42 protein-coding genes and 6 pseudogenes (1 of these 48 running past the window's edge) are annotated in these 54399 nt (G+C 58.3%); 28 read left to right on the forward strand and 20 right to left on the reverse strand.

Annotation, left to right across the window (positions count from 1 at the left end; translation table 11 throughout):
• Together ACIO0C_RS22315 and ACIO0C_RS22320 are read left to right on the forward strand one after the other, a co-directional pair.
• Positions 1–1285 (forward strand): annotated as a pseudogene (locus ACIO0C_RS22315) (dermonecrotic toxin domain-containing protein) (its annotated part extends 1645 nt beyond the left edge of the window); the annotation flags it as partial.
• A 97-nt stretch (positions 1286–1382) separates the two neighbouring features.
• Positions 1383–2384: a FecR family protein gene (locus ACIO0C_RS22320; RefSeq protein ID WP_401315281.1), complete on the forward strand. Its 1002-nt coding sequence runs from the start codon at positions 1383–1385 to the stop codon at positions 2382–2384.
• A 55-nt stretch (positions 2385–2439) separates the two neighbouring features.
• Here ACIO0C_RS22320 and ACIO0C_RS22325 read toward each other — a convergent pair whose 3' ends face one another.
• On the reverse strand, positions 2440–4776 hold the full coding sequence (locus ACIO0C_RS22325) for an acylase (protein ID WP_401315282.1): 2337 nt from the start codon (positions 4774–4776) through the stop codon (positions 2440–2442).
• A gap of 262 nt (positions 4777–5038) precedes the next feature.
• Between ACIO0C_RS22325 and ACIO0C_RS22330 the strand changes: the two genes are divergently transcribed.
• Complete coding sequence (locus tag ACIO0C_RS22330) at positions 5039–5410, forward strand: fe2+ zn2+ uptake regulation protein (protein WP_401315283.1); 372 nt, start codon at positions 5039–5041, stop codon at positions 5408–5410.
• 24 nt (positions 5411–5434) lie between these two features.
• On the opposite strand, the gene ACIO0C_RS22335 is transcribed toward ACIO0C_RS22330, so the two are convergent.
• Entirely contained in the window at positions 5435–5623 is a 189-nt protein-coding gene (locus tag ACIO0C_RS22335) for a hypothetical protein (protein WP_401315284.1), read from the reverse strand.
• Between the two features lie 339 nt (positions 5624–5962).
• On the opposite strand from ACIO0C_RS22335, the gene ACIO0C_RS22340 reads away from it, so the two are divergent.
• The 7 genes from ACIO0C_RS22340 to ACIO0C_RS22370 all read left to right on the forward strand — a co-directional run bounded on the left by ACIO0C_RS22340 (position 5963) and on the right by ACIO0C_RS22370 (position 10897).
• Positions 5963–6409, forward strand: a complete 447-nt coding sequence (locus ACIO0C_RS22340) for a DUF411 domain-containing protein (RefSeq protein WP_401315285.1) — start codon at positions 5963–5965, stop codon at positions 6407–6409.
• A complete protein-coding gene (locus tag ACIO0C_RS22345) occupies positions 6409–6843 on the forward strand; it encodes a YqaA family protein (protein WP_401315344.1) in 435 nt (144 codons plus the stop codon). Before ACIO0C_RS22340 ends, ACIO0C_RS22345 begins: the two co-directional genes overlap by 1 nt.
• 83 nt (positions 6844–6926) lie before the next feature.
• Positions 6927–7949: an alpha/beta fold hydrolase gene (locus ACIO0C_RS22350; RefSeq protein WP_401315286.1), complete on the forward strand. Its 1023-nt coding sequence runs from the start codon at positions 6927–6929 to the stop codon at positions 7947–7949.
• 13 nt (positions 7950–7962) lie between these two features.
• Positions 7963–8916 (forward strand): D-2-hydroxyacid dehydrogenase family protein, encoded by a 954-nt coding sequence (locus ACIO0C_RS22355; protein WP_401315287.1) that lies wholly within the window; start codon positions 7963–7965, stop codon positions 8914–8916.
• 137 nt (positions 8917–9053) lie between these two features.
• Positions 9054–9587 carry a tetratricopeptide repeat protein gene (locus tag ACIO0C_RS22360; protein WP_401315289.1) on the forward strand — a complete coding sequence of 178 codons (534 nt, stop codon included), beginning with the start codon at positions 9054–9056 and terminating at the stop codon, positions 9585–9587.
• A 66-nt stretch (positions 9588–9653) separates the two neighbouring features.
• Entirely contained in the window at positions 9654–10139 is a 486-nt protein-coding gene (locus ACIO0C_RS22365) for a sigma-70 family RNA polymerase sigma factor (protein WP_401315345.1), read from the forward strand.
• Complete coding sequence (locus ACIO0C_RS22370) at positions 10136–10897, forward strand: anti-sigma factor family protein (RefSeq protein ID WP_401315290.1); 762 nt, start codon at positions 10136–10138, stop codon at positions 10895–10897. The genes ACIO0C_RS22365 and ACIO0C_RS22370 overlap by 4 nt, the downstream gene beginning before the upstream one ends.
• An 8-nt stretch (positions 10898–10905) precedes the next feature.
• Here the strand turns inward: ACIO0C_RS22370 and ACIO0C_RS22375 are convergent, their stop codons facing one another.
• The 3 genes from ACIO0C_RS22375 to ACIO0C_RS22385 all read right to left on the reverse strand — a co-directional run bounded on the left by ACIO0C_RS22375 (position 10906) and on the right by ACIO0C_RS22385 (position 13276).
• Positions 10906–11160: a hypothetical protein gene (locus tag ACIO0C_RS22375; protein WP_401315291.1), complete on the reverse strand. Its 255-nt coding sequence runs from the start codon at positions 11158–11160 to the stop codon at positions 10906–10908.
• A gap of 111 nt (positions 11161–11271) precedes the next feature.
• Entirely contained in the window at positions 11272–12570 is a 1299-nt protein-coding gene (locus tag ACIO0C_RS22380; protein ID WP_401315293.1) for an ATP-binding protein, read from the reverse strand.
• A gap of 4 nt (positions 12571–12574) precedes the next feature.
• The gene (locus ACIO0C_RS22385; protein ID WP_401315294.1) at positions 12575–13276 is read right to left on the reverse strand and encodes a response regulator; all 702 of its coding nucleotides are present in this window, start codon (positions 13274–13276) and stop codon (positions 12575–12577) included.
• A gap of 293 nt (positions 13277–13569) precedes the next feature.
• On the opposite strand from ACIO0C_RS22385, the gene ACIO0C_RS22390 reads away from it, so the two are divergent.
• The 3 genes and pseudogenes from ACIO0C_RS22390 to ACIO0C_RS22400 all read left to right on the forward strand — a co-directional run.
• Positions 13570–14727 (forward strand): efflux RND transporter periplasmic adaptor subunit, encoded by a 1158-nt coding sequence (locus ACIO0C_RS22390; protein WP_401315296.1) that lies wholly within the window; start codon positions 13570–13572, stop codon positions 14725–14727.
• 15 nt (positions 14728–14742) lie between these two features.
• Entirely contained in the window at positions 14743–17841 is a 3099-nt protein-coding gene (locus tag ACIO0C_RS22395; RefSeq protein ID WP_401315297.1) for a multidrug efflux RND transporter permease subunit, read from the forward strand.
• 125 nt (positions 17842–17966) lie between these two features.
• A pseudogene (locus tag ACIO0C_RS22400) lies at positions 17967–18053 on the forward strand (DUF1345 domain-containing protein); the annotation flags it as partial.
• Positions 18054–18185: 132 nt separating this feature from the next.
• On the opposite strand, the gene ACIO0C_RS22405 reads toward ACIO0C_RS22400, so the two are convergent.
• Positions 18186–20462: a fibronectin type III domain-containing protein gene (locus ACIO0C_RS22405; protein ID WP_401315299.1), complete on the reverse strand. Its 2277-nt coding sequence runs from the start codon at positions 20460–20462 to the stop codon at positions 18186–18188.
• Between the two features lie 236 nt (positions 20463–20698).
• Here ACIO0C_RS22405 and ACIO0C_RS22410 point away from each other — a divergent pair, with 236 nt between their 5' ends.
• The 8 genes and pseudogenes from ACIO0C_RS22410 to ACIO0C_RS22445 all read left to right on the forward strand — a co-directional run.
• Entirely contained in the window at positions 20699–21724 is a 1026-nt protein-coding gene (locus ACIO0C_RS22410; protein WP_401315301.1) for a LacI family DNA-binding transcriptional regulator, read from the forward strand.
• A gap of 167 nt (positions 21725–21891) precedes the next feature.
• Positions 21892–22674, forward strand: a complete 783-nt coding sequence (locus ACIO0C_RS22415) for a sugar phosphate isomerase/epimerase family protein (protein ID WP_401315302.1) — start codon at positions 21892–21894, stop codon at positions 22672–22674.
• A complete protein-coding gene (locus ACIO0C_RS22420) occupies positions 22667–23653 on the forward strand; it encodes a sugar kinase (protein ID WP_401315304.1) in 987 nt (328 codons plus the stop codon). Before ACIO0C_RS22415 ends, ACIO0C_RS22420 begins: the two co-directional genes overlap by 8 nt.
• A gap of 94 nt (positions 23654–23747) precedes the next feature.
• Positions 23748–25046 (forward strand): MFS transporter, encoded by a 1299-nt coding sequence (locus ACIO0C_RS22425; protein ID WP_401315306.1) that lies wholly within the window; start codon positions 23748–23750, stop codon positions 25044–25046.
• A gap of 21 nt (positions 25047–25067) precedes the next feature.
• On the forward strand, positions 25068–26066 hold the full coding sequence (locus ACIO0C_RS22430; protein ID WP_401315308.1) for a 2-hydroxyacid dehydrogenase: 999 nt from the start codon (positions 25068–25070) through the stop codon (positions 26064–26066).
• 236 nt (positions 26067–26302) lie between these two features.
• Entirely contained in the window at positions 26303–26587 is a 285-nt protein-coding gene (locus ACIO0C_RS22435) for a helix-turn-helix transcriptional regulator (RefSeq protein ID WP_401315310.1), read from the forward strand.
• 116 nt (positions 26588–26703) lie between these two features.
• Positions 26704–27396, forward strand: coding sequence for a response regulator (locus ACIO0C_RS22440; protein WP_401315311.1), 693 nt, complete (start codon positions 26704–26706; stop codon positions 27394–27396).
• A gap of 221 nt (positions 27397–27617) precedes the next feature.
• Positions 27618–29015 (forward strand): annotated as a pseudogene (locus ACIO0C_RS22445) (fimbria/pilus outer membrane usher protein); the annotation flags it as partial.
• A 178-nt stretch (positions 29016–29193) separates the two neighbouring features.
• Here ACIO0C_RS22445 and ACIO0C_RS22450 read toward each other — a convergent pair.
• The 4 genes from ACIO0C_RS22450 to ACIO0C_RS22465 all read right to left on the reverse strand — a co-directional run bounded on the left by ACIO0C_RS22450 (position 29194) and on the right by ACIO0C_RS22465 (position 35220).
• Positions 29194–31260, reverse strand: a complete 2067-nt coding sequence (locus ACIO0C_RS22450) for a hypothetical protein (RefSeq protein WP_401315313.1) — start codon at positions 31258–31260, stop codon at positions 29194–29196.
• 293 nt (positions 31261–31553) lie between these two features.
• Positions 31554–32741 carry a pyridoxal phosphate-dependent aminotransferase gene (locus ACIO0C_RS22455; RefSeq protein ID WP_401315314.1) on the reverse strand — a complete coding sequence of 396 codons (1188 nt, stop codon included), beginning with the start codon at positions 32739–32741 and terminating at the stop codon, positions 31554–31556.
• Between the two features lie 102 nt (positions 32742–32843).
• Positions 32844–33986, reverse strand: a complete 1143-nt coding sequence (locus ACIO0C_RS22460) for a glycerate kinase (RefSeq protein ID WP_401315315.1) — start codon at positions 33984–33986, stop codon at positions 32844–32846.
• Positions 33987–34098: 112 nt separating this feature from the next.
• Complete coding sequence (locus tag ACIO0C_RS22465) at positions 34099–35220, reverse strand: sugar diacid recognition domain-containing protein (protein WP_401315317.1); 1122 nt, start codon at positions 35218–35220, stop codon at positions 34099–34101.
• A gap of 169 nt (positions 35221–35389) precedes the next feature.
• On the opposite strand from ACIO0C_RS22465, the gene ACIO0C_RS22470 reads away from it, so the two are divergent.
• Positions 35390–36403 carry an aldo/keto reductase gene (locus ACIO0C_RS22470; protein ID WP_401315319.1) on the forward strand — a complete coding sequence of 338 codons (1014 nt, stop codon included), beginning with the start codon at positions 35390–35392 and terminating at the stop codon, positions 36401–36403.
• A gap of 130 nt (positions 36404–36533) precedes the next feature.
• A complete protein-coding gene (rarD, locus tag ACIO0C_RS22475; RefSeq protein WP_401315320.1) occupies positions 36534–37415 on the forward strand; it encodes an EamA family transporter RarD in 882 nt (293 codons plus the stop codon).
• A 59-nt stretch (positions 37416–37474) separates the two neighbouring features.
• Here the strand turns inward: rarD and hppD are convergent, their stop codons facing one another.
• Both hppD and ACIO0C_RS22485 read right to left on the reverse strand, forming a co-directional pair.
• A complete protein-coding gene (gene hppD / locus ACIO0C_RS22480; RefSeq protein ID WP_401315322.1) occupies positions 37475–38551 on the reverse strand; it encodes a 4-hydroxyphenylpyruvate dioxygenase in 1077 nt (358 codons plus the stop codon).
• 106 nt (positions 38552–38657) lie between these two features.
• Positions 38658–38933: a hypothetical protein gene (locus ACIO0C_RS22485; protein WP_401315324.1), complete on the reverse strand. Its 276-nt coding sequence runs from the start codon at positions 38931–38933 to the stop codon at positions 38658–38660.
• 60 nt (positions 38934–38993) lie between these two features.
• On the opposite strand from ACIO0C_RS22485, the gene ACIO0C_RS22490 reads away from it, so the two are divergent.
• Positions 38994–40526, forward strand: coding sequence for an EAL domain-containing protein (locus ACIO0C_RS22490; RefSeq protein WP_401315326.1), 1533 nt, complete (start codon positions 38994–38996; stop codon positions 40524–40526).
• Positions 40527–40763: 237 nt separating this feature from the next.
• A complete protein-coding gene (locus tag ACIO0C_RS22495; protein ID WP_008065377.1) occupies positions 40764–41126 on the forward strand; it encodes a histone-like nucleoid-structuring protein, MvaT/MvaU family in 363 nt (120 codons plus the stop codon).
• A 450-nt stretch (positions 41127–41576) separates the two neighbouring features.
• On the opposite strand, the pseudogene ACIO0C_RS22500 reads toward ACIO0C_RS22495, so the two are convergent.
• The 4 genes and pseudogenes from ACIO0C_RS22500 to ACIO0C_RS22515 all read right to left on the reverse strand — a co-directional run.
• Positions 41577–41825 (reverse strand): annotated as a pseudogene (locus ACIO0C_RS22500) (diguanylate cyclase); the annotation flags it as partial.
• A gap of 524 nt (positions 41826–42349) precedes the next feature.
• Entirely contained in the window at positions 42350–43354 is a 1005-nt protein-coding gene (locus ACIO0C_RS22505) for an inositol monophosphatase family protein (RefSeq protein ID WP_401315328.1), read from the reverse strand.
• Between the two features lie 198 nt (positions 43355–43552).
• Positions 43553–44938: a DEAD/DEAH box helicase gene (locus ACIO0C_RS22510; protein WP_401315330.1), complete on the reverse strand. Its 1386-nt coding sequence runs from the start codon at positions 44936–44938 to the stop codon at positions 43553–43555.
• A complete protein-coding gene (locus tag ACIO0C_RS22515) occupies positions 44935–45516 on the reverse strand; it encodes a hypothetical protein (protein WP_401315332.1) in 582 nt (193 codons plus the stop codon). The genes ACIO0C_RS22510 and ACIO0C_RS22515 overlap by 4 nt, the downstream gene beginning before the upstream one ends.
• Positions 45517–45627: 111 nt before the next feature.
• On the opposite strand from ACIO0C_RS22515, the gene ACIO0C_RS22520 reads away from it, so the two are divergent.
• From ACIO0C_RS22520 to ACIO0C_RS22530, 3 genes and pseudogenes are all read left to right on the forward strand, one after another.
• Positions 45628–45882 (forward strand): helix-turn-helix domain-containing protein, encoded by a 255-nt coding sequence (locus ACIO0C_RS22520; RefSeq protein WP_401315333.1) that lies wholly within the window; start codon positions 45628–45630, stop codon positions 45880–45882.
• A gap of 200 nt (positions 45883–46082) precedes the next feature.
• A complete protein-coding gene (locus tag ACIO0C_RS22525; protein ID WP_401315334.1) occupies positions 46083–46532 on the forward strand; it encodes an antitoxin Xre/MbcA/ParS toxin-binding domain-containing protein in 450 nt (149 codons plus the stop codon).
• A gap of 960 nt (positions 46533–47492) precedes the next feature.
• Positions 47493–47829: pseudogene (locus tag ACIO0C_RS22530) on the forward strand (membrane-bound PQQ-dependent dehydrogenase, glucose/quinate/shikimate family); the annotation flags it as partial.
• Positions 47830–48426: 597 nt separating this feature from the next.
• On the opposite strand, the gene ACIO0C_RS22535 reads toward ACIO0C_RS22530, so the two are convergent.
• The 4 genes and pseudogenes from ACIO0C_RS22535 to ACIO0C_RS22550 form a co-directional block, all read right to left on the reverse strand.
• Positions 48427–49665 (reverse strand): hypothetical protein, encoded by a 1239-nt coding sequence (locus ACIO0C_RS22535; RefSeq protein ID WP_401315336.1) that lies wholly within the window; start codon positions 49663–49665, stop codon positions 48427–48429.
• Between the two features lie 259 nt (positions 49666–49924).
• Positions 49925–51682 carry a UvrD-helicase domain-containing protein gene (locus tag ACIO0C_RS22540; protein WP_401315337.1) on the reverse strand — a complete coding sequence of 586 codons (1758 nt, stop codon included), beginning with the start codon at positions 51680–51682 and terminating at the stop codon, positions 49925–49927.
• The gene (locus ACIO0C_RS22545; protein ID WP_401315339.1) at positions 51682–53571 is read right to left on the reverse strand and encodes an ATP-dependent nuclease; all 1890 of its coding nucleotides are present in this window, start codon (positions 53569–53571) and stop codon (positions 51682–51684) included. Before ACIO0C_RS22545 ends, ACIO0C_RS22540 begins: the two co-directional genes overlap by 1 nt.
• A gap of 363 nt (positions 53572–53934) precedes the next feature.
• Positions 53935–54390: pseudogene (locus ACIO0C_RS22550) on the reverse strand (cytochrome c-type biogenesis protein); the annotation flags it as partial.
• Positions 54391–54399 lie beyond the last annotated feature (9 nt).

Here is a 54399-nt window from a genome sequence, read left to right on the forward strand (position 1 = left end):
ATCACTGGACACTCACGCACTGTCGACCTCTACGTCGACTGATGCGCAGCAAGAAAAACCCGAAGCTGCCTGCAAATGGCAGGACATCAAGGTTACCGCCCCCGAGCGCACAAGCTTGAAGCGTCATGAAAGCCTCAACGTCGACCTGGGTTCGCTCAAGCCCGACTCAACGCCCGGACTCTACGCGCACCCGACGACCAAACAACTTTACGGGGCGGTGGAAGGCAAGGTATTTCCGGTGGCCAAACGCGGCACCCGCTGGCGCATTGCCAGCCCCCAGAAGCTCGGCCCTTATCTGCGGCAAAACACATCGAAACAGTGGGTGCTCGACCGCAAGGCACCGACGCCGCAATTCAGCCTTGTCAGTCGGCTGGATACTCTGGCGGCAGTTTGGGACGGCATGAACATCGACGCCCGTGGGATGCGGCAGATTCGATGTATTTTCCCGCACAAGGCCAGGCAGATCGACCAGGCGCTGGACCAGGCAACGAGCTATGCCTGGACCTGCTTTCAAAACCTGCAGTTGCTGAACAACGCCGACGACACGGACACCCCCGTGCATCAACTCATCAAGCGTTTTATCGATGTGCAAGAGGTGCTGCCCGCGCATGTGGAAAAGCTGGAAAAGGTCGTGGGCGATATCTTTACCGCCTTGCTGGACCCCTCGCTCAGAAAGGCCAAGTCCGATCGCTTTGTCGTCGGCAGGGCTATCCAGGGCGCAGCAGATACATTCGCTTTTATCATTCCGACGGACATACAAAAGAGAATCTATCTGGCTGAAAAATTCTTCAAAACCGGTTTCGCCCATTACCGCCAACATCTCACCGACAAGAATTTTCCGATCCGCACACACTCGCAGTCGATCGCGCTCCTGCATGAGCTGTCACACTTGGTTTGCAAAACCGAGGACATTGCTTACCTGGACCCTGGCAGACCCTTCGCCGACCTGATCGGCACGGCCAGCGCGACTGCCATTGCGCTCAAGGACGCATTGACCGATGTTCAGAACACCGCACTGGCAAAAAAGACGCCTTACACTCGATTGTTCATGACTCAGGACACCGACACCGGCGAGTGGGTAGACCCGGGAAGCACCACATTTGAAAATACCGATCGGGTAAAGGCGCATATTCTGGCGTTGACCGGCGCAGACAACCTGGCCGGTGCTCGCGATAAATTCAAACATGACTCACTGACCCGGCTGGCAGTACAACTTGGAAATGCCGACAGCGTGGCCTGGTTAATCAGCCATCTCGGACGCGAGCTACACGTCACTACACCCTGATTCCAGAAAATAAACAGCCGTTTGATGGGTAAATGCCATGACGGCTGTTCTCGCCGACTGCCCTCAAGGTTAGAATGCGGTAAATCAGGATGAGTCAATGACCGAAAGCCCACTCTCACAAGCCCAGTTTGACGCCATCACCGAGGCCGCCGCGCATTGGTGCATGCGCCTGCATGCACCCGACTGCACCGCTGCAGAGCGCAAGGCATTTGAGCAGTGGCTGGATGTTCACCCGCTGCATCTGGTCGAATACGAGGCCATGCTGGAAATCTGGGACGTTGCAGGCGACCTGCCGCGCCCCGACCCCAACATTGTGCCAATGGTTCGCCACGCCCGGACACCCTGGCGCACTGTTGGCATGGCGGCGGCCGTGTGCGCACTGGCGCTGCCTTTGGCGGCTTACAGCGGGTGGAACCTGGGATGGCTGCCCGATTCGTACCAACACTTCGAGGCGACCGACAATGTTCGTCAGGTCACCTTGAAGGACGGCAGCCAGGTCGAACTGAACCTGGGCAGCGAGTTGACCTACAGCAACTACAAGGATCGACGCCAGGTCACCCTGGGCAAAGGCGAAGCCTTTTTCAGCGTCAGTCACGACACGTCACACCCGTTCGTGGTCAAGGCGGCCGAAGGCCAGATCCGGGTCACCGGGACAAAATTCAATGTCTGGATGTATGAAGACCAGGTCAAAGTGAACCTGATCGAGGGCTCGGTACTGGTCAGCAGCAACGATGACCTGCCGGGGGACGGCTTGAGGCTCGGCCCTTCGATGCAGGCGAGCTATGGCCATGGCGACTACATCCCGCGGATCAGCCAGACCTACGACAACGACAACTCGCTGGCCTGGCGCAGCGGCAAACTGGTGCTCGACGACCTGGCGCTCAACGATGCCCTGCCGTTGATCAACCGTTACCTTGAAAAACCCTTGGTGGTCGCCGACAACAGTACCGGCGCAATCCGCATCGGCGGCATCTACAACATCAAGGAACTCAATACCCTGGTGACGTCCCTGCCCAAGGTGCTGCCGGTCTACCTGACCCGTAACAAGGACGGCAACCCGGTCCTCAACTCGATTCCGCAGCAAGCCCCGAAAAGCTGAAGGCCGCCACCCTTGCGGGAGGCGGCCTTCATGCCTGGATCAAATACCCGCCCGTCTAGTGAGCCGCCACCTTGGTGTCCTGCTCGCGGATGGTCTGCGCCTGATAGTTCGGATCGGACTTGATTTGCTGCTCGGTGAACGGCAACACACTCAGCTGTTTTTTCGAAAACGCCAGCGTCTGGTCCCGGGCGTATTTCGAGGCCGGATCACTCGACAGCGAGAACGCCAGCAGTCCCGTGGCCTGGGGACCTTTTTCATCGAACGTCACCACTTGCAGATAGCTGGTGCCGCTGACCACTTCGCGTTTGCCGTCGGTCCTGGGCACGCTCTGGATGGCGTTGTAGACGCCCAGCGTACCCGGCCCGCCGTGGATCGGCGTTTGTTCCCCGCCGCTGCTGACCACCTGGACATCGCCCCAGCGCGTTTCCTTCTTGAGCCCTGACGCATTGACCTGCTCTACCGATGCCAGCATCGCCTGCCGCAGCGCCTGCGCGACCTGCGCACGCTCAATCGCCAGGCCACGCGGAGTGTGTTGTGGATCCAGCGGATCGAACGCCACGCGCCAGACATCGGGCACCTGCTCCAGCGGCTCCATGACATTCTGGAAATGCACGAAGCCCACGCCGCTGTCGAGATTGGCCTTGCGATCCCAGGCCTTGAGGCTGGCACACAGCGGCGCCAGCGCCTGCGCATCGGCCCCCAGGTCGGCCGCGCAGAATTGCAACAGGTCCGGCATCACTTGCGCGGCCTGATACACCTGATCATCCAGCACCATGTGTTGCAAATCCGCCGGTGCGATCGGCCCGGACCTGGCCAGTTTACCCAGGCGATCGAGGGCGAACCGCGCGCGCAGGCCCAAGGGTTGGCTGTCCTGGCTGATCAATGGCGAGAACCCGGTGAGCGGCTGCGCCGGGTTGGCCATCCATGCCGAATCATTGGAATGCTGCACGAAGTCCTTGCGCAACAGTTGTGGCAATGTGTCCGCCGCATAGATGCCTTTTTGTGCGGCTTGCGGGTCGATGTCCCAGGCGCAGGCGCTGTTGGAACCGTCGAGGACGATCATCTGCAAGCCGATCCGGGGATCACTGCACTGCGCGAGTTTTTCGCGGCTGACGTTCGGCACCACCGACAGGTTCATGTACAGCGTCTGCCCCTGATCGTCCGCCGCAAGGGTGTTGACCCAGGGAATGCCCTGGATTTGATGAACCGATGCCTGGAATTCCTTGAGGCTGCCGGCACGATTCATCGCGTACCACTGCTGTAACACCCGGTCATTGTCCAGGTTGGCGTCGCGCAGGCTGTAGGCGAACTGGTTGTCCCAGTCCAGTTTGCCGGGCCATTGCACAATCGGGCCGAACTGCGAGCTGTACACCACATGGGACACCGCCTTGACCGAGCCGTCGGGCTGCTTGAGGTCAACCGTCAGTGTCTGTTTGTGCATCGGCAAGGATTTGCCATCGAGCAGGTAACGGGTCGGATCCTTGGGGTCGAGCTGCAACCGATACAGGGTGAAATGCTTGGACGAATCCACGGTGTGGGTCCAGGCCAGGTGCTGGTTGAAACCGATATTGATCAGCGGCAATCCCGGCAGCGCGGCGCCCATGACATTCAGTTTGCCAGGGATGGTCAGGTGCATCTGATAGAAGCGCATCCCGCCGACCCACGGAAAATGCGGGTTGGCCAGCAACATGCCACGACCATTGAACGATCGCTCGCTGCCCACGGCGACGGCGTTACTGCCGCGATCGAGGGCAAAACGCTGCATACGCATGTCGGCCACCTGGAACGCTGTCCGTTTGCCGTCTTTGCCCGCGACCGCAGCCGGCGGCGTCGCGCCCGCCAAGGCTTCGGCAAACTGCCCGACGCCACCTTCGACCAGCAAGCGCCGGGTCAGCTTAACCAGATCCGTTGCACTGATCTCCCGTACCCAGTCACCCTGGCACTGCTGCGGCAAGCCTTGGGCCCGACGTTCGCTCAGGAAGCGGTTGTAGCCGGCCACATAACCTTCCATCAGCTGGCGTACTTCCGGGGTTTGCGCCTGCCAGAAGGCGTCGATGGCCTGTGGGGTGTTCAACCAGGTGAAAAACAGATCGCTGACGCGGTTTTCACGCTCGTCGACGGTGAACGGGTCCGGGCCGAAAAACCGTGAGCGTTGACCGTTCACCGTGACAATCTCATTGGCCAGCAAACACAGGTTATCCTGAGCGTAGGCATAACCAATGCCGTAACCGAGCCCGCGCTCGTTCTCGGCCCGAATATGTGGCACGCCGAAACTGGTACGGCGAATATCGGCACTGGCCTGCTCGGGCTGACTGCGCGCATTCGCCGCAAGACTCAGCCCCAGGCACACACCCGCCAGGCTCATCCTGGCTAACTGGCTGGAAATAATCACACTCGCTCCTGATCGAAAAACGATGGTCACAGTTCTGCGTACACACACGCCCTGCGCATCCTTTTAGGGACGAAGCAAACGACAAAAATTTAGGAGACTGGATGGCGGTCCCGGACCGCATTTCAAGGGCACCTTACACAGCGGTCACATCATGACGACGAAATTTCTACATTCAAGTCTTCATGATCTGGGTCGCTCATACGTCTCAATAGGTAAGAGCGCCCAATTTTTCCCGATCAGGCTCTGAAAAGGAGTTTTTGCAATGTACAACTCGCAACTGCCAACGGACGGTAGCAACGCGCCAAAGGGCACTTCCATTGGGGTTGGTGTTTTCGACCGGCGTACCGAGCGCCACGGCAACGAGCGGATCCGCATCCTGCTCAAAAGCTTTGGCCTGCGAACGAGTCTGATTCGTCTGAAAGTCATCGACGCCTTGCTCTCGGCCGCCGAAAACGACCGGAGCCTGGGTGTGCGCGGCGTACACACTCACTTGCTGGAACTGGACATTCCCCTGTCGTTCCTGAGTGTGCGCGAAGTGTTGAAACGCTTGTGCAGCGAAGGCGTTATCGTCCTCAATGCGGACAAGAGCTACAGCCTCCACCCACGGGCCGCCGCCCTGCTGCACAACGACTGATCGAGCCAGGCCCGGGGCTGCCGCTCAGGGCTTGACCTTGCGGCGCATCACGCCGTTGATGACCACCACGACCACCGCCACGCCAATGGCGATGTACTGGAACAGTTTTTCGCTGAGGACGCCGGTGTTCTGCAAATACGAAAGGCCAAACATGATCCCCAGTACCACGAGGGAGATCAGAATCGAGTATTTCAAACGTTGCGACTGAGTCATTGGCAATTCCTGAACCTGAAAAATGTATCCGCTGTGTATACGCCTGCATGCCAGGCTCCTGCCGTATGGCGGGGATGGGCGGCGGCAAACGGGCGCTTATGGTACAGCCGATGAAGATTTTTAGCTTTATCGCGGCGAAGGTTGCCTGACAGTCGACCTGGATACAGTTCGGCCGCCAGCCTGACTAACCTGTCATCTTCCCCTCATCAATCTGACAGCCTTGATCTACGATAATAAGGCCAGGCAGTTCTGTAGCACTTTGAAACACACCTTGAACGCCTACCCGCTAAAAACCTTCAAAATGTAACCTTTCGCCCGCAACCCGAGACCCCTTCCCCCATGCGAACCTCTTTACGTCTGGCTGCCTTGGGCGCCCTGTTCATTTCCACTCTGGCCCAGGCCGCCGACCTGATCCCGATCGAGGTCCACCGGGATGCCAATTGCGGTTGCTGCAAGAAATGGATCAGCCATCTCGAAGCCAATGGTTTCAAGGTAGAAGACCACGTCGAAAGCAACATGAGCGAGTTCAAGCAACAACACGGCGTACCGCCGCGCCTGGCGTCGTGCCACACCGGCTTGATCAATGGCAAATTCGTCGAAGGCCATGTGCCGGCCGATCAGGTGCTGGCCCTGGGCAAGCGCGATGACCTGCTGGGCGTTGCCGCCCCCGGTATGCCCATGGGCTCGCCGGGCATGGAAATGGACGGCATGAGCGATGCCTATCAAGTGATCGGCCTGAAAAAGGACGGCACCGATGTGGTAGTGGCGGACTACCCCGCCCATTGATTTTCACTGCCTGCTTTGGCTTGTTCCTGGCTGCATTCGGTGCAGCGACTTTGCTGCCGCTGCAGTCCGAAGCGGTGCTGGTTGGCCTGATACTCAGCGATCGGTACTGGCTGTGGTTGCTGCTAGCTGTCGCCACCCTGGGTAATGTCCTGGGTTCAGTGGTGAACTGGTGGTTGGGCGGCGCCATCGAACGCTTCCAGGACCGGCGCTGGTTTCCGGTCAGCGCCAAACACTTGGAACACGCCCGTCATCACTATCAACGTTACGGCCACTGGTCGTTGCTGCTCAGCTGGCTCCCGGTGATCGGTGACCCGCTCACCCTGGTGGCCGGCGTCATGCGCGAACCGCTGGGGCGCTTCCTGCTGATCGTGACCCTGGCCAAGGGCGCCCGTTATGGCGCACTTGCCTTGGCCACCCTGGGGTGGATGGGTTGAACCAAGTGCCGCGGCGATTGCCTGTTTAATGTCGCCCTAATCATGCCGATCCAGTATCGGCGGATTTTCAACGGAGTTCATCCATGCCCCAAACCCGCTCAAGCTGGCTGTCCGGTCTGCTGCTGACCGCCGCCCTGCCCGCCATCGCTGCCGAAGGCCCGGCCTACGGTCCCGAGTTGCAAGGCTTCGAATACCCCTACACCGTCAAGCATTTTGCGTTCCAGTCCCAGGGCAAATCCCTGCAAATGGGCTACATGGACGTGGCGGCCCATGGCAAGGCCAACGGCCGCAGCGTGGTGCTGATGCACGGCAAGAACTTCTGCGGCGCCACCTGGGAGACCTCGATCAAGGCCCTGAGCGATGCCGGCTACCGGGTCATAGCACCGGACCAGATCGGTTTCTGTACGTCCAGCAAACCGGACAATTATCAGTACACGTTCCAGCAACTGGCGAGCAACACCCAGCAACTGCTCAAGGCCCTGGGCATCCAGAAAGCCACCTTGCTCGGGCATTCCACCGGCGGCATGCTCGCCACCCGTTACGCATTGCAATATCCCGAACAGGTCGAGCAGCTGGCCTTGGTCAACCCCATCGGCCTGGAAGACTGGAAAGCCCTCGGCGTGCCTTATCGCACGGTTGACCAGTGGTATGAGCGCGAACTGAAAGTGAACGCCCAAGGCATCCACGACTACCAGCGCAACACCTACTATGATGGCCGCTGGAAACCTGAATTCGACCGCTGGGTCGACATGTACGCGGGCATGGCCAAGGGCCCTGGCAAAAACCAGGTGGCTTGGAACTCGGCGCTGATCTACGACATGATCTTCACCCAGCCGGTGTACTACGAGTTCAAGGATCTGAAGGTGCCGACCCTGCTGCTGATCGGCACCGCCGACACCACGGCCATCAACAAGGACATCGCGCCGCCTGAGGTCAAGGCGAAAATCGGTCATTACGACGTGCTCGGCAAGCAGGTGGCGAAGCTGATTCCCCGCGGGGCCCTGGTCGAATTTCCCGGCATGGGCCACGCGCCGCAGATGGAAGAGCCGGCGCAGTTTCACAAGGCTTTGCTTGGCTGGCTGGACAACACCAACCCCGTTCCTTGATGAGGTAAGGCTGATGGCGCTACAGATTGCAGTGATTGATGATTGGCAGGCTGTAGCCCGAGGCGTCGTGGACTGGTCGGCGCTGGAGTCTATCGGTGAGGTCGACTTCATCCACGACTACCCTGCCGACAACGCGACCTTGGCCGCTCGCCTGGGCGGGTTCGAGGTGATCTGCGTGATGCGCGAGCGTACGCGGTTCGACGACGACCTGCTGCGCCGCTTGCCGAATCTCAAGCTGCTGGTCACCGGTGGCATGCGCAATGCCGCCCTCGACCTCAAGACTGCCGCAGCGCTGGGCATTCAAGTCTGTGGCACCGACAGCTACAAGCATGCCGCGCCGGAGCTGACCTGGGCACTGATCATGGCCGCGACCCGCAACCTGGTGGTCGAAGCCGATGCGTTGCGCGCCGGAAAGTGGCAACAAGGCCTGGGTGGCGACCTGCATGGCAAGACCCTGGCGATTCTGGGACTGGGCAGCATTGGCCAACGGGTCGCCCGCTTCGGCCAGGCCTTCGGCATGCGGGTCATCGCCTGGAGCGAAAACCTCACCGCCGAACGCGCCGCCGAGTTCGACGTGACCTATGTCAGCAAGCAGGAACTGTTCGAGCAGGCCGACGTGTTGTCGGTGCATCTGGTGCTCAGTGAGCGCAGCCGTGGCATGGTGGACACCCAGGCGCTGGCATGGATGAAGCCCACGGCGCTGCTGGTCAACACCGCGCGCGGTCCGATTGTCGATGAGGCGGCACTGATCAAGGCCCTGCAGAAACAACGCCTCGGTGGGGCCGCGCTGGACGTGTTCGAACAGGAGCCCTTGCCCGAACATCATCCATTCAGAACCCTGGACAACGTGCTGGCAACGCCCCATGTCGGGTACGTCAGCCAGCAGAATTACCATCTATTCTTTGCGCAAATGATCGAGGACATTCAAGCCTGGTCGGCGGGAAAACCGATTCGCCTCTTGAGCTGATAGCGCCCGGCGACTGGGGTTTTTTATTGCAAAAAACGCTGCAAAAAATGAATAAATGTTCAGGCTGCGGTGTTTATGTTTCGGTTGAAGGGTCATCAGCCCTTCTCAACGCTTTCGGCCCGTTCGGAGCATTGCCCATGAATCGCCGTCTCTCGATCGTTACTGCACCGCTGGTGCTTGCCGTCGCACTGTCCAGTTCCCTGGTGTGGGCCAACGGCGAGGAAGATACCCCCGCCAAACCGCAGTGCCCTCGAGGGCAGGTGTTCGACAGCAAAGCACAACGGTGCGTGAAACAAACCAGCCTGCTCTTGCCGGACGCCGACCGCACCGATTACGCCTATCAACTGGCCAAGGACGGGCGTTACGACGAAGCCCTGGCCCTGCTCGATACGCTCAAGCAGCCCAACACCGCCAAGGCCCTGAACTATCGCGGCTACGCCACGCGTAAACTGGGACGCACCGATGAAGGCATCGGTTATTACCTGCAATCGGTCAAACTCGACCCGCAGTATGCACTGGTTCGCGAATACCTCGGCGAAGCCTATGTGATCAAGGGTCGACTGGACCTCGCCCGGGAACAGTTGCAGCAGATAGAATCGATCTGCGGCAACACCCGTTGCGAGCAATACCAGGACCTGGCCGAAGCCATCAACGCGTCATCGAAAACCTGACTACCCGATTGGAGGGAGGTCGCTATCGCCAGCGATCAGGAAATTAGGGCAGAACTGGGGCAGCATCTGGCGCGCCTGTGGCGCTATGGCCTGCTGTTGTCCCGACAACGGCATGTGGCCGAGGACCTGGTGCAGGCCACCTGCGTGCGGGCGCTCGAACGCGGCGGACAGTTCGAATCGGGCACGCGCATGGACCGTTGGCTGATGAGCATTCTGCATTCGATCTGGATCAATGAGGTGCGCACCCGCCGAGTGCATCAGGGCCAGGGCGTGGTGGATGCCGATCAAGGCTTGTCGTTCGATGGCGAACAGGCGGCACAGACCCATGTGCGCGCCGCGCAGGTGATCCGACGGGTAGAGGCGTTGCCCGAGGCCCAGCGCGAAACGGTGTTCCTGGCCTACGTCGAAGGTTTGTCCTACCGCGAAGTGGCCGATGTCCTGCAAGTCCCCATCGGCACCGTGATGAGCCGACTGGCCGCCGCCCGGCTGAAACTGGCCGAGTATCCGCCGCTGCACACGGTGCCGAACCCTTCCACCGGAGAACGTCGATGAACGCGAAACTGTCGGATGAGCAACTGGTGGCCTACCTGGACAACCAGCTCGATGCCGAACAACGCACCCGCATCGACGCCGCCATCGCCGAAGACCCGATGCTCGGCCTGCGCCTGCAATGGCTGGACCGCAGTAGCATGCCATTCAAATCGGCTTACGACGAAGTGACTCGACAAGCCCCGGTCGAGCGCCTGCAAGCCATGCTCGACACCTTGCCCGCCCCTGCACGCCCGGGGCTGAGTCGGCGCTGGTTGCTCGCGGCAGCCGCTGGATTGCTGGTCGGTGGCGTGCTGGCGGACCGTTTGTTCCTCGGCTGGCAAACCAGCCAGCAGACCCACAACTGGCGCGGGCTGGTCGCCGACTACATGGTGCTTTACGTACCGGAAACCCTCGACCATCTGCCCAGTGACGAAGCGACGCAACTGGCGCAGTTGCGCACCATCGATGCGCGCCTGGGCCTCCATCTGCTGCCGGCAAAACTGGCGTTGCCCCGCGCCCAGTTCAAACGCGCACAAATCCTTGAGTACGACGGCGTGGCTATCGCCCAGATTACCTACCTGGATCCGGTTCACGGCCCGATGGCGCTGTGCGTCACGCGCTCCAACAGTGGCAGTCGGCATTTTGCCAAGGAGCGACGGCACGGGATGAACATTGTGTATTGGGCGGATATGGAACATGCCTGGATGCTGATCGGGCGTCATCCAGTGGTGGATCTGGAGGAGATGGCCACGCAGTTGCGCACCCGGATCAGCGCCTGAACGGCCGTTCAAAACTTCACCAGATCCTGCGCTCGCGCAAGCCCCCCGGCCGGCCCAGTCAGCAAGGCGTATTGCACCCTGTCGCCCACTTTAAAACAGTCGCCGCCGTCTGCCGTGAGATTAAGTCCAATCCGAATGGCCAGCCGGGAACCGCCTTCATCAGGCAGGACCATGGCGAACTGGGTCGACGTTGCGTCGATCCAGACTTTCCTGATGGCATTGATCGTGCCATTGCCGGTTCTTGTTCTCGTGGCTGCTTGCATCACCCGCCCCCAGTCATTGGTGTTCGGCGCGACAACTTGACTGCGATGGGACCATGAAGCGCCAAATTGCCGGGCCTGGCTACTGTCAGGTTTGACAGGTGTGACGCGGTTTCAAGCCGTTGCCGGCAACCACAACCAAAACCGCGCCCCGCCCAACGGCGACGCTTGCACGGTCAACGTCCCACCCTGGGCCTCTAGCGCCCGACGGCTGATCGCCAGCCCCAGGCCAAACCCGCCAGTCGCCCGGTCCCGGCTGCGATCGAGCCGATAGAACGGCTCGAAAATCCGCTCGCGCTCGTCATCCGGGATGCCGATTCCGTCGTCGTCCACCCAGATCTCACAGCCTTTGGCACACACCTGTACGCCGACCTGAATGCGTTTTTCGCAGTAGCGCATGGCGTTGCGCAGCAGGTTCTGCAGGGCACGGGCGGTCAGCCGCGGGTCGAGGCTGAAGCGCTCGAGCTGGCCGTGCAATAACACGTCGATGACGATGTCCGGCGATTGTTCCTCATCGACGCTGCCCAGGATGCTGTCGATGAATTCATCCAGCGACACCTCGATGGGTTCGGGCAGTCGTGCGGGGTTTTGCAGGCGGCTGTAGGAAAGCAATTCCAGCACCAGCTCGTCGAGTTCACGAATGTGATCGACCAGCCCTTGCAAGCGCTCGCGGCTGGTGGCGGGTAAATCATCGGAAAGGGCCAGGGCCAGGCCAAAATCCAGGCGGGTCAATGGCGTGCGCAATTCGTGGGACACCGCGTTGAGCAGCTCCCGCTGCTGATTCAGCAGGTTTTCGATGTCGCCGGCCATGGTGTCGAAGACGTTGGCCAGGCTGCCGATGTTGGAGCTGGCGGCAATCTGCGTACGCTCGCCCAAGTGCCCCTTGCCGAAGCGTTCCGCCGCGCTTTTGAGACGCTCCAGGTCACGCCAGTGCGGGCGCAGCCACAGCAACAGGCAGGCGAGCATGGTCGCGCCGATCAGCACGTTGATGCTCCAGTACAACAGGCTGACGTCCATCGGGTCCGGCGGCACGACCATTTGCACCACCGTGTGCTCGTCCAGCGATGCCACCGCCAGGGTGCGCCAGCCCCAGTCGCCGATGCGCACGACGTTTTCGCCGCGTTGCAGGCGCTGCTGTTCTTCGAGGGAAAACCCGGCATCGTCGTTAGCGCTGAGCACGATGCGCAGCGGATGGAACTCCTTGTCCATTTCCGCCGCCAGGGCCGGCCATTGCTCGACCGGGACGGCTTTGAACTGCTTGACCATGAGGTTTTGCAGCCCCCTGGAATAATCGAGGGTGTAGGTGAGGAAACGCTCGTGGAAGACCTTGATCACCAGGTCCGGTACCAGGTAGATCGCGGCGCTGAACGAAACGATGGTCACCAGGTACAGACGAAAGAGGATTTTGAACATCTCTTCAGCATTCCCACTCGGATCGGCTGAACAGGTAACCCTTGCCCCACACGGTCTTGATCTTGCGGGCCTCGCCGGCATTGTCGTCGAATTTGCGCCGCAACTTGGAGATGGCCACGTCCACCGAGCGGTCGGTACCGTTGAACTCGATGCCGCGCAGGCGTTGCAGGATCTGGTCGCGGCTCAACACTTCACCGGCATGCCGGGCCAGCACCACCAACAGGTTGTACTCGCCGCTGGACATCTCCAACGGTTGACCGCGCCAGGTCACCGTGCGCTCGGACAGGTCGACGCACAGGTTGCCGATGAGGATGCGGTCATTGGCCGCCAATGGCTCGGCGAGGCTGCTGCGCCGCAGCAGGGTGCGCACCCGGGCCAGCAGCACCCGGGGTTCGCAGGGTTTGGTGACGTAATCGTCGGCGCCCATTTCCAGGCCCAGCACCTGATCGTGGCTGTCGTCGCGAGCGGTGAGCATGAGGATCGGCAAGGTCGCCGAGTCGGCGCGCAGCAAACGGCAGACTTGCAGGCCATCGAGGCCGGGCAGCATCAAGTCGAGTATCACCAGGTCCGGTGGCGTGAGCCGTGCACGCTCGCGCACCTGATCGCCGCGAGTGATCACGTTGACGGAGTAACCGTTGCGTTCCAGGTAGCTGGCGATCAGCTCGGCAAGTGCGGTGTCGTCTTCGACCAGGAGGATGTTGGGCATGGGTGTTTTCCAGCAGAGGCGAGGGTGACTGGTCCGGCCTCTTCGCGGGCAAGCCCGCTCCCACAGGGATCTGATGTGAACACAGATATTGTGAACACCATGGGCCACTGTGGGAGCGGGCTTGCCCGCGAAGGCGGCCTGACAGTCGCAATAGAATTCAAGACTTGCAGGATATACGTCCTCACACACACCTGAGCAAAACCCTTACACAATTTCACACAGCACCAACAAAGCTTCACCGCTACCATCGCCGTCGCCCAGTAGGATGCTGGGGGTCACTATTGGGGTCATTCATGTCAAAGAATCCGCTTGCCAGGCTCAGCCTGATAGCACTGGCGTTGGCGCTGGGCGCGTGCGACAAGTCCTCGATCGCCGAAGAGCAGCCGCCACTGGCCAGCGTTCGCATCGAAACCGTCGAAACCCGAGCGCTGTCGATCAACAGCGAATTGACCGGGCGCATTGCCGCCCCGCGCATGGCCGAAGTGCGCGCCCGGGTCGCAGGCGTGGTGCTGCAACGGGCCTTTCGCGAAGGCAGTGACGTGAAAAAGGGCGAGGTACTGTTCCGTATCGACCCGGCGCCGTTCAAGGCAGATCTGGACAGCGCCGAGGCGGTACTGCGCAAAGCCGAGGCCAACGCGTTCCAGGCCAAACTGCAAGAGCAGCGTTACGCCCAGTTGATCGATGACAAGGCCATCAGCGGCCAGGACTATGACAACGCCCGGGCCAATGCACGGCAAACCGCTGCCGACGTGGCCGCCAGCAAGGCGGCGGTTGAACGCGCCCGGTTGAACCTGGGTTACGCCACCGTCACCGCGCCGATTTCCGGACGCATCGGCCGCGCGCTGGTCACCGAAGGCGCGCTGGTCGGGCAGAACGAGACCACGCCCCTGGCGCTGATTCAACAACTCGATCCGATCCACGCCGACCTGAACCAGTCGACCCGCGAACTCAACGACCTGCGCCGGGCCTTGCGCTCCGGCCAGTTGCAGCAAGTGGGTCAGGGACAGGCCAGGGCCACCCTGATCGAGGACGACGGCAGCCTCTACCCGTTACCCGGCAAGCTGCTGTTCACCGACATCACTGTCGACCCGGGTACCGGCCAGGTCATCCTGCGCAGTGAGTTCCCCAACCCGGACCTCGATTTGCTGCCTGGCAGCTTCGTGCGCGTACGCCTGGAGCAAGCGGTCAACCAGCAAGGCATCAGCGTGCCGCAACGGGCCATCCAGCGTGACAGCGCCGGCATCGCCCAGGTGTTGCTGCTCGACGCAGAGCAGCGCGTCAGCCAGCAGCCGGTCGAACTGGGGCCGGTGCAGAACGACCGTTGGGTCGTCACCGGCGGGCTGAAACCGGGCGATCGCATCGTCATCGAAGGCCTGCAACATGCCCGCCCCGGCGAAAAAGTGCAGGTCGACGACACCCCTCTTCCCCTTGCCCAGGTTTCTGGCCAGTAAGCAGGACGCTTGTTTATGCCGCAGTTCTTTATCGATCGCCCGGTGTTTGCCTGGGTGGTCGCCCTGTTCATCCTGCTGGCCGGCGCCCTGGCCATCCCCCAGTTGCCGGTGGCGCAATACCCCAACGTGGCGCCGCCGCAGGTGGAAATCTATGCCGTGTACCCCGGTGCCTCGGCGCAGACCATCGACGAAAGCGTGGTCAGCCTGATCGAGGAAGAGCTCAACGGCGCTGACAACCTGTTGTATTTCGAGTCCCAGAGCAGCCTGGGCAGCGCGACGATCAAGGCGACTTTCCAGCCGGGCACCAACCCGGAACTGGCCCAGGTCGATGTGCAGAACCGCCTGAAAGTCGTGGAGTCACGCCTGCCCCAGGCGGTTAACCAGCAAGGCTTGCAGGTGGAGAAAGTCTCCTCCGGTTTCCTGCTGCTGATCACCCTGACGTCCAGTGACGGCAAGCTCGACGAGACCGCGCTCAGCGATTACCTGGCGCGCAACGTGATGAACGAGATCAAGCGCCTCGACGGCGTCGGCAAAGCCCAGCTGTACGGCGCCGAACGTGCCATGCGCATCTGGATCGACCCGCGCAAGCTGATCGGTTTCAACCTGACGCCGGCTGACGTCAACGCCGCCATCGCCGCGCAGAACGCCCAGGTCTCGGCCGGCAGCATCGGCGACCTGCCGACCCGCGGCACCCAGGAAATGACCGCGACCATTCTGGTCAAGGGCCAACTGTCGACCCCGGAAGAATTCGCCGACATCGTGCTCAAGGCCAATCCCGACGGCTCCACCGTGCGCATCGCCGATGTGGCGCGGGTGGAAATCGGCAGCCAGGAATACCAGTTCGGCACGCGCCTGAACGGTAAACCCTCGACCGCTGTCAGCGTGCAACTGGCGCCGAGCGCCAACGCCCTGAACACTGCGACCCTGGTGCGGGCGAAGATGGATGAGCTGGCGCGTTATTTCCCGGCCGGCGTCGAATACAAGATTCCGTACGACACCTCCCCCTTCGTCAAGGTCTCGATCACCAAGGTGGTCTACACCCTGGTCGAAGCCATGGTGCTGGTGTTCGCGGTGATGTTCCTGTTCCTGCAGAACATCCGCTACACGCTGATACCGACCCTGGTGGTGCCGGTCGCACTGATGGGTACCTTTGCCACCATGTTGGCGTTGGGTTTCTCGATCAACGTATTGACGATGTTCGGCATGGTCCTGGCGATCGGCATCCTGGTGGATGACGCGATCGTCGTGGTGGAAAACGTCGAGCGGATCATGGTCACCGAAGGTTTGTCGCCCAAGGAGGCAACGCGCAAGGCGATGCAGCAGATCACCGGGGCGATCATCGGCATTACCCTGGTGCTGGTGGCGGTGTTCATTCCCATGGCGTTCATGCAGGGCTCGGTCGGGGTGATCTACCGGCAGTTTTCCCTGTCGATGGCCACCTCGATCCTGTTCTCGGCATTCCTCGCCCTGACCTTGACCCCGGCCCTGTGTGCGACCTTGCTCAAGCCGATCGCCAAGGGCGAGCATCATGAAAAACGCGGTTTCTTCGGCTGGTTCAATCGCAGCTTTGAACGACTGACCGGGCGTTATCAATCCTGGGTCGCCTATGCGCTCAAGCGCACGGGGCGCTACCTGTTGATCTATGGCGCGCTGCTGATCGGCCTGGGGATTTGCTTCGCTCGCCTGCCCTCCTCGTTCCTGCCGGTGGAAGACCAGGGCTACACCATCACCGACGTGCAACTGCCGCCGGGTGCAAGCAAGAACCGCACGGTGGCAGTGGTCGAGCAGATCGAGGCGCATAACGCCAAGGAGCCGGGGGTTGGCGACAGCACGGTGATCCTCGGCTTCAGTTTCTCCGGCAGCGGCCAGAACGCAGCGCTGGCCTTTACCACGCTCAAAGACTGGTCCGAGCGTGGCAGCGACGATTCGGCCAGCTCGATTGCCGACCGTGCCAACATCGCCCTGAGCCAGATCAAGGATGCCGTGGCGTTCTCGGTGCTGCCCCCTCCGGTGGACGGCCTGGGCACCTCCAGCGGCTTCGAGTTTCGCCTGCAGGATCGCGGCGGCCTCGGCCATGCCACGCTGATGCAGGCACGTACCGAATTGCTTGAGGCGGCAGAGAAAAGCCCGATCCTGATGAACGTGCGCGAAAGCGCCCTGGCCGAAGCACCGCAGGCGCAATTGATCGTCGACCGCAAGCAGGCCAACGCCTTGGGCGTGTCGTTCGCCGAGATCAGCAACGTGCTGTCGACCGCCGTCGGCTCGACCTACGTCAACGACTTCCCCAACCAGGGGCGGATGCAGAGGGTCGTGGTCCAGGCCGAAGGCGACCAGCGCAGCCAGGTGGCCGACCTGCTGAAAATGCACGTGCGCAACAACGCTGGGAAAATGGTGCCGTTATCCGCCTTCGTCCAGGCCAAATGGACCCAGGGCCCCGCGCAGCTAACCCGCTACAACGGCTACCCGGCGATCAGCATTTCCGGCGAGCCGAAACCGGGGCACAGCACGGGCGAAGCCATGGCCGAAATCGAACGCCTGGTGGCGTTGGGCCCGGTCGGATTGGGTCAGGAATGGACCGGCCTGTCCTTGCAGGAAAGGCTGTCCGGCAGCCAGGCGCCGATCCTGTTGGGATTGTCGTTGCTGATCGTGTTCCTGTGCCTGGCGGCGCTTTACGAAAGCTGGTCGATCCCCACTTCGGTGCTGCTGGTGGTGCCGCTTGGCGTGCTCGGCGCGGTATTGGCCGTGACGTTGCGCGGGATGCCCAATGATGTGTTCTTCAAGGTCGGGCTGATCACCATCATCGGCCTGTCGGCAAAAAATGCGATCCTGATCATCGAGTTCGCCAAGAGCCTGTACGACGAAGGCCACGACCTGATCGACGCCACCCTGCAAGCGGCGCGCCTGCGATTGCGGCCGATCGTCATGACCTCGCTGGCGTTCATCCTCGGCGTGGTGCCGTTGGCGATTGCCACCGGCGCAAGCTCGGCAAGCCAGCAAGCCATCGGCACCGGGGTGATCGGCGGAATGATCACCGCAACCCTGGCCGTGCTGTTCGTGCCGGTATTTTTTGTAGTGGTGATGAAGCTGGTGCGCAAGCGCCATAAAGATCGATAACCGACGCCACAAACCCATGTGGGAGCCGGCTCGCTCCCACAATGGATGTGATCGATCCGCGATTGTGGTTGCACCTGACGGCGTTAGGCTAAGGTGCTTTCAACGCACTGACTCAGCGAGCTTCCATGCCCTACCTCACCCACACCCACCCTCGCCTTTCCGCGGCCACCACCCTCGGCGTCGCGGCAGGCATCCTGGCCCCCACAGGAAGTAATCCTCACTAGATAACGGGTCTGTGGCAGCAAGACTGGCTTGAGAAAGTGCACAGCCACATCGTCCGTGGATTGAGTCCACATCAGTGTCGCACCCGTGCTCGAGATGTTGCTGACCACAGGGTTACCCGGTTAACTGGGAGGCGTTACATCGCCCGCTTCTTGAGTTTGGAAAGTCTTCACAACCGGATCGGAAACATTGCTTGCCGCCGTCCGGGCCCTGCCCCCCACAACATAGGAGCGCCCCGCTTCCAGATCAGTGAGCTGATACTCCAGCCCACGAATGGAAGCGATCAGTTCACCGTCGCAGTCAATTAGATAGTCAAAGACAGGGACTTGGGTACCTGGTGCCGACCAGGTCAATCGCGCAGACGTCTGGGTGATGCTCCCCGCTTGAAGTCCGCCGGGGCTACCTGGACGCCTGCCAATCAGTACTTGAAGTGGTTGCGACATATTATTGCCTCCCGCCTTCGCGCGGACCGTCAATCGATACTCCCGCTCGGCGTTCAACCCTTTCACCTCACACGGGGGCCCAATCACATTTAGCGGCTCGATACCTTCGCCAGTAATTTGATAGCCAATAACGTCCGGGCACAAATGGCAGCCAGCATAGGGCTCATCCCAACTCAACAAGGCGGTGGTTGAGCTATTACGACGACCTTTCAGATTATCTGGAGCGCAAATTCGAATTCCCCTGTATGGCTTGGTTAAAAAGCTGCCCGTCTCATAATTCGAGAAATAATCACCCCCCCCTTTGGCGCGAACCTTGAACAGGTACTCGGTATTTTCAGTTAATCCCCTGGCTAGATAGTGGGTGTCCTCTACCGTGTCCAGATACCGGTCACCGAGGTATACCTCATATCGGACTTCACTCGAATAATCGGCACCAGCGCTCCAGCTCCAGGCGGCCGATTCGTCAGTGACTTCACCCAAGGTGAGGCTGTGGGGTGTGTTGAAAAACTTCGTCCTTAAACTGGTTTTTGATGGATCGGAGTATCCACTGGCATTAAAAGCACGAACCTCAATGAAAATCATCGTATCCGGAGGCAAAGTCTTCAAAATACGATAGTTTTGCCTGGTCGTTACCTTATCAATAAATTCAGGATATTTATCGTCGAGGCCATAGACAACTTCGAAATCGTTACTCGTATCTCCCGTCCAAACGACATGAAGGGAGTCAACCGTGATAAGAATACTACCGATGGCGCCAGGACGCGGAGGTATGGGCGGCCCATCCAGGGTCTTTTGTGTAATGCGAGTCGGCAAGGATGCACCGTTTTCATTGACTGCACTGACCAATACATAATAGAGCGTATTTTTACTCAAGCCTGTTAACTGATAACTCGTGGAATACACCGTTACGGCTTGAGGGGCGCCGCCGGGCTCGAGCCCATGCTGCACAATATAACTATTAGCCCCTGTGGAGGGGGACCATGTCAGATCCATCGTCAGGATCGCCGGCGTTGCGCTCACATTGGCCGGAGGGGCTGGAACCTGCAACGTTGTTGCAGTTGTGCTCACCGCCCCAGAATCGCCAGCAGCGTTATACGCCCGTAGATCAAAATAGTAGGCAGTATTGGACCTCAATCCACTAATAGTAGCGCCCGGAGTCAGGAAGGGTACTGTGTCGATCACCGGACCAGCGGGATGCAAGCCGTAACTCACACGATATCCTTGCGCAAGCGCCGATTCTTTCCAGGTCAATCCCACTGTATAACTCGCCGGTCGAGCACTGAGACCGGTAGGTGCATCGGGCAACTCCCAGGCTCGCTGGGTTTCGGTAGTGGCCTCCCGAAAATTTACGTCGTCTTCACCATTGATCTTCACGCGAACATTGACAAAATATCGGGTTTGAGGTTGTAGCCCTGTAATAGTATATGCTTTGCTAACTGATTCGAACTCACCAATCAGGTTCGGCCAATCATCGTCCCGCCCATATTCTACTTCAAATTTTATGTAGGGGTAGTTATACATGGAGATCACTCTAAAGGACGTTGGTGTATGACTATCAAAATACAAAGGCAGGGGTGATAGAGGAGTCAATACTTCAGACGGCCGCATCAGTGTCAACACATTGAATACTGCCGAACCAATAGCCTGCACATCGTCAATCAGCAATGTCAGATGCAACTTCGAATTATCACTTAAATCATTCAAATAGTGCAGAGGGATTTCAAACCGCAAATCACCGTTGTGCGATGAATCATTCAGAGGCTGCGCCTCGCGCAGTTTCAATCGGGACACTGAGCCATCCACCAATATCCCGCTGCAGTTCAAAGTGGCATTCTCCCCTAATGCAAGCTCTGGTCGAGACTCAATCTTTATCGAAACGGCAGTTAAGCGATCGCGACAGTCAAGTACGCCATCATTGGCCTCAGGGCATTCGAGTACTGTAGATGTGTACTCCATGGTTTTCCCCTCAGGATAGTTGTTTTACGTCACCTAATAGAGTCCACGAGCGTATGGAGCGCCACTAGCAGAACAGTTAGTGGCGCTTTCCTTTATCTGTGCTAACGCTGTCGACTGCCTGCAATTTTTTCATCACCCCCTTGACGGCCCATTGGTTTCTGGTGCTTCATGAAACCGGTTTCAGCGAAATCTCACAGCCGCTGCCTCCCAATAAATCCAATAACAAGGTTGTTCCCGTGAACAGTTTTTCCGCCGCTCAACGCAGCCGCGTGACCATGCTTGATGTCGCTGAACACGCCAAGGTTTCCAAGGCCAGCGTGTCGCGATTCATCGGCGAAGACCGCGCCCTGCTCTCCGATGCCATCGCCCAACGCATCGAACAGGCCATTGCCGAACTGGGCTACCGCCCGAACCAGATGGCCCGCGGCCTGAAACGCGGGCGCACGCGCCTGATCGGCATGCTGGTGGCCGACATCCGCAACCCCTATTCGATTGCCGTGATGCACGGGGTAGAAACCGCCTGCCGTCAACATGGCTACAGCCTGGTGGTGTGCAACACCGACCGCGATGACGAACAGGAACGCCAGCACCTGGCCCTGCTGCGCTCCTACAACATCGAAGGCCTGATCGTGAATACCCTCGGCCATCACCGCGACGAGTTGCTTGAGCTGCATCGCGAGATGCCCCTGGTGCTGGTGGATCGCAAGGTCGAGCACCTCGAGAGCGACATGGTCGGGCTGGACAATCCGGCAGCCGTCGACATGGCCCTCGCCCATCTTGAAGAACGCGGGTACCGCGACGTGATGCTGGTGACCGAGCCTTTTGACGGCACCAGTTCGCGGATCGAACGGGTCAGCAGCTTCAAGGCGCGGATCGAGCAGCGACCCGCACTTCGCGGGGCAATTACAGAAACCGGCAGCGCGCTGGCGGCGAATCTGAAAACTTTCCTCGACACACCTGGCCCCGGCCTCAAAGCGTTGTTTTGCGCGAACGGGATTGCGGCGTTGGCCAGCACCCATTCATTGCGAGAGCTTGGCTGCAACCTGTTCGAGGACGTGGGCCTGATTGCCCTGGACGACCTGGATTGGTACCCGTTGGTGGGCAGTGGCATTACCGCCCTCGCACAGCCGACCACCGAGATGGGCGCCAGCGCGTTCGAGTGTTTGCTCAGGCGTTTGCGTGGGGATGACGGTCCGGTCCGGACGCTGGATTTTTCAGCCCGGTTGATTGTGCGGGGGTCGACCCTTGGGAATCTTCGGTGAATGTTCCGGCCCCATCGCGAGCAAGCTCGCTCCCACAGGGATCCCGGGTGTACACACAATTTTTGTACGACACAAAACCGTGTGGGAGCTGGCTTGCCAGCGATGGGGTCCTAAAGATCACCCTTTTTTTCAACAAAAATGAAACCGGTTTCAGAGGTAAAAAAACAATGAACAAACCCGCCGTTTCCATCAGCCTGTCCAGCTACGGTGCCGACCTTGTCCGCCAACGCGGTCAAGCCAGCTTCATCGAAATCCTGGCCGTCGCCGGCGCCACGCGCATCGAATGGCGCGAAGAATTGCTGACCCATGAAAATCCTGCGCAACTGGCCGAAGCGACGCACGCCGAAGGACTGCAAAGCGTGTATTCCTCACCCATGGAGCTGTGGCTGGCCGGTCAATCCAAACCCAACCCTGAATTGATTGCCGCCCTGCAACGGGCCCAGGCTTTTGGCGCCAGATGGCTGAAAGTGTCGCTGGGCTATTTCACCGACAACAACGATCTGCAAACCCTCGCCCGGGTATTGAGCGAAAGTGCCGTGCAGTTGCTGGTGGAAAACGACCAGACCTTGCACGGCGGTCGCATCGAACCTTTCCAGCGTTTTTTCGATGAAGTCGAGCAGCACAACCTGCCGATCAAGATGACCTTCGACATCGGCAACTGGCACTGGCAGGACCAGTCGCCCGCCAGCGCCGCGCGATTGCTCGGACGCCATGTGGGTTATGTGCACTGCAAAGCGGTGACCCGTCGCGCCGACGGCAAACTGGTCGCCATCCCGCCCGCCGCCAGCGACTTGCAACAGTGGGAAGAGCTGCTGCGGCACATGACCGATGGCGTCATGCGCGCGGCGGAGTATCCGTTGCAAGGCGATGACCTGGTGCAGTTGACCCGCGAACACGTCGCCGCCCTCGCCCACCTGGGCCAATCGCAGCGGGAGAACGCCCATGTCTGAGATCGATATTCTGTCGTTCGGCGAAACCATGGCGATGTTCGTCGCCGAACAGGCCGGCGATCTGTCCAGTGTCAGCGCTTTCCACAAGCGCATTGCCGGGGCCGACAACAATGTCGCCATCGGCTTGTCGCGGCTCGGGTTCAAGGTGGCCTGGTTGAGTCGGGTGGGTGCCGACTCCCTGGGCCGGTTTGTCATCGACACGCTGGAAAAGGAGGGTCTGGATTGCCGCCACGTCGACATAGACCCTGCCCATCCCACGGGTTTCCAGCTCAAGTCCCGCACCGAGGATGGCAGCGACCCCGCCGTCGAGTACTTCCGCCGCGGCTCGGCGGCCAGCCACCTGTCGCCGCACTCGATCGTGCCCCAATTGCTCAAGGCCCGGCACCTGCACGCCACCGGCATTCCTCCAGCCCTGTCGCAAACCGCACGGCAGATGTCATTCGAATTGATGACCCGCATGCGCGAGGCCGGGCGCAGCGTGTCGTTCGATCCGAACCTGCGCCCCAGCCTGTGGGCCAGCGAGCAACAGATGATCAGCGAAATCAACCGCCTGGCCGCCCTCGCCCATTGGGTCTTGCCGGGGCTGAGTGAGGGGCGCTTGCTCACCGGCTTCGAAGACCCGGCCGACATCGCCCAGTTTTACCTCGACCAGGGCGCCGAGGCCGTGGCGATCAAACTCGGCCCGCATGGCGCTTACTACCGCACGCACCTGGATGCCGGTTTTGTCGACGGCGTGCCGGTGAAAACCGTGGTCGATACCGTCGGCGCCGGTGATGGCTTTGCCGTCGGCATGATCAGCGCCCTGCTCGAGAACCACAGCTTTGCCGATGCCGTGAAGCGCGCCAACTGGATTGGCAGCCGGGCGGTGCAGAGCCGTGGGGATATGGAGGGGTTGCCGACCCGTGCCGAGATGTCCGCAGAGTTCGAGGCCGCCTTCGCGAGCAAGCTCGCTCCTACAGGTCTAGCGCAGGCCCTGTAGGAGCGCGGCTTGCCCGCGAAGAGGCCAGCACAGTCACTGAAGATTTAGAACCGTTACCTGCTGCGACAAAAACAACAAGCTCAGGAGCATCACCATGAAAACCGCAACCCTCGCCACCCGCCGCTGGTGGTACATCATGCCCATCGTGTTCATCACCTACAGCCTGGCGTATCTGGATCGCGCCAACTACGGGTTCGCCGCCGCCTCCGGCATGGCGGCGGACTTGATGATCACTCCAGGCCTGTCGTCGATGCTCGGCGCGCTGTTCTTCCTCGGCTACTTTTTCTTCCAGGTGCCGGGGGCGATCTATGCCCAGAAACACAGTGTGAAGAAGCTGATTTTCGTCAGCCTGATCCTCTGGGGCAGCCTGGCCACCCTGACCGGGATTGTCTCCAATGCCTATTGGTTGATCGTCATCCGCTTCATGCTCGGCGTGGTCGAGGCCGCGGTGATGCCGGCGATGCTCATCTACCTGTGCCACTGGTTCACCCGCGCCGAGCGCTCGCGGGCCAACACTTTCCTGATCCTCGGCAACCCGGTGACCATGCTGTGGATGTCGGTGGTCTCGGGGTATCTGGTGCAGCATTACAGCTGGCGCTGGATGTTCATCGTCGAAGGTCTGCCGGCGGTGCTCTGGGCCTTCATCTGGTGGCGTCTGGCCGATGATCGTCCGTCCCAGGCCAAATGGCTCAGCGACCAGGAAAAGCAGGACCTGGAAAGCGCCCTGGCCGCTGAGCAGGTCGGTATCAAGGCGGTGAAGAACTACGCCGAAGCGTTCCGCTCGCCGAAAGTCATCATCCTGGCCTTGCAGTTTTTCTGCTGGAGCATCGGCGTCTACGGCTTCGTGCTGTGGCTGCCATCGATCCTCAAGGCCGGTGCGCAAATGGACATGATCGAAGCCGGCTGGCTGTCGGCGCTGCCGTACCTGGCCGCCGTCATCGGCATGCTGCTGGTGTCCTGGGGTTCGGACAAACTGCAAAAGCGCAAACGCTTCGTCTGGCCGCCGCTGCTGATCGCCTCGTTCGCGTTCTATGGCTCCTACGCCCTGGGCGCCGAACATTTCTGGTGGTCCTACACCTTGCTGGTGATTGCCGGCGCCTGCATGTACGCACCTTACGGGCCGTTCTTCGCGATCATCCCGGAAATCCTCCCGGCCAACGTCGCCGGCGGTGCCATGGCGCTGATCAACAGCATGGGGGCGCTGGGTTCGTTCGGCGGATCTTATCTGGTGGGTTACCTCAACAGCTCCACCGGCTCACCTGGTGCGTCCTATCTATTGATGAGTGGCGCGTTGCTGCTGTCGGTGGCGCTGACCATTTTCTTAAAGCCAGGGGCCAGTGATCGAGGACTGCCCAAGGTCGCGCCTGGACGTCCCGTGGTAGCCCATTCCTGAATTGAACCAAAGGTGAATACGATGAAAAAACACGTCGTCCTCTACAAAAAACTCTCGCCCGGGTTGATGGCTCGGTTACATGCACAAGCCGAGGTGACGCTGATCGACAAACTCGACAGCGACGGCCTGACACGCCTTCGCGACGCCTTGCCCAGCGCCCAGGGTCTGTTGGGTGCAAGCTTGCGGCTGGATGCCGAACTCCTCGATCTGGCGCCCAACCTCGAGGCCGTCGCGAGCGTCTCGGTGGGCATCGACAACTATGATGTCGACTACCTGAGCCAGCGCAACATTCTGCTGAGCAACACCCCTGACGTATTGACCGAAACCACCGCAGACACCGGTTTTGCGTTGATTCTGGCCACGGCCCGGCGGGTGGTGGAACTGGCCAACCTGGTGCGCACCGGGCAATGGAAGCAAAACATCGGGCCAATGCATTTCGGCAGCGACGTGCATGGCAAAACCCTCGGCATCATCGGCATGGGACGGATTGGCGAAGCGCTCGCCCAACGGGGGCATTTCGGCTTCGGCATGCCGGTCATTTATCACAGCCACTCGGTGAAACCTGCGGTGCACAAGCGCTTCAATGCGCAACACCGCAGCCTGCCGCAGTTGCTGGAGCAGGCGGATTTCATCTGCCTGACCTTGCCATTGACTGCCGAGACCGAAGGCCTGATCGGCGCCCGGGAGTTTGCGCTGATGCGCCCGGAAAGCATCTTCATCAACATTTCCCGGGGCAAGGTGGTCGATGAAGCAGCGCTGATCGAGGCCCTGCGCCAAGGACAAATTCGTGCGGCGGGGCTGGATGTGTTCGAACGCGAACCGCTGGAGCATGACTCACCGCTGCTGCAACTGAACAATGTGGTGGCAACGCCGCATATCGGTTCCGCCACTCATGAGACCCGAGAGGCCATGGCCAGGTGTGCAGTGGACAATCTGTTGGCGGCACTGGCTGGTGAGCGGCCGTTGAATGTGGTGAATGGGGAGGTGTGGGATCGACGCCGTGCCACGATGTGCACGTAGAAAAATCCTACATACAGAGTTGTGATGGCTGACAGCCTTATCAATATTTTCTCGCTAAAGTCGCCTACCTGTAATTTGTGACAGGTTCCAAGGCCGTTGATTCGCGATATAACTGGACCAAGCCTACAGCCCTGATTCAGGTGCCTGTAGGCAGGCCGCATGAACCTCGCCTTTATAGAAGTAGGAAGATTCTGCCGTGCCCACGCCATCATTGATGATAAATGGGAGCGCCCGTTATGTACCGTATCAACTCAACCTCAGTCCGGTCAGTGCCAGCCCAGGTCAGTTTCCAGCCACAGGAGCCCGAACAACCCAGCGCGATCACGCTTACAGCCAGGGAAAAAGAAGTCCTGCAGTGGAGCGCGCGCGGCAAGTCTTCCTGGGAGATCGGCCGGATCGTGCGCTGTACCGAAGCCGGTGTGAACTACCACTTTTGCAACATCCGCCGAAAGTTCGGCGTGAGTTCGCGCTGGACTGCAGTGGTCAAGGCGCTGGAACAAGGCTTGATTTATTTGCCTTGAACCGGGGCTGGCCGTGGCGTACGGCAACCCATCAGCCTGAATAGAGACACTGCATGAACCCGGGACATACGCCCCCCGCAACCGCTCCTTCACCACCCACGCCAATGCCTGCTGCGATGCGCTCGCATCGCACCGGTGTTGTCGCCACAGGTGGAGATCGACGCCCACGCATCATCCTTGCCGATGACCATCCAGTGGTGCTGATGGGCGCCAGAATGGCCCTGACCTCGCCAACCCCTTCGCCCTTTTGCGTGGTGGCCGAAGCCCAGGACGCCGATGAACTGATCCGGCAATTGCAGCATGTTCCATGCGACATGCTGGTCTGCGACTACTCGATGCCCTATGGGCGTTTTCCCGATGGGCTGGCATTGATGAGCTACCTGAGACGGCACTTTGGTCATGTGCACTTGATCGTCATGACCATGATGCGCAATCCGACCTTGCTCCAGGCCTTGCTGAACAAAGGCGTCTGCGGTCTGTTTGACAAACAGGGTGCACTGAATGAATTGAACCAGGCGCTGCACACAGTGGCCCGCGGCCGGCGTTATATCAGCCCGACCTTTGCCCGAACGCTGGATGAACAAAACCAGCCGCGTCAGGCCGAAGCGCCGCCCAGAGTCGTGCTGTCTGAGCGTGAACTGGAAGTCGTACGACTGTTTGTCCAGGGGTTGTCCGGCAGGCAAATCGCTGCGCATTTGAACCGCAGCGAAAAAACCATCAGCCGACAAAAACGCACGGCCATGGACAAGTTGGGACTTGGCCATGACAGTGGGTTGGTGGAGTTTGCGCGGGTGAGTGGGTTGGGATGAGACTCAATCTCGACGAGCCGTACCACATTCAATAGATCATCTATGACATGACCCAAAAACTGGAGGGTGACAAGCTATGTGCCCCCCCCAGATTCCACACGCATTTACGAGTTACTTAGGAGTTCCCATCCCCCAAGTAATGTTTTATGCCTGCGCGACGATCCCAGTTTCTAGCGTTCTCCTGGTTACGTTTATGCATCTGATCTTTTGTCCAATTGCGGTATGCGCCCATCATCCGTGGTGTTGCGCAAACCCGCGCCAAGCTCGAGATTCTGCAGAGCGGCTATCCGATCTACTCCACCTACGTCAGCCCAGGCCCTTACGAGATCGATGACCTGAGTACCGTCGGAAGCAGTGGCGAGCTGGAAGTCGTTCTCACCGAAGCTGACGGTCAGGTCCGCCGGTTTACCCAGTCCTATTCGACCCTGAGCAATCTGCTGCGCGAAGGTGTCTGGCGATACAGCAGTGCAGTGGGTCGCTACAACGGCGCCGACGATCTCGATGATCCACTACTCTGGCAGGGTACCCTGGCCATGGGCACGGTGTGGAACTCAACCCTGTATGGCGGCCTGATGGCCAGTGATTTCTACCGGGCAGGTACGGTGGGCATGTCCCGGGACCTGGGCTCATTCGGCGCCCTGGCCTTTGACCTCACTCACTCCAGCGCTGACATCGACACCCTGGATTCGCAAAATGTCCAGGGCATGAGTTATGCCCTCAAATACGGCAAATCCTTTGCCTCCAACACCAACCTGCGTTTCGCCGGCTACCGTTATTCCACCGAGGGCTATCGGGACTTCGATGAGGCGGTGCGACAGCGCAGCCACAGTTCTACCTGGTACGGCAGCCGACGCAGCCGACTGGAGGCATCGATCTTTCAGAAGATCGGCACGAGCAGCTCCCTGAGCCTGACCTGGTCCCAGCAGGACTACTGGCAACGTAATGATGTGCAACGCCAGTTCCAGTTCAACGTCAACACCTACCACCAGGGGGTGAACTACAACCTGTATGCCTCACAATCATTGAGCAAAACCCGCGACCATGACCGGCAGATCGGCCTGAGCGTGAGCCTTCCCCTGGACTTCGGGCACTCCACCAACGCGACCTTCGACTTCCAGAAAGTCGGTGAGCGCTACAACCAGCGGGCAAGCCTGGGCGGCAGTGCCGATGAAAACCGCCTCAATTACCGCGCCTCCCTGAGCAACGATGATGGTCGTCAACAATCGGCCGCACTCTCGCTGGGCTATCAGGCCCCTTTTGGCAGCGTCGGCGCCGGTCTCACCCAAGGCAACGACTATCGCACCCTCTCACTCAATGCCAGCGGCGCAGTGCTGTTGCACGCGGACGGAATCGAAGTGGGCCCCTACCTGGGTGAAACGGCGGCACTGGTGGAGGTTCCGGACATCGCTGGCGTCGGCGTGTTGAATGCTACAGGCGTGAAAACCAATGAACAGGGCTATGCGCTTGTGCCCTATCTACGGCCATACCGGCTTAATCAGGTGGTGCTGCAAACCGATCAGCTGGGACCCGAAGTGGAGATCGATAACGGCACTGCCCTGCTTGTTCCGCGGCGTGGCGCAGTGGTCAAGGCTACCTTCCCGGCTCGCACCGTTAGACGCCCGGGATAAACGCTAAAAGGCGGCGATCCTAGCCACTCTTCTCCGAAGAGGATGTAGGACTTATCCTGCGATCCATGGGAAAATTCCTGGCATGATCAACACCACGTTACGAAGGCCCAGCGTTGGTGAGCCGAGAGAAACGCAGGCACAAGGCACCCGCGTTCCTCCCGGGACAGCATTACCTGCGTGGTGTAATCGGGCACTCGTTCGCGCCACTGTGAAATGCCGTGATGATGGTGAGTTCCGCTGACCCGATATCTTCAGTACCGTCATTGAAGAAATACTGAAGTTTCATGCGCCCTCGTCTATTGGTCGCTGCGGTTTGATCGTAAAGCGGCTTGATGTGTGTCGCGTAGGGTGTAACCGGGAATTCGAAACCGGTCAGGGGGACGTCAGCTGAACCCAGGGTGAAACTCTTGGTCATGATGGCTGCTGCGATAGGCGCTTCCGGATCCGTCAGGAACTCTCCAGTCATGGGAGTGAACACCACTCGAATGATGTCACCATCTTCCAGTACGCCGCTAAGGTCAGGTATTTTAACCAGCAGGTCACCGTTAGCCTCCAGAGCGCTGCAACCCGGGTAATGGCCAGTGACTTTTGGGAAGCTCGCTTGAGGCAGCTCCACTGCAATTGCATTGACGTTTACCGGCGTGATCACGGAAGGCAGTTCGTTGGGTATTGTCGGAGGATGCGACAACCAATACTGCACGGGGATTGCTGGCCCGTTCCCCCCCGCCCTGATATTTATCCAGGGGATCTCAACGGTAACATCTGATCCTGGCGCATGGCCGGGGCCCGGAGGCGGCGTATCGTCAAACCTCAGTTTTGCGGCATCAACGCGGTTGCCATTCCACTCGAAATTGACGACAAACCCATTGACCGCATTGGCGTGCCATTTGAAGGTGAACGTTGCTTTTTCGTTTTTATCGTCCCGCTCCAGCAAATTGGTCTTGGTGTTGTCGTGATTCTTTACCGTGCCTGCCAGCAGGTCAGGTTGAACCGGTACTGGCCAGTCAACCACAGGAGGCCAGGGCAGCCAGGGTATGGCCACTTCAAAATTGACCTGGATGGAGGTGGTCTGTGGGCCGAATGGCCGCCCCTTGCAAAGGACTTTATAGCTGACTGCAGTTGATTTTGCCCCCGTGGTAGCTTGCCCGTACTCCATCAACATGACTTGAGCGGGCGTCACCGGAATTTCAATATCCTCTGCGCCGTTATCGGGAATCGGAAAGTTCTGCCTTGCAATCCTACTGCCCCAAGTCAACTCCAGACTGTCTCCGGGCTTGTAGCCTGTATAACGCTTGAACCAGACGCTCACCCCGTCCCGGGCATGCTCGAGCAGCAACGTTGGATTGGCTTGTGGCACCGTAGGAGGGAGCAAACCGCTGGGCAACTCACCGAAGGTAAGGCTGACTTTTGTCCATAGGGAGACTGCACTGTCGTTGAGCGCCGTGTCTCTCAACACATAGATAAACACCCCCTCCGTATCGCCAAAGGCGCGGAGGGTGTCTCCATCCAGTTCCACCACCGTACCCGTCGTTCCTGGGTCTGCAATCAAGCCCACATGAAGCGGCGTCAGGTGTGATGGATCATCTGGGATGTCTGCAGCATCGACCAGATAAATGGCAATGATATCCCCGGCGTTCCAATCATAGTTGGGCCCAGTGCCCCCGTATCCGGGTGCAATAGTGACGTTGAGCTTCGAGCCGGGTGCCAGGCTGGTGTCATCGAGCAGCGGATTGGCAAGCGTCAGGGCCGCTGGCGGTTCGCCATTGTAGGGTTTGATCTGATCGCAGCGGAATGAGGCGATCGGGCTGTATTCGGTTTCTCTGTTGAAGTAAAAGATGCGGTACTGCAGTTGACATACTGCGTCTCGCGGCAGGAGTTGGAGGGGGATTTCCATGATGAAGTCGAAATCTTCCGGATAATCGGTCTCTCCGGGGGGAATCGTGAAATCATGGTCGAGCACATCTACAAAGCCTCGACCATCCCCAATGTCCAGCATCAGCGTAACGGTGTCCACCACATCCACTGGCGGAGTAATATCCCACCTTGGAATACCTATCGACAATTTCTGGTTGGCGGTCAATCTGGGACCGTGCAGGATGGTTTTCCCTGAATCGACGAAATCTGCGGCGTCGAACACGATAGGTTTCTCAACACGCATTGCGCGGTAATCGCTGCGCATTTTCAGATAGGTAGCGTTAGCCTGCTCTCGTTCGATTTGGGTCTGTGTGTTTGCCATTTGCTTTTCTCCAGTCACGCATTCGTGCCATGGGGCGCCATGGTCAATAAACCGCGCGCAAGTCTGGACTGGCGGGTACCGATCAACCCTCACGCAGCAACCAAACTATCGCTGGGCTGATTAAACGCGTGGCAAGAAAAAAGCGAAACTGTCAGAGTTGACAGGTGGGAATCCATACAGGCCGCCCGCAGAGGGCTGAAAAACCACCTTCGGTTGCTCGGGAATGCGGGGGCTGCTGCCTGGCTGATCCGCGAATCTGACTGCCAGCCAGGCTGATTCATGACGCATGGATATCAGGCGCGCCGGGCCTCCAGCAGCTGCGCCGCACACAGAGCGATCCTGCGGCAGGCGTCCGCCAGCTTCTGCTGACTCACCACCAGCCCCAACCGAATATGCCCCGCCGCACTCGGTCCGAAAGCTTCGCCCGCCAGTACCGACACGCCATATCCTTCCAGCAGGCGCTCGGCGAAGTGCTGGGCAGACAACCCGGTCTGGCGCACGTCGACCATCACGAACATGCCACCGTCCGGACGCACCGCCCGAATGCCGGGGCAATGATTCAGGCTCGCGCACACCAGGTCGCGCCTCTGGCGATATTCCTCGCGCATCAACGTCACTTCCGGCAGGTCCTGATCCAACGCCAGTTGCGCGGCGTTCTGAATGAACTCCGGAATGCCGAACAACATGCTCAACGACAAATTCACCAGGTGTTCGCACAAGGCTGTCGGCCCGATCACCCAACCCACCCGCCAGCCGCTCATGGCGTGGGATTTGGACAGGCTATTGATTGTCGCGGTGCGTTCGGCCATGCCCGGCAAGCTCGCCGGGCTGATGTGTTCGCCCTCGTACAACAGCTCGCTGTAGACCTCATCGCTGATCAGCCACAGGTCGTGACGGACACACAGCGACGCCAGTTGCTGCCAGATCGACAGCGACAAACTGGCGCCGGAGGGGTTGTTGGGGCTGTTGAGTAAAATCGCGCGCGTGTTGGGCGTGATGCGTGTCGCCACGTCAGCCGGATCGACCCGAAAGCCATTCTGTGGCCGCACCGGAACCGGAACGACTTTAGCCCCGCAGGCGCCAAACACGCCTTCGTAGGTCACGTACATCGGTTCGGCGACGATGACCTCGTCCCCCGGATCGAGCAGGCATTGTGCGACCGAATACACCGCGCACTGCGCCCCCGGAAACACGATCACGTGTTCGGCACTCACCGCGTGGCCACTGCGCTGTCGGTGGCGCCTGGCAATGCTGTCGCACAAACCTGGACTGCCGCGTACCGCCGGATAGTGGGTATCGCCGGCCAATAGACTGTCAATGGCTGCACGGACGATGGGTTGAGGCGTGTCGAAATCCGGATCGCCGATCGACAGCAACAGGACATCGACGCCCTGCTCGCGCAGCTCCAGCGCTCGATCGTGAATCTGCCAGGCCGCCGCTCCGTCACCGGCGATTCGTTGGGTCAAGGCTGAATAGCGCATGTGGTTCTCCTGTCGCGCGGTCTCCAATGCCTCAACCCTATCTGAATTCCCGAAACGCGCCAGCGTTGCGTTCAAATCACACCTTAAACAGCACCACAGGGTTCAATGTTTGGGCGAGGCCATCCGCCACAACCGAGCAATGTCTGTCGCCCGCTCACGCAACAATCGCGGCGCGTCGGCACACGCCTGCGCCAATGTCATCGGCCCGCTTGCCAAGGCAAACGCAGCCTCGATGCCATGGGCATACAATTGCTGGTACCCCTCGCCCAGCGTGCCAGCGATGACGATGGCGGGCACACCCTGTTCCCGGGCAATGCGCGCTACACCGAACGGTGTTTTGCCGCGCAGGGTTTGTGCGTCGAAACGCCCTTCGCCGGTGATCACCAGGTCGGCATTGTTGATCGCATCGGCCAGGCCAACCAACTCGGCAACCACTTCAACCCCGGCCTTGAACTGCGCCCCCAGGAACGCCTTGGCGGCAAACCCCAGGCCGCCCGCTGCGCCGCTGCCCGGTTCGTCGCGCACATCTCTATCCAATGAGCTGGCGCAGTGATCGGCAAAGTGCCCGAGGGCTTGATCGAGCAGCTGGACCTGCTCGGCTGAGGCGCCCTTTTGCGGGCCGAAAATCGCTGAGGCCCCGTGAGTGCCACACAGTGGATTGTTGACGTCAGCCGCAATGTCGAAGCGCACCTGCTTCACACGCGGATCGATGTTGCTCACGTCGATGCGAAACAATTGCGCGAGTGCGAGACCACCCGCTGCCAGGCTCTGGCCTTGAGCATCGAACAGCTGCACACCCAAGGCTTGCATCGCCCCGGCACCGCCGTCGTTGGTGGCACTGCCGCCGATGGCCAGAATGATGCGCTGCGCCCCGGCATCGAGTGCGGCGCGGATCAGCTCACCGGTGCCGTAGGTGCTAGTGACGCACGCATCGCGCTGATCGACTGGCACCAACTGCAAACCACTGGCCTCGGCCATTTCGATGATCGCCGTGTGACTGTGGGGTAACCAGCCCCAGGCTGCATTCACCGTTGTTCCGAGCGGGCCACGCACCGCGGTCCGACGCAATTGGCCATTGCACGCTGCCAGCACCGACTCGACCGTCCCTTCCCCGCCGTCGGCCATCGGGCATTTGACTAGCTGCGCATCGGGCCACACCTCGGCCAGACCCAGGGCAATGGCATCGGCCACGCCTTGAGCGCTGAGGCTGTCCTTGAACGAATCGGGGGCGATGACGATTTTCATGGGGATTCTCCAGTTCCAATGCGCCCATGCTGCCAGTCGACAGTAACAATAACGCCAGGCTGCTGCACAAGCATCACTGCGGATTATTGTTCATTTCGACAAAGACCGGGGTTCACGGATGGGTGTCTGCCTGCGGCATCAACTGCACGCCAAGGTAGAGAGCGAGCATCCCGTCCAACTTCAATGGATCAACGCCACTGAGTTCGGCAATCCGCTCCATCCGGTAACGCAAACTGTTGCGATGAATACCCAGCGCATCGGCGCAGGCCTGGCTTTGCCCGTCGTGCTCGCACCAACTGCGCAGGGTCGCCAGTAACTGGCCGTTGTTATCCCTGGCGATGAGTTTACGCAAGGGGTTGAGCAGCTCATCCAGTGCATCGTCGTTGCGATGGCGCCAGAGCAACACCGGCAGCCGATAGCGGTTAAGCGTCAGCAGGCGCGATTGGGGCAACACGTCGCGCCCATAGGCGAGCAAGTCGCCAACCCGGTGATAGCAACGACGCAATCCCGGCAGCCCATCCGCCTGCCCGCCCACGGCAATGCGCAGGATGTTCCAGCCCAGGCCATCGAGTTTTTCCAGCAGGCGCTCGTTCTCGATCGTCTGGTTAGCCGGCCGACACCACAGCAACGAAGACTTCGCCGAACACACGCACCAGCTGTCCGGGTAACGCCCCATAAGCCAGGCACTGAGCGCCTCGACGGTGTGCCCCGGCCCCTGCCCCGTGCCCAATTCGAACAGGTAAGGTACCCGCGGCAGCTGCGGTTTGAGCCCAAGCTGGTGCGCTTCGTCGATCAATCGCGGCGAGCTGCCGCTGTCGCTGAGCAGCAACGCCAGCAAGTCATCGCAACGCTGGCGTCGCCATTGCTGTTCGGCCTGTTGGTTGCGCTGGCCCACCAGCATCTCGGCGGTCATGCGCACAAGCTCAGCGTAGGTGCGCAATTGCTCGGGTTCGCCGGTGATGCCGAGCACGCCGATCAAGCGCTGGTCGAGCATCAGCGGCAGGTTGATGCCCGGTTGCACGCCCTTGAGGTGGATCGCGGTCTGCGCGTCGATCTCCACCACGCGGCCGTTGGCCAACACCAGTTGCGCGCCTTCATGCCGGGTGTTGACGCGCTCCGGCTCGCCACTGCCGAGGATCAGCCCCTGGCTGTCCATCACATTGACGTTGTACGGCAGGATGGCCATCGCCCGGTCGACGATGTCCTGGGCCAGGTCGTGATCGAGTTCGAACATAACGGGGTTCCTTGAAACGGGGGGGGGTCGACACTCATCGGGCGATCAACGTTACCCTGTGCATCGCAAGAAATCATGATAAAGCGTGCCACTCTGTCATAGAGCGTTTGCCCCGCTGTGCCATTCTGGTATTTGATTGAGCCTTTCCCTCCGGTAAAAGGATTTCCCCATGAGCTATCGCACGCTGGGTTACTCGGGCCTGCAAGTGTCCACCCTGACCCTGGGCACCATGATGTTTGGCGAGCAGACCAATACCGAAGATTCCCTGCGAATCATCGACAAGGCCTGGGACCAGGGCATCAATTTCATCGACACTGCCGACGTCTACACCAACGGCCGGTCCGAGGAGATCGTCGGCGAGGCCATTGCCAGTCGCCGTCAGGAATGGGTGCTGGCCACCAAGGTCGGTTTCGGCCCGGTGGACGGTGTGCCGAACCGCAGCGGCCTGAGTCGCAAGCACATGTTCAATGGCATCGAAGCCAGCCTGACGCGCCTGGGCACCGACTACCTGGACATCTATTACCTGCACCGCGAAGACCACAACACGCCGCTGGAGGTCACGGTGTCGGCCATTGGCGACCTGATTCGCCAAGGCAAGGTCCGCTATTGGGGCCTGTCGAATTATCGTGGCTGGCGCATCGCCGAGGTGATTCGCGTGGCCGACAGGCTCGGCGTCGACCGGCCGGTGATCAGCCAGCCGCTGTACAACATCGTCAACCGCCAGGCCGAAACGGAGCAGATTACTGCCGCGCAAAATTATGGCCTCGGCGTGGTGCCCTACAGTCCGTTGGCACGCGGCGTGCTCAGCGGTAAGTACGCGCCGGACGTCAAGCCGGACGCCAACAGCCGCGCAGGGCGCGCAGACAAACGCATCCTGGAAACCGAATGGCGCGTGGAGTCCTTGCGCATCGCCCAGCAGATTGCGCAATACACCCAAGAGCGCGGCGTGGGTATCGTCGAGTTCGCCATCGCCTGGGTGCTGAACAACAGCGCGGTGACCTCGGCCATTGTCGGCCCGCGCACGGAAGAACAATGGGATGCCTACACCAAGGCGCAGGCGGTGAAGATTACGGCTGAGGATGAGGCCTTCATCGATTCGCTGGTGACACCGGGGCATGCGTCGACGCCGGGGTTCAATGATGTGAGTCATTTCGTGTCTGGCCGTAAGCCGCACAACGTCTGAAGAAACACTGGCTAATGTGGGAGCGGGCTTGCCCCAGCGATGTTGTAAATATTGATCATCCGGCCAATATTCAGCACAAAAACCACGTATCCTCCGCACCCCGTTTTACGTTCAACCTCGCGAGGACAGCTTGTCAAAAGGTATCGCTTTATCGGTTTCAGCCTCGGTGCTGTTTGCCGTCATGTATTACTACACTTCGCTGCTCAAGCCGTTGAGCGGTGTGGAGATTTTCGGCTGGCGCATGCTGTTGACGGTGCCGTGCATGACCCTGTTCATGGTGGTGTCGGGAGAATGGCGGCGTGTGGTCGATCTGCTGCGTCGGTTCAGCGCCCAACCAAAGTTGATCGGCATCCTGTTCGTCTCGGCGGCGTTGCTGGGCGTACAGCTCTGGCTGTTCATGTGGGCGCCGCTCAACGGCTACAGCCTCGATGTGTCCCTGGGCTACTTCCTGTTGCCGCTGGCGATGGTCCTGACCGGGCGAATTGCCTACGGTGAACGGCTGTCTTACCTGCAAAAAATGGCGGTGTTCTTCGCCAGCCTGGGTGTGGTCAACGAGCTGTACCAAGTTGGCGGATTTTCCTGGGCGACACTGGTGGTGGTCGTGGGTTATCCACTGTATTTCGTGGTGCGCAAATGGCTGAAGACGGACAACCTCGGCGGGCTGTGGGTGGACATGACCCTGATGCTGCCGATCGCGTACTGGTTCGTGCGCAGTGGAGAGCAAGGCTTCGGTGTCTTCGACCAGCACCCGGCATTGGCGTGGCTGATCCCCCTGCTGGGCCTGATCAGCGCTTCGGCGCTGGTGGTCTACATCATCGCCAGTCGCTTGCTGCCGTTCAGCCTGTTCGGGTTATTGAGCTACGTGGAGCCTGTGCTGTTGCTGGGTGTGGCGTTGCTGCTGGGGGAAAGCATCAAGCCCGGTGAATGGCTGACCTATATTCCGATCTGGATGGCGGTAGTGGTGTTGGTGTTTGAAGGGTTCAAGCATTTGATGCGCCAGCGCAGGCCCTGAAAACACCACAAAACAATGTGGGAGCAAGCTCGCTCCCACAGTTTTTACGGTGTAACGATTTAATCAGTGCTCAACACACCACGACGCACCTGATCCCGCTCGATCGATTCGAACAGCGCCTTGAAGTTGCCTTCGCCGAATCCGTCATCACCCTTGCGCTGGATGAATTCGAAGAACACCGGCCCCATCAGGGTTTCCGAGAAGATCTGCAGCAGCAGGCGCTTGTCGCCCGACTCGGACGAACCGTCCAGCAGAATGCCGCGCGCCTGCAGCTCGCCCACCGGTTCGCCGTGGTTGGGCAAGCGGCCTTCGAGCATCTCGTAGTAAGTATCCGGTGGCGCGGTCATGAAGCGCATGCCGATGCTTTTCAGGTGATCCCAGGTCTTGAGCAGGTCATCGCTGAGAAACGCCACGTGCTGGATACCCTCACCGTTGAACTGCATCAGGAACTCTTCGATCTGCCCGGCGCCCTTGGACGACTCTTCGTTCAGCGGGATGCGGATCATGCCGTCCGGCGCGGTCATGGCCTTGGAGGTCAGGCCGGTGTATTCACCCTTGATGTCGAAGTAGCGGATTTCGCGGAAGTTGAACAGCTTCTCGTAGAAGTTCGCCCAGTAGGCCATGCGACCGCGATACACGTTGTGGGTCAGGTGATCGATGATCTTCAGGCCAGCACCGACCGGGTGACGGTCAACGCCATCCAGGAACACGAAGTCGATGTCGTAGATCGAGCTGCCTTCGCCGAAACGGTCGATCAGGTACAGCGGCGCACCGCCGATGCCCTTGATCGCCGGCAGGTTCAGCTCCATCGGGCCGGTCTCGATGTGGATCGGCTGGGCGCCGAGTTCCAGGGCACGCTTGTAGGCCTTTTGCGAGTCCTTGACCCGGAATGCCATGCCGCACACCGACGGACCGTGCTCGGCGGCAAAGTACGAGGCGACACTGTTGGGTTCGTTGTTGAGGATCAGGTTGATCGCGCCCTGGCGATACAGGTGCACGTCTTTGGAGCGATGGGTTGCGACCTTGGTGAAGCCCATGATCTCGAAGATCGGCTCCAGGGTATTGGGGGTCGGCGATGCGAGCTCGATGAATTCAAAGCCCATCAGGCCCATTGGGTTTTCGTATAAATCTGCCATGGTTGGCGCCTCATCATCTTTATCAATTAACGAATGTTAGTTGCTAGCAATGCTGAGACCGGCGGGTGGCGCGCAGGAGATACCCCGCACGCTGCGGGCGAGGAAATCACCGTAGATCAATTGAAACCCGAATATCTTCATTGTCGACCCAAGGCTCTGAGGGCGAGGCTTCTGCTGCCAGAAGACGATTATTATTGTATGCGTAACCTGATTCTACACAGCGTAAATCATTTTGTCCGCCTTCTGTATCAAATCCCCTTTTTCCCCCGACGCGCAAGGGGTTTGTCTCGCCGCAAATACCGTTCATCGCTGCGTCTGGAATACCCTTGGGCGGCGCAAGTGCCAAGGGCCAACTATCCTGCCTCGTACTTGAACGCTTCATGGGAGGCATCACTTCCTGCCAGCCGTTGATAGCCCGACTTCATCGAAACAGGTTTCGCCAATGCCACTAAACACCAACACCCACCCGCGTGGCATCAGGCTCGCCGTGACCTTGTTGTGTGGACTGCTGCCGGTCCTGCTGGGTTTTGCCATTCTTTACATGCAGGCCGAACGCGTGCTCAGGCTCAGCACCCGACACACTGCCGAAGAAGCGACTCGCCAGTTCGAACTGATGCTCGACAACACCGCCCAGGCGGCGCGCGAACTGCTGCCATTGGCTGGCCAGAGTTGCATTGACGTCAACCTGGCGTTGCGCGAGCAGGTGACACGGCGGCCCTTCGTGCGCTCGACCAACCTGCTGTGGGACGACACCATCTATTGCAGCTCACTGTTCGGCGACTATCACGAAAAAATTGCTTCCGGTGACTATGCCAACGGCCAGTTGATGTTGATGAAGGGCAACCCGGTGACGCCCGACACCGCGTTGCTGGTTTATCGACTCAGCGACGGCAAACGGGGTGCCATGAGCACGCTGGACGGTTACCACCTGAGTAATCTCATGCGCCTGATCGGGAGTCGGACCTTGCTGTTGCTGCAAGTGGGGCCTGCCTGGTTGTCCGCCGACGGCACCTACCACGAGGGCGAACCACCCCAGTTCCCCGTTGCACAAAACAGCCTGGCATCCTCGCGTTATCCTTTCAGCGTAACGGCCGGCTTCCCTGAGGGCGAAGTGTGGCGCTACATGAGCAGCGAATACCCGCCACTGTTCAGCTTGTTGCTGTTCTTCGGCGTAATTTCCGCGTTGATCGGGCACGTCTTGCAGAAACGTTCATCGTCGCCAACCGTTGAGATGCAGCGCGCACTGATTGCTGCGGAGTTCGTACCGTATTTCCAGCCAGTGGTGCAGGCGCAGAGTAAGAAATGCACGGGGGTCGAGGTGCTGATGCGCTGGAACCATCCCAAGGAAGGCCTGGTACGCGCCGACCTGTTCATTCCGTTTGCCGAACATTGCGGGCTGATCGTGCCCATGACCCGTTCGATCATGCAACAAACCGCCAGGCTGTTGGCACCGCGGTCGGCGTCCTTTGACGAGCCGTTCCATGTCGGCATCAATATCACCGCCAATCATTGCCAGGATCTTGCGCTGGTCGAGGATTGCCGCCAGTTCCTCGACGCCTTTGCCCCCGGCTCCATCCACCTGGTACTGGAGTTGACCGAGCGCAAGCTGATCGAGCCCACGGCCATCACCCTTCAACTCTTCGAGCAACTGCATGAGCTTGGCGTGATGATTGCCATCGACGACTTCGGAACCGGCCACTCGAGCCTCGGTTATCTGCGCCAGTTCAACGTGGACTTCCTGAAAATCGACCAGAGCTTCGTGGCCATGATCGGCATCGATACCCTTTCCAGCCACATTCTGGACAGCATCATCGAGCTGGCGGCCAAGCTCGACCTGGCAACGATTGCAGAAGGTGTGGAAACCCCGGAGCAAAGTGAGTACCTGACGGCCCACAAAGTGAACTACCTGCAAGGTTATCTGTTTGGCCGACCGATGCCCGCGGCGGACTTCATTAATGCATTAAGTGATCATTAACTAGTGGCCTTTAGCATCGATTCAACGACACGCCGCCCTCCTCCAATTGAATCTAGGCACAACTCTTGTTACATGAACAAAAAGTCATGATTTACTCTTGATCCATTAACTACTACAATTTTTCATGCCTGCACCAGATTGGCAGGTGAGCCATTTAATCACCGAGTCGCTTCAAGGCTCTTGGCTTATAGCTTTGTTTGCGGTTGGTATCAGCCACACACTATTGGAGTAAAGATATTGTCCAGACTCGCTGAATTTCGTGCAGCTGAAAAGGCCCTTCAAGAGCAGCTCAAGCAGCTTGAATCCCTGAAGAACGATGCCGGGCTCAAGAAAGAAATCGAATTCGAAGAAAAGCTCCAGGGGCTGATGAAAACCTACGGCAAGAGCCTGCGCGACATTATCGCCATCCTCGACCCGAACCCGGCAAAATCCGGTCTGCAACAGGCCGCCCCGAAAACCCGCCGCGCCCGCGTGGTCAAGGTTTATCAGAACCCGCATACCGGTGAGCTGATTGAAACCAAGGGCGGCAACCACCGTGGACTGAAGGCCTGGAAGGAACAATACGGTGCCGCCACCGTTGATTCCTGGCTGCGTGGCTAAACCCCCCCATTTGTCACGATGCATTGACACGTTGTCACAATGACTTGGCATGGGAATGCCTTAGCGAACTAATCATTGCAAAAAATGGAAAAAACCACCCGAACCACCCGAACCAATCGGTCCGGGTGGTTTTCTCGCATAAACGATTTGGACGTAAACGTTGATCGGAAGCGTGGCTGCTGGATAGCCCAGCTTCTGCGTCTTAGAGCCAAGACTTTAAGGCTTGAAAAGCACATCAGAAAACGGCAAGCAGCAGTTGGCGGTAACTTTTCGTAAAGCTATTTGATAAGTCCATGTAGAGGCCAGATCGCCCGCTGGTAATACATACTGCGCTGATGTGGTTGGGCCGAGCTGAATGCCTCTCTTTCAGTTCACAGTGTATTGAGTTATCCACTCACCATCTGTCGAACAAACCACAGGGGCAGCTGCAGGTGCAGGTGCAGGTGCAGGTGCAGGTGCAGGTGCACCTATAGCGCACACTACAGCCAAGTCTTCCGGCAAGTCATCGGCGATACGCTGTGAGAATCGCTTTAGTGTCGGCTTCGCAAAGACGAACAACCAGGCTTGATCGTCAATCTCGCCCATACGACGAAGGACTCTTCCCAGGACCTGACGGTAATGCAGCTCAGTACGAATTCGAATGTAGTAGCAGCATACCTGGAGCCGAGGGATCTCAGCTGCCTCGCTGATACCGGACACTTCGGAATCAATGTATGCCTTCCAGGACGGCATTAAGCACGGACCGGTACCTGACCTGAAAGCGATACTCGACCTGTTGAGAACGAAAAAAGATGGTTGGGGAATCGCATTTTGGTTCGCTTCTAGCAATGGGTACATTGGAGGCTGTCGACCGCAGGGCATCCTTTTGTCCGAGCCCGGCAAGCTACTGCTCGCTGCAACGGATGAGGTGTCAGGCATTAGACACGGATAGATCAGATGGGCATGATGCCATTCCCGATAGCTGTCAGCCCCGGGGCGCCACAACACTCCCTTCCCTCGTTTCAGCTACAAGCAAGCAAGCCGCTTTGCCATGCTTGGTAATGACAAAGGTGTAGCCTTGACTGACCAGCACAAGGAGTCGGCGCAGGCGGCGACGAGCCTGACTCTTGCTGAAAGATTTATACATCGCCGGGGCACCTCTTGAATGTGCGAAACGGTTAACGCGGCTAGCTCATTGGCTACTGATAGTCGCTCACGCGACAGACTAATTTTCCAAGAAAAAATTAAACATCGGTGAAAATGCGATCCCAATCTCGAGCAGCCAATGTCCGGCACACATCTTCCAATCCACCAAAGCAGCGTCGTGATACTACTTGCATGTTGTCCTGCGTTACGTACTGTATTGAATCACCAGTTTCATTGAGCAGTACTCCGCCCGCCCCCCTAAGCAACGCATGACCCGCAACGACATCATGTGCGGACACAGGGCAGACAGAGATACCGCACACGCCATCGCCAGCGGCTACTTTTGCAAGCCTGTAGGCAATCGAGGGCATGGCGACAAAACTGCTTGGAGCGCAGAGCTCATGATTTATTTCTGCCTTATTTGAGGCCGCTGAACTGAGCATGACGCGGCTATCGCTCGACCAAATCATATCCGGAAGCTTGGGAGCTATGGGTTTCCCATTGCGTAGCAAATTGGACAATCCTTCAGCCCAAGCGATGCAATCTGGAACCCCTTCGATCGTTACGGGTGCGTAGACCACACCTAGCATTGGGGTGTGTTTGTGTAGAAGGCCGACTGATACAGCTGAACCTTTCAGCCCCCTCAGAAAATCGTTTGTGCCATCGTTGGGGTCAACTACCCAGCACCATGAATCTCCTGTCAGGGTATGGCCGGTCTCCTCCCCCCAAAAGTCGCAGAAAAACAGGTCAAGCAGCTGCTGACGTAGAAGCTGTTCAATTTCCACATCGACTACTGCCTTGTCCCCCTCCCCCCTTGGCCCGTCTGCTCGTTGCCATTCTGTTACGAGGAGTTGGCCCGCCATGCAAACTATGTTGACGACGGAGGAAAGCAGCTCTGGCAGGACTGGACTTTTTGAGTGGGGGTTGGCTGGAGCCCCAGCGAGCCTTCCTAGCGGCTCGTGCGCTGATCCCAAATGCAGCACGGCATCAAGAAAACGATTTGACGCTTTTTCGGACCTCGAGAACATTGACCGCTGAGCCTCCGTTTCAAATTGAAACTTCAGGGCCCATTTCGATGTTTTCGCTTTGCGCTTACCTTTCATTACCGCCCCCACGCTCTTGGTGAGCCAAATGGTTTGCTGTCGCGCCGATCACAATCAGCTCCCCCTCCTCCATTTGCTAAGGAAGGGCGGCAGCTGGTTGAGCTCAGCGGAGAGTGGATCACAGGGTTCCGACACAGGCGAACCATTGGCCCCGCTGAACCAACACTGATATGGCCTGGTAATCGGATACAATGCACATCAGAAAACGGCCAACAGTTGCTGGCGATAATTCTTCGAAAAGCTTATTTGATACGTCGACGCAGGGGACAAATCGACCTGCGATAAAAATTTCTGCGCTGTAGCGGAAGTTGTTGAGCTGCCTGAATCTCCAATGAGAGCTTTCACGGAGCTATCCAACTCATCTTCGATTGAGCAAGCCTCAGGTGCACGTGCACCTACAGCGCACACAACAGCCAAATCTTCCGGCAGATCATCGGCGATTCGCTGAGAGAATCGCTTCAATGTCGGCTCCGCCAAGACGAACAACCAAGCTTGATCGTCAATCTCGCCCATACGCCGAAGAACTCTTCCCAGCACCTGCCGGTAATGCAGCTCAGTACGAATTCGACTGAGGTAGCAGCAAACTTGAAGCCGGGGAATATCAGTCCCCTCGCTGATCATTCCCACTGCAACAATCCAACGGCAGTCGCCATTTTTGAACGCGTTGATTACCTGTTGCGCGTCCGGGGTTCTGGTTGTCACGACTTGGAAGCTTTCACCCTTGTCCTTCAGCGCCGTAGCGACTTGGTGTGCATGTGCAATATTTGTGGCAACAACCAAGCCCGCGGCATTCGGTTTAAGCATTCGCACTTCATCGAGTTTCTTGCTCCCCAGGTCGAGCAACTGGCTAAGCGCTTCCTCATGGCAAATCAAGTCTTCGTATGAGACCGGAGACTCACGCAGTAGCTTAGCGATGCTGGGAAAAAGCTTGACGGTACTGTCGTTCGCGAAATCCTCACGGAGTCTCAGCATCTGGTTATCGAGCAGGACGATGCGAGGTGACCGACAAACTCCGTCGGAAATGGCTTCTTTGAGGCCGTATCGATAGTCGCAAATCAATCGGCCTTCCGGGTTGGAGTAACGAGCCAGAGCAATGCCCCTGTCATCGGAGCGCCATGGCGTACCCGACAGAGCCAAGGTAAAGGCGGCCCGGTCCTGCATATTCAAAAGAATTTGTTGCCCCCAGGCATTGCTCAAAAGCGGATCGTGTCCTGAGCAGTGATGGATCTCGTCGAATACCGCAAACACGCGATAGTCATCGAAAAGCCTCCAGAAGGCGTCATCCTGGTGTTCCATGGCTTGATAGGTACTTGCGGTTCCAATGGCACCGATAAGTCCATCCAAACGCCTCCCCAATACAGCCGAGAACGTAGTGCGAAAACCGTCGACGACTTGGCACGAGGGAGCAAAACACAGCACGAGATCGATCTTTCCCTGCTCTAACAAACGTCGAGCGAGCTCCGCGGCCATCCGAGTCTTCCCCGCCCCAGGTGTGGCTTGGCAGAAAAAGTGCGGCGTTGAGGTGTAGTGTTCCAACGCGATCTCAATGCATTGGCTTTGCCATTTTCTCGGCGATGCTTTCATCGTGCGGACGTGACTGTCTTGAGCGTCTTTTCGACCGCTCGGAGATGCCCTAAAAGACGAGAGCTTCGGTCTCGGGCTTCCAGATACTCGCCTTCGACTTGGTCTTTCAGATGCGGCATTTCGTCGAGTAGCTGCTTATAACGCTCCGCCTCTCCCATTGAAGAAAGGAAGTCGAGCCGAATCTCTTTGAGTATGGATTCCAGGTGCTCGATCACACCTGCGTCTGGCTGCTCTGGATCAGTACTTTGCAAGGGTTGATGAGACGGTTTGTTCGCCGGCTTAGCGCTGCTTTCGTACCCATTGTCAATGAGCTCCACCTGCAAGTTCGCCGGAATGCTCTGCCAGTGATAGATCTGACCCCGCTTTTGTCGTTTTTCATCCTGAGTGACCCATCCGGTACGCAGCATGCGTCGGATCTGCTCATAGACATATCGACGCAAGTCGCTGCTGTTGAAAGTCATACCCGTCAGCTGCGCAGCGTAGGCGTCACGTAGATCCTGGGTCGTAAACTGGCGTAGATGCCCCTGCTGAAACAGGTCGTAGAGCCGCCTGTCGAGGATGAATGAATCGGGTTTCATGCAGGCACCTGGAAGGGAAATTCGCGGAACGGCCAAAATGCGGATTATAATCCGTGGTTGATTCATCCGCAAACGCACGATAGTGCCGCCTCAGTGGGAACCGAGGCGGTTATGCATCAGCTTGCAAAGGCATTGGGTGAAAGAATACGGAGACAAAGGAAGGCCAAAGGATTTTCCCAAGATGCCTTGGCGCACTCCTGCAGTGTCGATCGTAGCTATATGGGGCGTATTGAGCGCGGTGAAGTCAACATCACCGTGGAAAAGCTATATCGCATAGCCACCGTATTGGAATGCGAGCCGCATTTTCTCTTGCCTGAATCGCTGTCTCTCCATGAATTGGCTTCTGATCTGACGGCAAGCGACTGAGCCAATAATCATGCGTTGACATGGATTTCGCCATCCTTATCGGATTTCGTTCCCGACCGAACGCCCTAGTGACTGGGCGCTTCCCTGCCCCTCGAGTTCCAAATGATCCATGCGGAACAGGCCGTCAAAATCTGCGCGCTGTCATGCGATACGGATCTGCCAGATAATAAGTGGCAAAGATCCAACCATGAAGGTGCACCATGCTTGCCGAAGTGCTGAAAGAGGATTTTTATCGTGCTTTCCGGGGCCGGTTTTCAGAACTACTCAATCTCCCTATTGACGCTTCAGACTCTGATCTCAATGAGATGATCTTTGCAGGTTTTTCAATCGACCGGTTCAATATTTTTTGCGAGCTGGGCAAAATTCCCCCACATCAACGTGAACACATTATCTCTCACAAGACACTTAGCTTCCGGTTGTCGCGCGGGCAGAAACTTACAGTAGATGAGAGTGACCGCCTATTCAGAAATGCCTATATCTTGGCTATGGCGGAGGTGGTGTTTGGGAATGGAGAGAAAGCCCGGTCGTGGCTTTCGAAGCCCAAGAGTCGTTTTTCAGGAAAGGATCCAATAGCGATGCTCGCAACTACATCAGGTTCCCACCAGGTCGAGGAGATGCTAATACAGGTTGCAGAAGGCATTGCGTTCTGATCGCAAACGCCATTGGCCTACATATCGGGTTTTTAGGTTCATTTCTGTGCTGCGGGATATTGCTTTTGTACTTGCTGAGCGTTCAGGCCTCGAAGCCCTGACCATAATCATGCCGACGCGCAATGTTGCGGTGTCAAATCCGCAGTCCTGTAGCCAATGTTTCGCGGCATGACCGTGTTCGCTGCGTTTCGGTGCTCGGCGCGGTTGCATCCTCTTGATCCAATTTTGAAGTTTTTCGTCTCGAGTTCCACCATCCGCTTAGCTCTGTGAGCTACGTCATTTCTAGGGCGCGCCTGTGTTCGCTTTTTTCTTGCGAAGCGTCCTCGCCTTCATTGCCTTTTTGGGCTTGACCACAGCATCTCCGCCTCGCTTGGTTTCGCGGGATTGTCTGAAGATGCCCAACGCTTCCTGCGCCGGATGGCTAGAAAGCTGAAAAGCACTCAATCTTCTCTGGCCTGAAAATATACCGCTACCCAACTGTGCACTACGTTTACTTTAAATCCTCGATAAAGCGTCTCGTCATCTTCCGTGGTGGATTGTTCAGCTAGTTGCGGAATTGATCGACGCCAGATTTACAGCCTCCCAGCAGCCACGCTGCTCTAGTTCCTGAAGAAAGCTCCTGAAGCTACGCCGGCGTTGGTCGGAGCCGCTCGGAATGGCAAGTCGCGTAGTCGAAACCATTACGCTTCCCGCCATACATCGGTTAATCGTCAGAAATTCTGGGATGAGTTTGTTCGGCTCGCACAACCACGCCGTGATCCATACCTGTCATAAATCCGCTCTCCTCTGACAAAAAAGAGCCTTTTGTTTACGTTCAACGTCCCTGCAATTCCATGAGGCGCGCAGCTCTTCGATCAGGCGCGTAATTGAGCAATGAAATACGCTTCATTCCGAATTATGATTTAACTAGATAGTTAGCTATCTATATAATGCACAGATCATTTCAACGGGACACTTAACGTGAAGCAGAGTCACCGCCTCTCGGGCATATCAAAATTCATTCTGGTCGGGTTGGGCGTGATCATCGCCCTCCTCGGTTTGGCGCTTGCTGCGGGCGGCGTGAAGTTGGTCAGCCTGGGAGGCTCCTGGTACTTCCTGGTGGGTGGGCTGGTGATGGCCGTTTCCGGTCTGCTGATCGCTCGCTTCAAAACGGCAGGTGCCTGGTTGTTCGCTGCGTTTCTGCTGGGCACGGCGATCTGAGCGGTGAGTGATGCCGGGCTAGTTTTCTGGCCGGTGTTCTCGCGCCTGTTCATGTTCAGCGCCGTAGGCCTGGCGGTCGCGCTGGTCTCGCGTCTGAATCAGCGCTCGCGTGCGCTCACTCGGCATTGTCATGGTCTCCTCCTCTCACGAACCGTATACGGTCTAACGGCGCTGAGCTTGATGGATGCCGACGAAGTTTTTTGCACCATCAGCCACCTCAAAGCCTACACCGAAAACTAGATTGCACACCGACGCAATCGCCCGGATCCGCCCGGGCTTTTCGCGAATCAAGCCCCACTCTCCTCCCCCGGCGTTCAGCCAATTGCGCCTCCGCGCGCCAAAAACTCCAGTAGGTTTGAGAACCTTGCATTATCAAACCTACTATTCGTTCCCAATACCAGGGAGAGCGGGCTCTCTAGTGTCTTTGAGGTGTTGGGGGATGCGGACAAAAACTTGGACTGGTTATGCCGCGAGGCCCAGGCTCTCACGCTGGGTCAATTTTCAATCAGCGCCGACATCTTTGAGGGGAGGCCAGGCACCAACGAGATCTTACAACATGCACGTTGAGGGCACACTGTATCCTCAGGGGTTACTCGCGATCAAAGCCCTACAGTTCTCAACTTCTTGCTCACATCCCATCCCTTAAAGGGCGTCTGCAGTTGAGCCTTCGGCATAAATTGCGGATCGATTCAATTCACAACCAGCGCCCCTGCTCTTTCCGCACCAAAGCGTACATGGCGTCAACGCTCAATGACAAGGCGGCAGCGCGACGCTTTGCAACATGTGCAGGTGATAGGAAACGCTTGGTGCTCTCGCTAGCGTTGGATAGACAGATGGCCTGGAAGTTCGCTTCATCAGCCCGCCCCGAGAGCATTCGACGGGTGCGATCATCGAACAACATGAAGCGGATGGGATTCAAACGCAGTAACGCCCGCCACTTGGCATCCAACGAGACAAAAAACGGAATGTGAAATGCACCATAGCTATTTTGTGCGGCCATACGCTCCAGTAGTCGTAAGTGTGAGATATCCCAAGCCATTCCCTTTACTTTTTCAAGCATCGTGTGCGAACGACCAGTGACAGGCCCGAAAAAGGGGGCCGGCTGCTTGGTCGCTATCCCCTTCCAGATCAGACTCAAATCGGACATCGGAATGAAACCTAGATCATTGACGCAGTAGTCGATCAGTTTTCCGAAAATCGTCTTCACATCTCGATTGGGAACATGCCAAAGCCCCGCCAGCCTCAGCAGCAAGGCCTCTGTCGCCAAGGCCGATGCCTCATGACGCAAAAAATCTTCGTTCGTGTGAAGGTCGCAAACCAGCTGCACAGCCGCTGGGCGAAGTCTCTCCTTAAGGGCGTCGATCGATTCACCATGGAAGTGCAGCTCCTCCGTATCTTGGTAGCGCTCCCAATCGAGATAGTCCAAAGTGCGGAACGCGACGAGCGTGTCGATCGGTCGCTCGTTACTGGTGTCATCTCTTGCCAGCCGGACATTTTCATAGAGAAACGGCAAGATATCGAATTGAACCTGCGGATTGTTCGCCTTCAACATGAGAACACTTTTGACCCGCGTAATATCCTGATCACTAGAAGCCGTTTGCTGATTGATCAGCCGCCTTAATCTTTCAGCAAAATTCGAGTCGAAGCTGAGCGAGTAATCAAGCAAAAGTTCGGAGCGACCGGCCTGTAGCGCTCCCTGCACCGCCGTCTCCGCTGAGACAAAGAAAGCCCTAGGCCCCTGAATAACCGGTATTATAAATTCATTGCCATCCACACCAAGGCCAAGACTCAGGTCTATTCCACCTGGTTGGTCCGTACTAACCAGGCTTCTCAGTGCTGCGCACTCAGCAGCGCGCTCATCAAGCTGCTGCCAAGCCTCCTGATGATTGAAAACTACCGCTCGATACAACTCATCGATTACTGCCGGCTGCACACGCTTCCTCCTTGATACAACCCACGCCCCTGGAACGCCCTCAGTCAGTTTTGAGGGCCAACAGGCATCTGCTGAGACTTAATTGTTGAGCGCCGAGAGCCTCAGCGCAATTGCAGATGCACTTTGCTTGACGCCTGCTCAGCTATCCAAAACTTGCTAACTTTCAAGGTCGATGACGGAGTTCAAAGTTACAGCACAACTCGCTTCATCGCGAACAAGGTTCGCTTAGCTAGGAGAGCTCCATTTTTTTGGTGCTGGATTATCGCTGGGCTATTTCAAACCCCAGCCGTTGAAGCGTAGTTCGCTCTGCGACTTTCAACTTCTTGACCGCCCAGACCAGGAGATTTTTGGGCCTTGAGCTCGCGACATAGGCGAGCCTTGCCGCCTCCAAGTTCTTGTCACCAATCCAATCCGCCCAATGTGACTGATCCCCTCGCCTGGAAGCTGAAACCAGCATTGTCGCTTCGTGGGTTTCACCCTTGATCTCATGAATCGTCGCCAACCGGACGCGACTCTGGTGCGACGCCACCAAAGAAAGTCTCTGAGTGACAAGTTGCTCACCGAGCCCCGATGGGGAGCGCAACCCAAGCGCTGCCAATGGTGCAATTGCCACAGCGATATCTGCGATGACAAAGACCTGCATTGGCAGCTCATTAAGACGGGCCTTGGCCACCCTACACCACCCTCTCCAGTGCTGCCCTGCGACAGAAGCGCCCGCGCTCGTGACAAATGCCAGCGCCTGATGAAGAAACAACCGCCATTCGAGCTCGGACTCGACATCCACAGGGCAGTGGAAGGAATTGGGTTTTGCCGAATAGCCCAACTTGCTTGCCAGCCACCCTCCAAAGAGCGCGAGCGACTTCTGGATAGCGAACACAGATTCATTGCCCGCCAAGGCGCACGCCAGTGCCAAGCGCTCGGTATCGTTCAGATCGTTGACGCCACTGAAAAAACGGTTCAGCGTCGAATGACCGCGCGAGACGATCACCCGGTTCGCGTAGCTGTCACTGAGGCTCATGAACAGAGGCATAGCTTCAGAGGGACAGTCGTCATACTCGACAATCACTGGCGCAGCAGGATGAATCGCTGGATTGCCGTGAATTTTGTTCCCCGGCACCAGTTCGGAGCACAGGTCGACAATTGCCTGCGAACTGCGAAAGTTTTGACGTAGCTGCAGACAGGTGAATCCATGATCGCGGATGAAACACATGACACGCGCAGGATCCGCATGGCGAAATCCGTAAATCGACTGGTTGAGATCCCCCACGATATGCATTTTCACGCCCAGCCCGAGCAAGCCCTCCAGGACGGCCAATTGCTCCACCGAAAGATCCTGACACTCATCGATCACCAGAAATGGATAACGCAGGGCTAGTCGCGTACAAAAGGCTGACAACTTTGCCTCCTGCAGGATCTGAATCGCGAGATGCTCGACATCCCGGTAGGTGGCAAAACCTGCCGCCTTGAAACGCGTCTTGGTATCCCTGAGGTCACGCAGTTGCCAATCGGCCAAGACCACTGCGTTCAGCTTGCGGTCCAGTCCAGGCTCGCCCGTTCGGAAAACAAATTTGTCCGTTGCCAGATCAAAGTCGTACTGGCTGGCGGGAACGCGGATGTGTTCTATGGCATATTTGGTTTTGAGGTACACCGTTGACGAGGAGTCGACCAACCTCAGCCGGAAATCACCGTCCTTGCCGGCATAGCCGGTTAGCCGATGGGCCACAGGCGCCACGATGCAATTTAGGATGAAGCTGTCAATCGTCGACACCCAGTGCGGGTACGCCACCGGAGCCCGCTGTCGGTGGGCGATCAGCCGAGTTTTCAGTTCATTGGCGGCGCTGTTGGCAAATGACAGCAGCGCGATCCCCCCCGGATACCCCTGCCAATCCTCGATTTCGCGAGCCACCTTGGCAGCAATCACCTCAGTTTTCCCGCTCCCTGGACAGGCCTCAAGGTAAATATTTTCGTCAATGTAGGAAGCGAGATACCCCTGCTGCTCTTCGCTGGGAAAGGTCATTAGAGTGGCTCCTCAGCGATACAGCACGCCCAGCAGATGGCCTGCTTAATGTAGTGCGGTACGGCAAAGGCGCAATCGCCCTGTTCGAGCTTGTCGGCCAGTAGTTGCGCGTACAGCCCCTTCCCCATGCTGTTGGAATCAATGCGCTCCAGGAGCTCGTACGCATACTCGGCTTTCTGCGATTCAGACAGTCCACCAAAGTCGGCCGCAAGCATGTCCTTGAACGAAGCCTTGACCGGGCCATCCGTGGGCCAGTTCTCATAGGCGACTTGCAACATGACTGGCAGATTGTCCGCTGTCATCGCCAAGTCGTACTCAAAGGTTTTTAGCTCGCCACTAAACAATCGCCCGTACTGGGATATCGCAATGGTCGGGATCAGGGCCAGAGCAGGGTTGGTACCGACAGCCAAATTCCCTAGATGCGGTTTCACGACCACTTCGACAAGCTGCTCCTGTACCAACACCTTCTGGGTTTTGGCCGGATCCTTGTCGGTGAGACCTGCGCAGGGAATGGGCAGGTTACGGCTACGCAACTGCCCCTCGACCTCACAAAACAATTGCATGAAATGGGCGAAATAGATGCCATTTAGATTGATTACAGATACCCCGTAGTCATCTAGGGTGTTCAAACCTTTGCCGCGGTTCGCGAGGACGATTTTCGCCAGCTCTGGCAGCGCAATGGCCTCCGCCACGCCTTCTACAAGGATGACGCCTTTGGAAAAGAGCAGATTGGACTTGGTTACATCCAGCCAACGGTCGATAAACCGCCGACTCGGTTCCGACAGGCCGCAAAAGCGCGCAGGAACGGCCAGCGGTTCGACTCCGCCGTTGATATGGATGATGTTGTTGATAGAAACAGCCGACGAGATCACCGTGGAATGGGTGGTGATCACCACCTGAATATTCTTGTTGAGGGCCACCTCCTGCAGGTGCTTTAACAGCCTGATCTGAAGTTGCGGATGCAGGTGCGCTTCCGGCTCCTCAATCAGCAGCAGCTTATGCAGTGTGCGCTCCCCCGGGCCCTCGCCATCTTCGACGATCAACTCGGCGAGGATGGAGGCGATATAGAGCAGATTGTTGTAGCCCAGACTGTTCTCATCCAGCGAGCGGAACTGTGATAGTTCGGCTGGTGATCCATTGGGAAAATACAGCAAACGCAAGCCTTCGACGATCCTGGTGAAGTTGGATTCCGAAAACTGAATCGTCGTGTTTTGCGACAGCCTTTCTCCGAGGGCTGCACGCAGGCTACTGGAGATCAAGGCATTCGCTCGTTTAATGTCTTGTTCATCGGCCAGCTGAGAGTTGAAGTCGGCGACTTTCACTTCAAGCGGATGCAATGTTCCGCTCTTGGCGCACGCCTGTAATTGATCCTTGCACAACGCCTTCATCAGCTTGGAGAGCCTTGACTGTCGCCCCTCCCGCAACTTCTGCTCCGCATCGCGCAGCGGGGGCAAATAGATGCAGTGAATCAGGTCCAACGTCTGTTGATTAAATATCCCCGTCCTTATCGCTCCGCCCCAGAGCTCCTGGCTGTAGCGGCCGCGCATTTCGCGGTTGAGCACAGTTAAATTGAGCACTGCTTCGTCCTGCTCGCCACACCAAGAGTCAAGCGCTACTTTCTCGAAGACACTGAGGTCGCCGAAAATCGCCTGGATGGCGAAACTGGACGCAGGCACTGCGTCAAGCTCAAACGACTTGTGGAAATCGCGTTCGTTGACCGAACGTTTTCCCGACTCCGAATCTTGAAAAAGCTGGCGCAACGCATTTATCACGCCCGTTTTGCCCGCGCCGTTCTCCCCAACCAACACGTTCAGCCCTGCATGAAGCTCAATCGTGAAACGTCTACCGAAACTCTTGAAGCCCTCGATCTCTAGCTGTCTCAAGTACATTAAATTTCATCCCTTCAATTTAACGCTCGGCACGTGCGCTGGCTTGCGCGTGCCCGGTGATACTGACCAATGTCGCCAAATACCCAGGGGATGTCCATAGGCCATTAGCGGCAAAATTGTGACTGGTGCATCAGGAACAATCCCAGCACTGGCGTACCGGACGCCACATCCCCCGCACCGTCCGTGCAAAGTGGCGGTGAGCTTGTCGATGGTGATCCAGCGTATGGTCTTCCCCGACATTTTCAGTCGAGCTGACGTCAGGAGGACTGCTCATTCAATCCAGAGCGTGAGCGACCGCTCTTGGAGCGCCACCGATCGTGATTTTTCCTGGAGAGAAATGACTGGGGTATAGCCAATCCTCATATCCAACAGTTGGTCGAGGCGCTCGCGCTCCTCGGCAGAAAGCGAGCCCGGCGTCTCGGCGCGTTGCACGCGGCGACGGCGCACGATCACCGCGATGATCACCACACCTCCCAGCAGCAGGCCGGCGGGGCCGAACCAGAGCAGCGCGGTCTTGGCGTTAAGGGCCGGTTTGTAGCGGACGAAATCACCGTAGCGATCGACCATGAAGTCGATGATCTGCTGATTGTCCTTGCCCTCGCCGAGCATGCGGAAAATCTCTTTTCGCAGGTCGGCGGCGATCGGTGCGTTGGAGTCGGCGATGTCCTGGTTCTGGCACTTGGGGCAACGCAGCTCCTTGGTCAACTCGCGAAAACGCTCGCGATCACCTTCCTTGGCGAACTCGTAGGTGTCGATGGCGGCGTGGGCCACGCCGGCCAGGCTCAAGCCCAGTACAACGGCGGCAATCCAGCGCTTCATGGCTTGGCC

The sequence above is a fragment of the Pseudomonas sp. NPDC087336 genome (assembly GCF_044744285.1).
Taxonomy (GTDB): domain Bacteria; phylum Pseudomonadota; class Gammaproteobacteria; order Pseudomonadales; family Pseudomonadaceae; genus Aquipseudomonas.

Bases quoted from the DNA above. Each gene is read 5' to 3' on its own strand.
- ACIO0C_RS22320 (WP_401315281.1), top strand. From the start codon at position 1,383: ATGACCGAAAGCCCACTCTCACAAGCCCAGTTTGACGCCATCACCGAG.
- ACIO0C_RS22330 (WP_401315283.1), top strand. From the start codon at position 5,039: ATGTACAACTCGCAACTGCCAACGGACGGTAGCAACGCGCCAAAGGGC.
- ACIO0C_RS22335 (WP_401315284.1), bottom strand. From the start codon at position 5,623: ATGACTCAGTCGCAACGTTTGAAATACTCGATTCTGATCTCCCTCGTG.
- ACIO0C_RS22340 (WP_401315285.1), top strand. From the start codon at position 5,963: ATGCGAACCTCTTTACGTCTGGCTGCCTTGGGCGCCCTGTTCATTTCC.
- ACIO0C_RS22350 (WP_401315286.1), top strand. From the start codon at position 6,927: ATGCCCCAAACCCGCTCAAGCTGGCTGTCCGGTCTGCTGCTGACCGCC.
- ACIO0C_RS22355 (WP_401315287.1), top strand. From the start codon at position 7,963: ATGGCGCTACAGATTGCAGTGATTGATGATTGGCAGGCTGTAGCCCGA.
- ACIO0C_RS22360 (WP_401315289.1), top strand. From the start codon at position 9,054: ATGAATCGCCGTCTCTCGATCGTTACTGCACCGCTGGTGCTTGCCGTC.
- ACIO0C_RS22370 (WP_401315290.1), top strand. From the start codon at position 10,136: ATGAACGCGAAACTGTCGGATGAGCAACTGGTGGCCTACCTGGACAAC.
- ACIO0C_RS22375 (WP_401315291.1), bottom strand. From the start codon at position 11,160: ATGCAAGCAGCCACGAGAACAAGAACCGGCAATGGCACGATCAATGCC.
- ACIO0C_RS22380 (WP_401315293.1), bottom strand. From the start codon at position 12,570: ATGTTCAAAATCCTCTTTCGTCTGTACCTGGTGACCATCGTTTCGTTC.
- ACIO0C_RS22385 (WP_401315294.1), bottom strand. From the start codon at position 13,276: ATGCCCAACATCCTCCTGGTCGAAGACGACACCGCACTTGCCGAGCTG.
- ACIO0C_RS22390 (WP_401315296.1), top strand. From the start codon at position 13,570: ATGTCAAAGAATCCGCTTGCCAGGCTCAGCCTGATAGCACTGGCGTTG.
- ACIO0C_RS22395 (WP_401315297.1), top strand. From the start codon at position 14,743: ATGCCGCAGTTCTTTATCGATCGCCCGGTGTTTGCCTGGGTGGTCGCC.
- ACIO0C_RS22405 (WP_401315299.1), bottom strand. From the start codon at position 20,462: ATGGAGTACACATCTACAGTACTCGAATGCCCTGAGGCCAATGATGGC.
- ACIO0C_RS22415 (WP_401315302.1), top strand. From the start codon at position 21,892: ATGAACAAACCCGCCGTTTCCATCAGCCTGTCCAGCTACGGTGCCGAC.
- ACIO0C_RS22420 (WP_401315304.1), top strand. From the start codon at position 22,667: ATGTCTGAGATCGATATTCTGTCGTTCGGCGAAACCATGGCGATGTTC.
- ACIO0C_RS22425 (WP_401315306.1), top strand. From the start codon at position 23,748: ATGAAAACCGCAACCCTCGCCACCCGCCGCTGGTGGTACATCATGCCC.
- ACIO0C_RS22430 (WP_401315308.1), top strand. From the start codon at position 25,068: ATGAAAAAACACGTCGTCCTCTACAAAAAACTCTCGCCCGGGTTGATG.
- ACIO0C_RS22435 (WP_401315310.1), top strand. From the start codon at position 26,303: ATGTACCGTATCAACTCAACCTCAGTCCGGTCAGTGCCAGCCCAGGTC.
- ACIO0C_RS22440 (WP_401315311.1), top strand. From the start codon at position 26,704: ATGCGCTCGCATCGCACCGGTGTTGTCGCCACAGGTGGAGATCGACGC.
- ACIO0C_RS22450 (WP_401315313.1), bottom strand. From the start codon at position 31,260: ATGGCAAACACACAGACCCAAATCGAACGAGAGCAGGCTAACGCTACC.
- ACIO0C_RS22455 (WP_401315314.1), bottom strand. From the start codon at position 32,741: ATGCGCTATTCAGCCTTGACCCAACGAATCGCCGGTGACGGAGCGGCG.
- ACIO0C_RS22460 (WP_401315315.1), bottom strand. From the start codon at position 33,986: ATGAAAATCGTCATCGCCCCCGATTCGTTCAAGGACAGCCTCAGCGCT.
- ACIO0C_RS22465 (WP_401315317.1), bottom strand. From the start codon at position 35,220: ATGTTCGAACTCGATCACGACCTGGCCCAGGACATCGTCGACCGGGCG.
- ACIO0C_RS22470 (WP_401315319.1), top strand. From the start codon at position 35,390: ATGAGCTATCGCACGCTGGGTTACTCGGGCCTGCAAGTGTCCACCCTG.
- hppD (WP_401315322.1), bottom strand. From the start codon at position 38,551: ATGGCAGATTTATACGAAAACCCAATGGGCCTGATGGGCTTTGAATTC.
- ACIO0C_RS22485 (WP_401315324.1), bottom strand. From the start codon at position 38,933: ATGAAGCGTTCAAGTACGAGGCAGGATAGTTGGCCCTTGGCACTTGCG.
- ACIO0C_RS22490 (WP_401315326.1), top strand. From the start codon at position 38,994: ATGCCACTAAACACCAACACCCACCCGCGTGGCATCAGGCTCGCCGTG.
- ACIO0C_RS22505 (WP_401315328.1), bottom strand. From the start codon at position 43,354: ATGAAAGGTAAGCGCAAAGCGAAAACATCGAAATGGGCCCTGAAGTTT.
- ACIO0C_RS22510 (WP_401315330.1), bottom strand. From the start codon at position 44,938: ATGAAAGCATCGCCGAGAAAATGGCAAAGCCAATGCATTGAGATCGCG.
- ACIO0C_RS22515 (WP_401315332.1), bottom strand. From the start codon at position 45,516: ATGAAACCCGATTCATTCATCCTCGACAGGCGGCTCTACGACCTGTTT.
- ACIO0C_RS22520 (WP_401315333.1), top strand. From the start codon at position 45,628: ATGCATCAGCTTGCAAAGGCATTGGGTGAAAGAATACGGAGACAAAGG.
- ACIO0C_RS22525 (WP_401315334.1), top strand. From the start codon at position 46,083: ATGCTTGCCGAAGTGCTGAAAGAGGATTTTTATCGTGCTTTCCGGGGC.
- ACIO0C_RS22540 (WP_401315337.1), bottom strand. From the start codon at position 51,682: ATGACCTTTCCCAGCGAAGAGCAGCAGGGGTATCTCGCTTCCTACATT.
- ACIO0C_RS22545 (WP_401315339.1), bottom strand. From the start codon at position 53,571: ATGTACTTGAGACAGCTAGAGATCGAGGGCTTCAAGAGTTTCGGTAGA.